The organism is Streptomyces coffeae, from assembly GCF_016741875.1.
Classification (GTDB): domain Bacteria; phylum Actinomycetota; class Actinomycetes; order Streptomycetales; family Streptomycetaceae; genus Streptomyces; species Streptomyces coffeae.
Window position 1 is genome coordinate 1 of sequence record NZ_JAERRF010000040.1, and the last position, 57671, is coordinate 57671.

The window sequence follows — 57671 nt, forward strand, 5'->3', positions numbered from 1 at the left end:
CCGACTGCGCACCTACCTGGACACCCATCCCGAACTCGACCCTGTTGACGTCGGATACACCCTGGCCGTGGGGCGGGCCCACTTCGAGCACCGGGCAATGGTGGTGGGTGAGACCCGGGATGACTTGCTGGCAGCGCTCAGGACTGCCAAGACCACGAGTGTTCGTGCCGGGCGGACGGCGTTCCTGTTTCCTGGGCAGGGAAGCCAGCGGCTGGGGGCAGGAAGGCAGCTTGCGGAGGAATTCCCCGTGTTCGCAGCGGCGTTGGACTCGGTCCTCACCGCATTCAACCCCCACCTGGACGTCCCGTTGCGTCAGGTGATGTTCGCGGCACCCGACTCGGAGCCGGCACGGCTCCTCGACGAGACCGGTTACACCCAGCCGGCGCTGTTCGCGATCTCCGTGGCCCTTTTCCGGCTGGTCGATTCATGGGGACTCAAGCCTGACTTCCTGCTGGGCCACTCGATAGGTGAACTGGCTGCCGTCCATGTCGCCGGATGCCTTTCGCTGCCGGACGCGTGCGCACTGGTAGCGGCTCGCGGACGACTTATGCAAGCTCTCCCTCGGGGCGGGGCGATGGTTGCCCTCCAGGCGTCCGAGGACCACGTCGCCCCGCGCGTGGCCGCGGCAGGCGACCGGGTGTCCATCGCCGCGATCAACGGACCAACGGCCGTGGTGATCTCCGGTGACGAGCAGTCGGTGCTCGACATCAAGGAGGAGTTCGAGCGCCGTGGCTGCAAGACCAAGCGGCTGCGTGTCTCCCACGCCTTCCACTCGGCTCATATGGATGCAATGGTCGACGAGTTCCGACGCGTTGCCGCCGGCATGACGTTCCACACACCCAGGATCCCGGTGGTCTCGGATGTGACGGGGCTTCTTGCCACTGCTGATCAGTTGTCCTCTCCGGACTACTGGGCCCGGCACGTGCGGGAAGCCGTGCGATTCCACGACGGCATGCGCCGGCTTGCCTCCCACGGCGTGCGCGCCTTCCTGGAGCTGGGCGCGAGCGGGGCGCTTTCCGGGATGGGGCAGGACTGCCTGTACGACGTCGAGGGAACGGTGTTCGCCACCGCGCTGCGTGCGGACCGGCCGGAACCCCAGAGCATCGTCGCCGCCGCTGCCCAGCTGCACACCCAGGGTGTGCGCGTCGACTGGCCCGCCTTCTGGGAGGACACGGACACGCGCAGGCAGGCACTGCCGACCTATGCCTTCCAACACCGGCGTTACTGGCTGGCCGACACGCCCAGCGCGCCACGTGGTGCCGACGTGCTCGGCCACGCCCTGCTCACCCACGCGGTGCACCTCGCCAATGACCCGGACACGCTGGTGTTCAGCGGCAGCCTGTCGCTGCGGACGCACACCTGGCTGGCCGATCACCTCATCCAGGGCACAGCCTTGCTGCCCGGAACGGCCTTCGTCGATCTCCTTCTGTACGTGGGCGACCAGGTCGGGATTCCCACGGTCGAGGAGCTGACCCTCGAAACACCGCTGACATTGCGCGAACAGGATCAGGTCGAACTCCAGATGACCCTCGGGCCCGAGGAGGCTGGGCGCCGGGAAGTGCGGGTGTACGGCAGTACCGAACACGGTGTCTGGACACGCCACGCCAGTGGTGTCCTGAAACACGCCGTCGATGCCGGGACCGAGGAGCTCGCGCCGTGGCCGCCGGCGTCAGCGACCGCAGTTGACCTGAGCGGCTTCTACGACCGGCTCGCCGACGACGGGTTCGACTACGGTCCGGCGTTCCGCGGACTGCGCGCGGCCTGGCGGCAAGGAGACGACCTGTTCGCCGAGGTCAGTCTGCCCGAAGAGCGCCACGACGAGGCCGGCTCCTTCGGGCTGCACCCTGCTCTTTTCGACGCCGCGCTGCACATCGCGAGCGGGGACGGGGCACTGCCGTTCGCCTGGACGGGAGTGTCGCTGTTCGCCGCGGGCGCCCGGGCATTGCGAGTACGGTTGCGCCGTACGGGACCGGCATCGGTGTCGGTGCTGGTGACCGATGCCTCTGGCCGGGCGGTGGCGGCAGCGGAGTCCCTGACGGCCCGGCCTGTCCCGACGCTGTCCCGCGGTCACTCGAACGCGCTGTTCCATGTGGACCTGGTGCCGGAGCAGGTCACGGCGGCTCCGGTTTCCTGCGTGCAGCTCGGCACCGGCGAACTGCCCACCGGAGCACGCTCGCTGCCCGACCTGGCCGCGCTGGTCGCGGAGATCGGATCCGGGATCGCGGTGCCGGAGGCGGTGATCGTCGAGGTACCGCGGGCGGACACCGCTCGGACCGCCCTGGCCAAGACGCTGGCTCTGATCCAGGCATGGCTGGCCGACGAACGACTCGCCACCGCCCGCCTGGTGTTCCTTACGCGGAGCACGCACGACGGGTCCGGCCTCGCAGCAGCCGCGGTCCAGGGCCTGGTGCGTTCGGCCCAATCGGAGAACCCCGGCAGGTTCGCCCTGGTCGACGTGGACGAGCACGATGCCTCCGCCACCGCGGTTCCGGCGGCGCTGACCTCGGTCGAGCCGCAGTTGGTGATCCGGGCCGGTGTGGCGCACGCGCGCCGGCTGGCCAGGGCAGCGCGGGACCTCGGGCAGGCCACCGAATGGGACCGCGACGGCACGACCCTGATCACCGGAGGCAACGGCGCGCTGGCCAGGCTGCTGGCCAGGCACCTCATAGTCGAGCACGGCGTGTGTAACCTTCTGCTCGTCAGCAGAAGCGACCCGGACCGCGCGCTCGGTGAGCAATTGTCCGCGCTCGGCGGAAACGTCATCCAGGCGAGCTGCGACGTGGCCGATTCCGCGGCACTTTCGGCAGTACTCCGGGCTGTGCCCGAGCACCAGCCGCTCACCGCTGTTGTGCACACCGCAGGTGTGCTGGCCGACGCTGTCGTCCCGGCACTGACCGAACAGCACATAAGCCAAGTCCTGCGTCCCAAGGTGGACGGCGCTCTCAACCTGCACGAGCTGACTCGGGACCTCGACCTGTCCGCGTTCGTGATGTTCTCCTCAGCCGCGGGCATCTTCGGCGCACCGGGCCAGGGCAGCTACGCAGCCGCCAACGCGATGCTGGACGCGCTGGCGGAGCAGCGCCACGCATCCGATCTTCCGGCGCTCTCGCTCGCCTGGGGGCCATGGGAACAGAGCGGTGCGATGACCCGAGACCTCGCGGAAGTCGACGTTCGCAGGATGAATCGTTCCGGTGTGCGGCCACTGTCCAACGAGGAGGGTCTCGCGCTGTTCGACGCGGCACGGGCAGCGGGCAAACCGGTGATGGTGCCCATCCGGCTGGACCTGGCCACCGTGCGACGCACCGACGACACTGACGTCGTGGCACCCGCCCTGTTGAAGGGGCTCGTCTCCCGTGGAAGCCGAGCCGTCGCGGCCGACCCGGGGCCGTCCCTGTCCGACCAGCTGGCCGGAAAGCCGGCTGACCAGCAGGACCTGGTTCTGCTGGACCTACTGCGCACCCACATCCGTGCGGTTCTGGGACATGGCCCCACGCACGAAGTCCCAGCAGACCGGGAGTTCCTCGAGCTGGGCTTCGATTCTCTGACCACCGTCGAACTACGGAACGGACTCACTGCGGCAACAGGGTTGCGCCTTACGCCGGCGGCACTGTTCGACCACTCCACACCGATGGCACTCGCCCAACACCTGCGCAACGAACTCACTGAGCGAGCGCCCACTCCCGACGCGTCAGCTTTCGTGATGGGCACATTGCTTCGGCAGGCCGCCGATACCCGCCAGGCAGGAGCGTTCCTGGAACTGCTCATCGAGATGTCGCAGTTCAGGCCCGCCTTCCACACCGGCGTGGAGAGCAATCCTGTTCGACTCAGCGAAGGTGGCCGTGGACCTGCCCTGATCTGCGTGCCCTCGATGCTGGCAGTATCGGGGCCGCACCAGTACGCCCGCTTGGCCGCTCCGTTCCGGGGGGAACGCGATGTGTGGGCGCTGCCCCTGCCCGGCTTCAACCGTGATGAGCAGGTGCCGGCAACTCAGCAGGCTCTGCTGGAAGCATTGGTCTCAGGGCTCGGAGAGGCCCGCCTCACGGAGCCGTTCGTGCTGTTGGGCCATTCCACCGGCGGCATTCTGGCCCACGCGCTGGCCGCACACCTGGAGGCGCAGGGGACGGGGCCGGCAGGGGTGGTGCTGGCGGACGTGCTTGATCTGTCCGAAGGTGACGAACGAGACTCCATCGCCCCCGCATTGATTTCGGCGATCCTCGAGCGCAACAACGTACATGTTCCAGTCGACGACACCCGCCTGACCGCGATGGGCGCGTATCTGAGGCTGTTCCAAGGGTGGAAGCCCACCGTCGTCGACGTGCCCACCTTGTTCCTGCGGGCATCGGAATCGATGGTCCAGGAGGCGGAGGCGGAGGCGGACGGAGGTCAGTGGCGGACCTCCTGGACCTTGGACCACGTCGCGCTGGATATTCCCGGCAACCACTTCACCATGCTGGAGCAGCACAGTGGAATCGCAGCCGGTCTCGTTGAGGACTGGCTTCGAAAATGTTCTTCCCAAGTGATCAACAGCGACCAACACGGCAATAAGCGGTGATCCCAGTGACACAGTCGATCCATGATTCAGCGCCGATGCAGAACGGCACGAAGATTCCCATCAAGGAAATCCTGTGCACCCTTTCCGCAAGGTGGTCACTTGAGGTTATGGTCGAATTAGACGGAGGTAGGCGCCGGTTCAACGAGCTCACCCGGCGGCTCGAAGGAATAAATCACAAGGTGCTCATCGAAACGCTTCACAAGCTTCAGCGTGACGGGTACGTCAGAGGCCCCCTCACTTCGTCGAAGAAATCTACCGGCAGATTGGTCGGATACGAACTGACCGAGCTGGGAATGACCCTGTTACAACTCGTCAGCGGTGTCAGGGAATGGCTTGATGAGCACGAGCAGAAAATAGTCAGCGCGCGGACCGACTTCGACTGGACGAAGGGGGAGATGGAATTTATGAAAGAGTAGGGTGCGCAGGATGGAGCGCCAATCTCCGCCGTCCGCGTCGTCGCAGCTGCGGCCGAGCCGATGAAGCCTGCGCTTGAGTGCATTGCGCTTCGGATGGTTCCACGGGAAGCGGAAGATTTCCATCTTGTTGCCTGGAGCCATCCCAGCAGATAGCGTGCCAATGGTGTTGATCAAGATCCGGGGCTTTCGCATGGACCTTGGAGGGGGGTCGTTTCGATTGGATGCACAAGCGTTGACTGCGCCCTCCAGCCGAAAGACGATGGAAACTGCGGCAGCCTCATGGTGACTTGGGGTTTCATCGCCACGATTTTCGCGATGGTGGCCGCGCCGGGGCCGTCATTCATGGTGTTGGTGAATGAGACGCTGCGTTTTGGACGTGGGGCCGGGTTGGTGACCATTCTCGGCAGCAGCACCGGGCTGCTTATGTGGGCGGTGGCCTCCGCCCTCGGGCTGGCCGCACTGACGCAGACCTCTCCGCTGGTGTTCACCGCCTTCAAGCTGGTGGGTGCCGCCTACCTCTGCTATCTCGCGGTGACGACGGTGCGCAACCGGTGGAAGTTCGGCCACCAGCCGGAGCAGGCGCCTGAGGAGCAGGGCGGCGCCGACCTGTGGCGGTCCTACCGGTCAGGGCTGGTCACCAGTGCCGCCAACCCTAAAATGGCCACCGTCTACCTGGCACTGATCCCGCAGTTCCTGCCGGTCGGCGGCGGTTCGCCCGCCGATGTGGTCACACTGACCGCCGTGCAGATCATGATCAGCGCCGGCTGGTACGCGGTGGTGGTCACCCTGGTCGGCCTGGCACGGCGGCTGCTGGCCATGCCGGCGATGCGGGTGGGACTGGCCTGGGTGAGTGGGGCGGTTCTGCTTCTGCTCGGGCTGCGCACCGCAGTGATGACGGGGCCCATGGCCTAACGGAACAGCCGGAAAAGCGAAGAACTCCAGGGAAGAGGGATTGCCTTGACGTCTCCTGTGAAGGTTGACACTCGGGTGTGCGAGATCATCGCAGCCGTACTCGGATCGGCCGCGCCGGCCGAAGTCAAGAGTGATGACGAGTTGCGCGAGATCGGAATCGACTCGTTGGCCATTCTTGAAATCGTCGTCCGAGTCGAGAAGGAATGTGGCATCACGATCGGTGACAGCGAGGTATTTGAGGCCGCGCTGCGGCGGGTTGACGATCTCGTGAAGCTGGTCCAGTCGCACGTGGAAAATTCCTAGAAACGAGGATCGGAAACGCATGGTGAATTCAGCAGAAGCCTCGCTGACCGCTGAAGAAATCGTTCCCACTCACTGGTACAACGTGCTGTCCGACCTCACCGGCGTTGAGGACGCGGCGAAGCTGCGCCAGGCAAGGCCGGAGGGCCGTGAGGGCGGTGGCGCGGTCGCCCCGCAGATCCCGCTGTCGATGTACCGGCAGAGCATGGGCCAGGAACGGTTCGTCGAGATCCCGCAGCCGGTGCGCGAGGAGTACTTGCGCTGGCGGCCGACCCCGCTCCACCGGGCACGCCGGCTGGAGCAGCTGCTCGATACCCCGGCCCGCATCTACTACAAGTACGAGGGCACCAACACCACCGGCAGCCACAAGCTGAACACCGCGCTGGCCCAGGCCTATTACTACAAGCAGGCCGGCATCACCAGCCTGACCACCGGCACCGGTGCCGGCCAGTGGGGCTCGGCCCTCGCGGTCGCCTGCCGCATCTTCGGCCTTGAGTGCACCGTCTACATGGTCCGGGTCAGCTACGAGCAGAAGCCCTACCGCCGGATCATGATGGAGATGAACGGGGCCAAGGTCATCTCCAGCCCCAACGAGAACTCCGAGGCCGGCCGCGCCGCACTGGCCCGTGACCCGAACACCGACGGCAGCTTGTCCATCGCCAACGCGGAGGCCTTCGAGCATGCGCGCCAAGTGGAGCGCTGCAACCTCTCGGTGGGCAGCGGGGAGAATCACGTCCTGTTGCACCAGACCGTGATCGGGCAGGAGGCGGTCCGGCAGTTCCGTGCCATCGGCGACTTCCCGGATGTGGTGATCGGCTCGGTCGGCGCGGGCAGCAACTTCTCCGGCATCTGTCTGCCGTTCTTCCACGAGAAGGTGCGCGAGGGCCTGGAGACCCGGTTCGTCGCGGTGGAACCGGAGGCATGCCCCAAGCTCACCAAGGGCCGCTACGCATGGGACTACAACGACTACACCGGCATCACGCCGATGACCAAGATGTACACCCTGGGGCACACCTTCGTCTCCCCGGGCATCCACGCCGGCGGCCTGCGCTACCACGGCGCCGCCCCCTTGGTGAGCGCGATGTATCACCAGAAGCTGATCGAGGCGGTGGCCTACCCGCAGCGCCCGGTGTTCGAGGCCGGCCTCACCTTCGCCAATGAGGAGGGCATCATTCCGGCCCCCGAGTCGGCGCACGCCATCCGGGGCGCGATCGAAGAGGCGCTGCTGGCCAAGAAGGAGGGCAGGGAGAAGGCCATCCTGTTCAACCTCAGCGGCCACGGGCTGCTCGACCTGTCGGCCTACCAGCAGTTCCTCAGCGGGAACATGACCGACATGGCGGCGTCGGACGAGTTGATCGCCTCATCGCTCGGACGCTTGCCGGCCATGGACGACCCGGGCGCGGCTGCGCGCTGACGACGAGCCTTATAGAGAGGGACAGGTCGTGCAACACCTGACTGACACGGTGCTGGACGTCGCAATCGTGGGCACCGGTCCGCGCGGGATCTCGGTGGTCGAGCGGATCGCGGCCAATCTGATGGCCGAGACGGAGCCGCCGAGCGTCAGAATCTGGCTGATCGACGCGGTGGAACTGGGAGCGGGCCGGATCTGGCGAACCGACCAGGAGACCAGCTTCCTGATGAACACCGTCGTCGGTGAGATCAGCATGTTCTCCGGGGTCTTCGACGGTGAGCCATGCCGGCCGGGCGCCGGCCTGTCCTTCCAGCAGTGGTTACACACGCAGCCGGAACCGGAACTGTCCGGACTGGACCATGACGACTACGCACCGAGGTACGCCTACGGCCGGTACCTGCGGTATGTGTACGACTCGGTGGTGCGAGCCATGTCCGGGCTCGGCGAGGTCGTCGAAGTGGTCGGCAAGGTGACCTCGTTGCGGGAGAACGGCAACGCTTACGAACTCCGCGTGTCCACCTCGGACGATGAGCGCACCGTGACCGTCGACGCGGTGGTGATCACCACCGGGCACGCCCCAGCGGAGCTGTCCGAGCACCAGTCCGAGCTGGCGCGGTTCGCACAGGACCGGTCCGAACTCCGTTACCTCAGCGGGGATTCGGCCGCCGATCTGGAACTGCAGTCGATCCCGCCCGGCGCTGCGGTCGGCGTCGTGGGGCTCGGCCTGTCCTTCTACGACATCCTGATGTCCTTCACCGTCGGCCGGGGCGGGAAGTTCAAGGTGAACGGCGACGGGGCGATGTGCTACGTGGCCAGCGGCAATGAGCCCTCGGTGGTCGCGGGCTCGCGCAGCGGATTGCCGATCCGTTCGCGGGGCCGCAACCAGAAGGGGGTGACCGGCCGCGCGGCGCCGAGGTTCCTCACCTCGGCCGCCATCGGCCGGCTGCGCGAGCGCAACGCGGTGCACCGGGGCAACCCCGCTCTGGACTTCGACCGGGACGTGCTGTCCTTATTACAGGCCGAAATCAACTACGTGTACTACACCACCCAGGCACGGACCCAGCACGGGCCGGAGCGTGCCGAGGCGGTCGGCGCCGAGTTGTGCGCACTCGGCCCGGAACTGGCGAGCTGGCGCGAGGTGGTTCTGCGCCACGGACTCGAGGACGTGGAGCCGGTCGACCTGGACCAGCTCTCCAGGCCGTTGCACGCCAAGCGGTTCGACTCCGGTGCCGACGTGGTCGCCGACGTACGGCGCATCCTGCGCGCCGACATCACGGAGGCCGGTCAGGGCAACGTGGACAGTCCGCTCAAGGCCGCGCTGGACGTCATCCGGGATTCCCGCGAAGTGCTGCGGCACGCCGTGGACTTCGGTGGCCTGACCCCGCGATCCCATCGGGCCGACTTCCTCGGCCGGTTCGTCTCGCGCACCTCGACGCTGTTCACCGGCCCGCCGCTGGAACGCACCGCGCAGTTCCTGGCCTTGATCGATGCCAGGGTGCTCGACGTGGTAGGGCCGGACGTGCTGCACGGATGCGACGCCGAGCAGGGCCGGTTCTTCCTGGAATCCCCGGTCGTCGAGGGCTCGCGCAGGCACTGCGACGTGCTCATCGACTCCCGGATCCCGACCGCCGGCCTGATCCGCAACACCGATCCGCTGATGCGGCAGCTGGTCGAGGAGCGGATGGCCGTCGACTTCGTGCACGGCGACACCGAAGAGATGTTTGCCACCGGGGCACTGCACATCACCCCGGCCGAGCGTCGGGTGATCGCCGCCGACGGCCGGCCGCACCGAGCCCTCTACGCGCTGGGCATCCCGACCGAGCGGGTGTGCTGGTTCACCCAGATCGGCAACGGCCGGCCGGGTGTGCACACCTCCTTCTCCAGGGACGCCGACGTGATAGCACTCAGCGTGCTGCGCCGGGCCGAGTCCAACACCTTCCAGTGATCGGGGACACGTTGTCCGGGCAAGACCATGCGTACCGGGAGTTCCGTGCCGCGCGGGACCTCCTTTTGCACCACGCCAAGGACCAGGACGCCGCGCGCAAGGCGTTCCGGTGGCCGCGGCCACGGCAGTTCAACTGGGCGACCGAATGGTTCGACCGGATCGCCGAAGGCAACGACCGGGTGGCGCTGCGCATCGTCGGACAGGGGGAGCTGACCTTCCAGGAGCTTTCCCGGCGTTCCGACCGGGTTGCCGGCTGGCTGCTGTCGCAGGGCATCCGCCGGGGCGACGTGGTGATGCTGCTGATGGACAACCGGATCGAGCTGTGGGAGCTGATGCTCGCCCTGATCAAGGTCCGGGCCGTTATCGCGCCCGCCTTCATCACCATCTCGCCCGAGGAACTGCGCACCAGGATCGGCAGGGCCGGAGCCCGGCATGTGATCGCCGACCATCGGATCGTGCCGGGGCTCGCCGTGGACGGGCTCGGGACCAGGATCATCGTGGGCGGGGAGCACGAGGGCTGGGTCGACTTCGCCTCCTCGGCCGAGCACGAGGACGACTTTGTGTCGGAGGGCCCCACCGAGGCCGACGAGCCGCTGTTCTACTACTTCACCTCCGGCTCCACCTCGCGGCCGAAGCTGGTGGTGCACACGCACGTCAGCTACGCGATCGGGCATCTGGCGAGCATGTACTGGAACGGGCTGAAGCCGGGGGATGTGCACCTCAACGTCTCCGCCCCGGCCTGGGCGAAGTACCCATGGAGCTCGCTGTTCGGGCCCTGGAACGCCGAGGCGACCGTGGTGTCCATGGACAATGCCGACGCGACCCCGCAGCGGCTGCTGGAGGTACTGAGGACCGGGAAGATCACCAGCTTCTGCGCGCCGCCCAGCATCTGGCGGGCACTGATCCGGACCGGGTTGCCCGACGGCCTGCCCGGGTTGAGGCACGCGGTCAGCGTCGGTGAACCGCTCATGGGCGACGTGGTCGAACAGGTCCGCAGGCTGGCCGGGGTGACCGTCCGCAACGGGTTCGGGCAGTCCGAGGTCACCGCCATGGCCGGGGTCACCGCCTCCTCCTCGGCGGACCCGGTCTCCATGGGCTACCCACTACCGGGCTACGAGCTGGTGGTGGTCAGGCCCGGCACCGATGAGCCGGCTCAGGAGGGCGAGCTGTGCCTGGACCTGACCAACAAGCCCGTCGGCATGATGCGCGGCTACCTCGACCCGGAGGACAACGCCACCAGCCATACCCCGGGCGGCCGCTACCGGACCGGTGACCTTGCCCGGTGGGACAGCGACGGTTCCCTGGTCTACCTCGGGCGCCGCAAGGATGTGTTCGAGGGACTGGACGGGGCGCTGATCGCTCCCCTCGAACTGGAACACGTGCTGGTGCTGCACCCCGCCGTCGCCGAACTGTCCGTGGTACCGGTGTCCGAGGGCAAGGCACTGGTACCCAAGGCGTACGTCGTGCTCAGCGCCGGCTGGAACGCCAGCCGCGCCACCGCCGAGGCACTCTTCGCGCACCTGCAAAAACATCTGCCCGCGCCCAAGCTCGTGCGGTTCCTGGAGTTCGTGGACGACCTGCCCCGCACCGAATCAGGCAAGGTCCAGCGCGAGGCCGTCCGAAGGCTGCGCAGGTCCCGCACCGTCGAGTTCGCCGCCGACCCACCGGCCGCCCTGGCGTAGCCTCGGCCGGTCGGCCGGTCATGGGGCCGTCGTGCGATCTGTGGCCTCCTACGCGACCGGACCTATCGGCAGCGTGGAGGCCACGTCTGACGCGTACCGGAACACGTACGCATGGTCGCCGCCGGATCTGCCTTTCGCACGGGAGCACTTGGGCCGGGCGCTGCCGCGGAGCACACAGCCGCTTCCCTCCAAGTGGTGGAGTGTCGCGTGTCCTCGTCAGACCGTTGCGGATGAGTGATCGGAACCCAACAGGGAGCTCACGGTCGTCAGCTGCTCCGATCCGATCAGCCGTGCGGCAAGCGTGAGCCCCGCCTCATGGGCCGCGACGCCCGCGTACGTCTGACTCGCGTCAGTGACAATCTGCGGCCTGACGCCCCGTTCGAAGGCGTCGACGGCCGTCTTCAGCACACACATCTCAGTCGCTATCCCGCAGATTACGAACTCCGTCCACTTGCGGAGCCGGACCAGCTTGTCCATTTCCTCGGTGAACGCGGAGTACCGCGCCTTGTCCACCACGGCGAAAGAGCGGGCTGCGTGGTCCGCGAGTTCGGCGATCAGCTCGTTCTCCGGAGGCGACCGAAATCCGGTCCAGTGCATGAGCCGCTCGTAGGGTGAACCCGGCGGGTTGAGAAACCGGGTGAAGACGACATCCCGCCCGGTGTGCTCCCAGCGCTCGACCAAGTCGACCACTGTGGGCACGATGGAAGCCGTCTCCGCGGTGATGAATCCGTTCTGCATGTCGACGACCACCAGGACTTCGGTCATCCCCGCACCTCGCTGCTCTCGCCGGCCAGCCATTTCTGCCATTCGGGGGCGCGGAGGGCAGGCCCCGGCCGAATCGACGTCCCCACCCAGGACCGCACCGGTCTGATGCCGTGCAGTGCGTTCACCAGCCACACCTCTTTTCCTTCCAGCTCTTCCACCGGTACGTGTCGCTGCCCGACCGGAACACCGAGCTGCGCGGCCCGTTCCTGGATCACCGCCGTAGTGACTCCACCCAGCACGGGCAGTTTCGGGGACGGAACGCAGAGCCAGTCCTTGTCCCACCACAGCACGCTGGCATATCCGGCTTCCAGGACCACGCCCGACTCCGTTGTGAGAAGTGCTTCCTGCGCGCCCCTTGCCACCGCTCGCCCGCGCAGCGCGTCGAGTGCGTCGAGGTCGGGTCCCTTCAGATGCGGAGCCGTCCTGGGATCGGTGGTGCCCGGTACCCACACCGTTACCGGCCCGCTCCGTGCCGGTGACGGCCGGACCCGCAAACGCAACTCGGCCGGCTCCTCAGCGGGCAGCTCCACGCGTGGGAACCAGTCTCCGGCCTTGGGGAGCTTGCCGATGGCAGCCTGCCAGAACGCCGCTGCGGTCTCCTGGGACACGCTCCCCACTGCGGCACAGCCCCGCAGGAATCGTTGCCGGTGCAGGTCGATGCGGCGCACACGGCCGTTGCTGAGCAGCCAGGAATCAGCCAGAGACAACCGTGTCCGTGCCGTTGGGGTCATGGGGTCTGCCGGCCGCAAGTAATCATCCCGCCATGTGAACACCTGTTCCCCTCTCGGGGGCAGGCCCACTTCGATCACCACTTCCCGCTTCTGAGGATGTGCCTGCGCAGCTTCCCGTTGGGCGTGCGGGGAAGCGCGTCCACCAGGTGCACGACGCGCGGGACCTTGTGGGGCGCGAGCCTGTCTCGCGCCAGGGCGACGAGCTGAGCGGGCAGGGAATCAGGCCGGCCGACTGGTTCCCTGGGCACGACGAAGGCGTGAAGCAGGGTGATGCCTTGGGCATCCGCAAGCACGGTCACGCCGACTTCCTTCACCGCGGGATGATCGCCCAGCACGGCCTCCACTTCCAGCGGGGAGACAGTCACGCCACCGACCATTTCCATGTCATCAGCGCGACCGATGTGCCGGTAGGCCCCGTCTTTGCCTCGCACCACGCGGTCGTGGGTGGCGAGCCAGCCGTCCACCAGCGTCCGAGCCGTGTCCTGGGGCCGATTGAGGTATTCCGCCATCACCGTGGGGCCGCTGACCCACAGGTCACCCTCGACCTCGTCGGCAACCGGATTGCCTGCCTTGTCACGCACTTCGAGCCGGTATCCGGGGACAGCGCGGCCGATCGTACCGGGCCAGCAGAAGTCCACTCCGTTGGCGCAAAATGCGTGGCCGACCTCGGTCGAGCCCAGTTGGTCCAGCACCGGCGCGGCCATGAACTCGGAGATTCGGCGGCCCAGGCCCGGACGCAGGTTCTCGCCTGCCGACACAGCGGCACGAACGGTGGCGAACACGGAGGGGTCACCGCTGCTGATCAGGTTGGCGTAAGCGGACGGCACGGCGTAGAGCACGGTGACGCCGTGGCGTGCGATCGCTTCACGCACCGCCCCCGGCGTCTGCCGGTCGCCGAGCAGCACGACGGAGGAACCGGTGTACAGCGGGAAGGCGAAGGCGTTCCCGAACCCGTAGGCGTAGAACAGCTTCGACAAGGACAGTCCGACGTCGTCCGGACCGATGTGGAGGACCTCTTCGCCCACCGCACTCGCATAGGCAGCCACGTCCTGGTGGCGGTGCGGCACCCCCTTGGGGACGCCTGTCGTCCCTGACGTGTACTGCACGTAGAGACGCGCGTCGGGGTCGAGCGATCGGGGCTCGGTGGCCGGTGCGTGTTCGGCTGTTGTCATCAGCGTCTCGATATCCATCACAGCGGTGCCGTCGAAGCCGCCCGCCCGTTCCGCTGTGGTCACCACCAGTACTGCTTTGCAGTCGTCGACGATGAACCGGTGACCGTCAGCGGTCAGGTCGGGATTGACGATGACAGCGGTCGCGCCGAGGACGGCGGTGCCGAGGAATGCGGTGATCCACCCGATCCCGTCGGGAAGCGCAACCACCACGTGTTCGCCCGGCCGGACCCCGTGATCCGCCAGAACTGTCGAGGCCCTGGCGGCCAACTCGTGCACCTGCCCATGAGTCCAGGTGCGTCCGGCGGTGTGCACTGCGGCGCGATCGAGCCAGCCCGATCGCGCGGCGAGATCGGCCAGGTCAGCAGCTATGTTCACCATTGTGCAGTCCTTGTCGGTCCGGCGCCCGGCAGCTCCGTCGGCTGCTCGGCCACAGAGAACAACGCACGGAGCGGGGCCGCGGCCTTGAGCAGCACCTCCGCGTACTCCTCAGCCGGGTCGGAATCCAGCACGATCGCTCCTCCGGTGCCGATGTGCATCATTCCGTCGGCGAAGACCACCGTGCGGATGACGATGTTCAGATCTGCCGTGCCGTTGCAGGACAGGTAGCCCAGCGTCCCCGAGTAGACACCGCGGGCTTGCTTCTCCAACCCGTCGATGATCTCCATGGTCCGCAGCTTCGGAGCCCCGGTCATGGAACCGCCGGGGAAGCAGGCGCGAACACAGTCCACCGCGTCAGCTCCCGGCCGGAGCCTGCCCCGGACCGTAGAGACGAGCTGGTGGACCGTCGGGTAGCTTTCGACCGCCATCAGCTTGGGCACATGGACACTGCCCACCTCGCAAACCTGTCCGATGTCATTGCGCAGCAGGTCGACGATCATGAGATTCTCGGCTCGTGTCTTGGCGCTGTTGGCCAGTTCGAGCTTGAGTTCGGCGTCCTTCGAGGGCACGGCATGGCGAGGGGCCGTACCCTTGATCGGCTTGGACTCGAGGATTCGCTGCCGGTCCAGCTTCAGGAACCGCTCGGGTGACGAACTCGCGATCTCCATGTCGTCCAGCCGCAAGAAGGCGGCATACGGTGCCGGGTTGTGCTTGCGCAGCCGCCGGTAGAAGTCGAAGGCGTCATCGAGGGCAGGGAGCTCGGCAGCGGTGGTCAGGCAGATTTCGTAGCTCTCTCCCGCAACGAGTGCGTCCTTGCACCGTGCGATGTCGTCCAGGTACTGGTTCCGGTCCCGCATCAGCCACGGCTCGACCAGAGCCTCGTCCGTGGCCTCCGTGATCACCAACCGCACCGGTTCGGCGGGCGGAAGTTCGCGCAGGGACGTGAGTGTGTCGTCGAGCCAGTGGTTGGCGGACAACTCGCCCTCCACGCTGTTCTCGGCGAGGCACAGCAGGTAGGTCAGACAATCATGGTGGTCCACGACAACGAGCCTGTCGGCGAACAGCCAACTGGCGTCAGGTGTTCGGGCCTGGTGACGGTTGGGCGAATCAAGGCGGCCCTTGAGTTCGTAACCGAAGTAGCCCACGTAGCCGCAGGCGAAGTCGAACGGCAGCCCGGCCCGGTCGATCCGGCGCTGCTGGAGCTGGTCCTGAAGGTAGTCGAACACGTTGCCACGTATGCGGCAGGGGAGTTGGCCCTGCCGTTCGACGTGGACCACTTCCTCGGCGCTGTCATATCGCACGAACTCGGCCAGCGGGCCGCTGCCGTCGCCGAGAAAGGAGAAACGTCCACGCCCGGGGTCGGTTTGGGCACTGTCCAGCCAGAAGGCCCGCGAGGAGCCGGTGAACAGCTGAGAGAAGGCCGACTCGGTGTCCACGGTGGACTCGAAGAGGCTGACGTGCAGCTGGTACTTCGCGTTGTGCGGAACCTCGACGTCCGCCGCGGCAGGGCGTCGCCGGCTTGTGATCGGCACCGGCCGCGGTCGGTGTTCGATCGTCAGGTCTCGAAAGTTGGCGATGAGCTCCGATCCGTATTCGGTGGCTATCGACTCGGGGTGGAACTGGACCCCCCACAGCGGTCGGAGCCGGTGCCTGAGCGCCATCAGTACGCCGTCCTCGGACCAGCCCATGCCTTCGAGTTCGCCAGGCAACGGTTCCTGCACGCACAGTGAGTGGTACCGCACCGCGGTGAAATGCTGCGGCAGCCCACGGAAGAGATCCCGCCCGTCGTGACGGACGGTGGTCAGATGGCCGTGTTTGGGGGCCGGAGCGGGCGCCACCTCGGCCCGCGAGCCGAGTGCGATCCCCTGGTGCCCGAGGCATACTCCCAGCACCGGCACGGTCGCCTCGGCCAGAACGCGCGCGGAGACGCCGAAATCCCGTTCCCTGCCGGGGTGTCCGGGCCCCGGGGAGATGACCACGTTGTCGAACGTGTCCCATTCCAGCGTGCCGCTTCCGGGAGCGTCGTTGCGCACCACTGTCGGCTCCTCGCCGTTGACGACGGCAAGCAGCTGGAACAGGTTGTACGTGTAGGAGTCGTAGTTGTCGATCAGCAGAGTCCTCATTGAGGCTGCTCCTCCAGAGCCGTGTGCCCGCCGTTCGGATCAGTGACGGGCGGCCAGATCCGCCACCGCTTCGATCACATGCATCGCCTGCGTGTCGTTGAGACGGGGATCGCACAGCGACCGGTAGCCGATTGCCACATCAGCTTCGTTGTCAGGGCCGCCAGGGCCGACACACTCGGTCACACGGTCGCCGGTGACCTCGAGATGCACTCCACCGGGCCACTGACCCGCGCGTCCCAGAACCTCGAAGAACCCGGTGAGTTCGTCCAGAATGTCCTTGACGTGCCGGGTCTTGATCCCGTTGGAGGTGACGACCGTGTTGCCGTGCATGGGATCGCAGACCCATGTCGCCGGGTGGCCTGAACGGCGTGTCACGTTGATGAGTTCCGGGAGCCGTTCCCGAACCCGCCGCGCGCCGAGTCGGGCGACCAACGTGAGCCGCCCAGGCCGCCGGTGCGGATCGAGGCGCTCGCACAGCTCCAGCAAGTCCTCGTTGCGGATGCCGGAGCCGACCTTGCATGCGACAGGATTGATCACGGCCGACAGCAGGGACACATGAGCCCAGCCGGGCTGCCTGGTCCGCTCGCCGATCCACGGCAGATGCGTCGAACCGGCGAACCACTCGCCTGTGACCGGGTCGAACCGGGTGAGGGGCTCCTCGTAGTCGAGTACCAGCGCCTCGTGGCTCACCCACAAGCGGTCCCGCCCCGTCGCGGCGTCGAGTCGGTGTAACCGGTCCAGCACCATGCGAGCGGTCTGGTACGCGGCGAGCATACGGAAGGGATCGGAGCGCCTGCTCCGGACGTCGGGCTCGGACCCGTTGACCAGCAGACCACGGAAGATCGGCAACGCCGTCCCGTCCACCGTCTCCACAGGCTGTGACCGTGGTTTGGCGAACTGGCCGGCCACCCGCCCGATGGCCAGTGCGGGGAGCTTCAGCCGGGCAGTGACGGTGTCGGCCATCCTGCTGATCAGCTGGTGATCGCTCTCAGCGCTGCGCACCGCATGCCTGCCGAAGGGTTCCGCGCAGGCACCTGCCTGCAGCAGGAATGCCTCACCGCGCTGCACCTGGGCCATTCGTACGAGCAAGTCTCCGGCCTCGTCGGCGCTGACCAGGGCCGGCAGCGCCGACAATCGTCGGCGGATGGCAAGAGCCGTGACCGGGTCCGGCCAGTTGGGCTGCTGGGCGGCGGGCAGGGAGTCAGCGGTGGGCGACGTCTTTAGCGTGGTCCTTTCCCGTGCAAGGGACCATTGTTCTCCGATGCGGGTCGAGATCGGCATAAGGCGTCCCACTATTCCCCTCTTCCTGCGTATGACCCTTGTGGCGCAGGCCAAGATTATTTGAACATCCCGTTCAATCCGGATTCAAGTAGGTACCTTGAGGTACGCGAAAGGCGCAAGGCGCTTCACGTGCGGGCACTCATTAAGGACGCGGGCACTCATTAAAGGCTGGGTGACCTCCCGCCCAGGTACTGGTGCCGCCGTTCGGCCATGGCCACGCACTTTGAGGTACGTAGTTGTGCGGCTTCGCTCACGCAAGGTACTTTTCTCACGTATAGCGTCCGCAATTGCGGAATTCCCCGTCGTGCGCAGGCCACCACTTGCATGGCGTTCCGAGGCCAGCGACCAGCGAACTTTCCAGGAGGACGGCAGATGTGCGGTGTCGCCGGATGGGTCAGTTTTCGTCAGGACCTCTCGCATGAGGAGAGCATTCTTGAGGGAATGACCAACTCCATGACCTGCCGCGGCCCCGACGCTTCCGGGCAGTGGCTGTCGAGGCACGCGGCCCTCGGACACCGTCGGTTGTCGATCATCGATCTGCCTGGTGGGACACAGCCCATGACGGTGGATACGCCCGGAGGGCCCGTCACTCTGAGCTATAGCGGTGAGACTTACAATTTCGTCGACCTGCGCGATGAACTGTGCAAACGGGGTCACAAATTCCGTACCAGGAGTGACACCGAGGTCGTGCTGCGCGGATACCTCGAATGGGGTTCTGCAATTGCGGAACGAATGGTGGGAATGTGCGCCATCGCGGTGTGGGATTCCCGGTACGAGCGGCTCACTCTGATCAGGGACCGCATGGGAACGAAGCCCATGCACTACTACCGGACCAAGGACGGCCTGCTCTTCGGATCTGAACCCAAGGCGATTCTCGCGCATCCTGACGTCAAGTCTGTCGTGGACATGGAGGGAATGCGCCAGCTCTTCAGCTTCTTCACGGCTTCCGAGAACGCGGTATGGGCCGGCATGAAGGTGATGACGCCCGGGACGGTCATCGAGTTCGACCGCAACGGGCTGCGCGAGCACACCTACTGGCAGCTGTCCGCCGAGGAGCACACCGACGACCTGGACACGACGGTGGCCCGGGTACGGCAGATGGTGGAAGACAACGTGCGGCACGAGTTGGTCGCCGATGTGCCGCTGGGCCTCCTGCTCTCCGGCGGCCTCGACTCCAGTGCGCTGGCGGGGCTCGCCAGTCGGCACCTGACCGCCAAGGGGGAGCGGGCCCGTACCTTCTCGGTGGACTTCCCCGGCCAGAGCGAGAACTTCCAGCCCCATGAGATGGCCGACTCCGCCGACGCGCCGTACGCCAAGGAAATGGCCGCGCACATTGGTTCCGAGCATCACGACATCGTGCTCGACCATCGCAGGCTGTCCGACCCCGACCTCCGGCGCTCCGTTGTGGCGGCGTGGGATCTTCCCTGGGGTATGGGCGATATCAACGGCTCGATGTTTCTGCTGTTCAAAGCCGTACGTGAGCACGTGACCGTGGCGCTCAGCGGCGAGGCCGCCGACGAGATCTTCGCCGGCCACGTCTGGCATCAGTCAAAAGCCGCGAGGTACGGCAGTACCTTCCCGTGGCACACCACCTGGCTCAAGCGGGTCGACTGCTCCGCCTACCTGACAGGCGAGTTCCAGGCCGCTCTGGACGCCGATGCCTACACAGCCGACTGCTTCCGGGAGGCAACCGCGCGCGTGCCGTACCTGGACGGCGAGGACGAGGAACAGCGGATGTACCGGCGGTCGCTGCACCTGGGGCTGAACCACTTCATGCGTGTGCTGGAGGATCGCGTCGACCGGATGGCGATGGCGGTGGGCCTGGAGACCCGGGTGCCGTTCTGCGACTACCGCCTGGCCCAGTACCTGTACAACGTGCCGTGGACGATGCAGACCTTCGACGGCAGGGAAAAGAGCCTGCTGCGCGCCTCGGTCAAGGACGTGGTGACCCGGTCGGTGGTGGAGCGCCGCAAGAGTCCCTACCCGTCCACCCAGGACACTCTGTACTGCGACGCACTGCAAGAGCAGGTCAAGATCCTGCTCAAAGAGCCGAACAGCCCGGTATTCGATCTGTTCGACCGGACCAAGCTCGCCGAGGCGGCCGAGCTGTCGCCGCACCAGATCGCCGGCGCCCCGCGAGCGGCTTTCGAGAAGGCCCTGGACCTGGCTGTGTGGTTCGAGATCCGCAACCCGGAACTGCGGTACTGACCGTACGGAGGACCAGTGAGCGACGAGCTCAGTCTGACCCGGGGCTACAACCTGCTCCGGATGAACGCAGACACCGAGAACCGTGATTCCACCTTCACCTTGAGCGGCCGCGAATATGAGCTGCTGGAGGGGGTTTTCTCGCCGACCCTTTGCCCGTCCACGGAAATCTACGCGGAGTGGCTTCCCTACCCCGCGGGCGGCAGTTTCCTGGAGATCGGAGCAGGAGCCGGCGTGATCTCCGTGACCGCGGCACTCAGCGGTTGTGCTCGGGTGACCGCGCTGGACATCAACGAGACAGCTGTGGAGAACACCAGACGGAATGTGGCGCGGCACGGTGTCGCCGACCGGGTGCATGTACTGCACAGCGACATGTATTCCGCACTGGACCGCCATACGCGCTTCGACCTGGTGTTCTGGAGTTCCAGCTTTATTGAACCGTCGACGGACTTTGCGCACGAGACTCCCCTGCACCACGCGATATTCGACCCCGGATACGTCATGCACCAGGAGTTCTTGCGGTCAGCGGCCGACCATCTGGAACCCGGCGGCCGACTCCTGCTCGGTTACAGCAACATGGGAAATCGCGAACTCCTCACCGAGGTTGCCGACAACGCGGGACTGCGGTTCGAGCAGCTACACGCGGCACAGCACCCTCACCTCGCCGATGTCGAATACCAGTTGCTGGAGTTTCATGTGGCAGATCGGCCCGCGAGCTGAAGGAAGAATGGAGACGGGACGGATCCAGTGAACCGAACAGAAGAATCCGGCTACCCTTCACTTTTCGAACAGTGGGATAACCGGTCCTGGGTGCGATCGAAACCGCGCAGGAACGTAGCGTTCGCGAGTGGATTGCATTACTTTTCCCCCGACCTGTGCCCGCTGCTCGCTCACCCGGAGGTTCGGGCAGCCCCGCAACAGGTCCGGGAGGAGATTCTTGTGCACTCCCTCTACGTTTACCTGGAGTTCACGGTTCAGCTGGAATTGGGGCCGGTGAACGAGACATGCCTACTGTTGCACTCACCAGATTTCTGCCCGTGGCTGCCCGCGCAGATGAAGGAAGACCTCCTCCGCATCTACACCGACGAGGCAGCCCACGCGGAGATGTCGCACGCCCTGCTGACGACGGTCCGGGATCACACCGGTGTGGAACCGATTCAACACAGGCCGTACTTCCTGCAGGAACTCTCTCGCCTGTATGCGGCGGAACTTCCGGTGTACCGGCCCCTTGTGAAGCTGTTTTTTTCCATCGTATCCGAGACGTTGATCACCGGGAGTCTGACCAAGTTACCGAAGGATCCCTCGGTGCAGCAGGCGGTACGGGAACTGGCCGCCGACCACGCGACGGACGAGGGTTTGCACCATGCCTACTTCCGACGTCTGTTCAAGTCGCTCTGGCCGAAGATGCCGGCTCCACTCCAGACCAAGATCGGGGCCATGCTGCCCGAGATCATTCTGGCGTTTCTGCGACCGGACGAGGTTGCGATGACGCACATGCTCGCCGGCTACCCTGACGTCTTTGGAGATCCAGCGCGCGTGGTGGCCGAGACCGTGGAGTTGCCACGGGTCCGCGAAAGCCTTGTCGACAATGCGGCCCCCACGCTGAGGATGCTGGCCCAGGAAGGTGTGTTCTCCGACCCGGCGATCTCCGCAGCGTTCGACAAGCACGGTCTGCGTCAGAACGCATGACCAATCGGCTGTGGGCGTGCGGAGTTGGGCATGTGGTCCTTCGTGCCGGCAGGCGTGTCGCCGTCCCGATCCGCAGAGGCAGGAGACCGTGGTGATCAACGACTACATACTCGCCCTACTGTCCGCACCGCCGGCGAACGCCACGGAGTTCACCCACGCGCGGCCCGCGTTGTGGATGGACAACTTGCGGAGGTGGCTTGAGCGCGCGGCCGAATTGGACCACAGCTTCCGCTTCGACGAACCCGTACAGGATCAGGACAACCGACGGCTCCGCCTGAGGACCCGCCTGCCCATAGCGTCCACCACGGACTTCGTGCTCCACACTTCGGCCGGCTTCGACAGGCTCACTCCCTCTCGCACCAGTCGGGCAGATTGTGACCTTGTTGTCCATTTTATGTGCGTGCCGAATCGGCCCGCTGCACCACAGTCACAGCCGTGGGAACAACCCTGCACACCGTGGGCCGGTCGCCAGGGCCTCCTCATCGTGGAGCCCCGGTGGGCGGCAGCCGTGCTCATGGCGCACTCGGCCCCGTTGTTCTGGGGCGCTTCAGCGCGCGAGGAGAGCAGATCGCTGCTGGACAGTACGCGTCCCGGCGCCGGCGGCGCAGGACCCGTGAATCGCGACCACCCTATTCCTTAAAGGACTCTGAATCCTTGTGATGGAGTGAGTACTCGACCGGGGGGGACTTGGACCAATGCCCCACGGCTCACGCCTCTCACGAATGTGCTGGCATTGCTGTAGCCGCGGTTTGGAACCCCCTGACAGAGCACCCGGCCCTGGCTGGCCTCGGAGACGGCTCCGGAGATCGACAGGACAGGCGTCAGAGCGTCGTCGTTCGTTGGCGTGGCGCTGAAGCAGATCGCTCAGGCTCTTGATGATCGCCCGAGCCGCCGCCGAGCCGTTATCCGGAGTTCGACGTCCGTGCCGTCCGTTACCGGAGGTTGTGGGTGTTCAGGCGGTGGATGAGGCCGGGGCGGCGCTGGTACGTCTCACGCAGGCGTGTGATGTGCTGCCGGAAGTCCGCTCCGCTGCCGACGCGGTAGGGCCGTCAGGTGCTGGGCGCGGGCTTCGGCCTTTCGGCGTTGTTCACGCCGGCGGCGTTCAGTGCGGCGAGTGTGGGGGCGTCGAGCAGTCCCAGGGCCAGCCGGAGCAGAAGCGCGTCCTTTTCCTTTGTCGGCAGGGCGGCGATCAGGAGTTGGAGTTCCTTCTTCGTGTGGCCGTGCGCTCGGGGGCGGCGGGGCTGGCCTGTGCGGCGATGGAGAGCAGGTCGGCATCGACTCGCAGGTAGTCCGCCAGCGCACGCTGCGGGGCGGTGAGATCGGCGAAGCCGGCCGGGACGGGAGGCTCGGTGACGGCCTGGTACTCCTCTTCGTCGTCGTCCTGCAGTTCCCACGTGGCGAGGGCGGACAGCCAGGCGAGATACAGGGACCGCGGGTCACCCGCGGCGAGTTCGGTCGCGTACATCGATGAGCGCGGTCAGGGAGTCGTCGGCGCCCTCCGCCCAGTCGCCTCCTTCATCCTCGCTGGTCAGATCAAGGACGCTAGGCGTGCGGGTGTTCCAGGCGTCGACGTGGTCGTCGAGACAGTGCGGCTGGACGGTGCGCAGCGGCAGGCGCTGCATGGGCAGCCGCAGCATCAGCCGGTGCGTACCCCAGTTGGTGACGTACGGGTGGGCGTCGAGGTACCGCTCGATCATGCGGCGCGGCTCGCCGCGGAAGTTCCCCCACTGGTAGGTGTTGGTGAAGCTTGTCGCGGTGATCCGCGCCCGGGTGGACAGGCGGCCGCGAAGCTGTTCCTGCTCCTCGCGGCTCAGTGGCCGCTCGAGGACCTGGAACTCGAAGTGCTGGTACTCGCTCACCTGCGGGACCCTACTGGCCGCCGCCTGCGGCCGAACGCCGTCGAGCCGGGGCGCATGCTGCCGGTCGTCCGTAGGGATGAGTCGCCATGACCGGTGGCGGGACGATGATGACGATGACGGCAGAACGGGTCGCGGGGCGCGCTGTGTGGGCGCGGGCATGAACGGTGCCTGGAGCGACCACGATCTGGCGGCGCTCCGTGCCGCCTGCTACGCGGCGGACGGCAGGTCACTACGGCGGTGCGATGCTCGGCGGCGCTGCATGCGCGGAATGGGGAAGGCGATGAGGTACTGGCAGATCAACTTGACGCTGCGATCGGTGGCGTCACCCCTCTCCTGCGTCCGTTGTCTGTCGACCTGGACGAACTCTCCGGCCTGCTGGAAGGCGATCCCGCCTGGGAAGGTGGCTGGGTCGACCTGAACACCGGCGAGTGCCGACTGGTGACGGCGGACTCCGGGGAGGTCTGGTATGGAGACGAGCCGGAGGACGCCGAGCGGTGGCTGCATGTGGCATGCGCGGGGTCACATGATGCTTACCGGGACATGGAGGACTTCATCGCCGTACTCGACGACCGGAGCCTCGCCGACGCCTTGGCCACCGCGATCAGGGGCCGGCACTTCCGGGCGCCCGGTCACTGGTCGTCGTCCGACTCGCCCGAGGGACGGGGGCCGCCGAAGCCGTGGGCGGACAGATCGAACCAGTTGCCCTCGGGGTCCATGGCCCGGTACTCCGCGAAGGGACGGTTGGTGAAGCGCTCGGCGGGCTCCTCGGCTCCTGCGGTGACCAGAGCGGCCGAGGTCTCGGCGGTGTCGGCCACATGGAAGCCGAAGTGGTTCATGCCCAGCGGGGTTTCGCCGTCGAGGCGGTGCTTGATCAGGGCGAGACTGAAGTACCCGTCGGAGAGGAAGCAACTGCCGTCGGGGTCCCGGTGAAAGATCTCCATGTCGAAGATCCCGCTGTAGAACTCGGCGAGCTTCTCGGGGTCGCGGGCGACGAGGGCCAGGTGACGCAGCTTGGGCTTCTTGGGGGTGGTGGACATGTGTGGACTCCTCAGGGATCAGGTGGCTGGAGGGGTGGCCGGTCGGGGGGCTGGGATCATGTTGTGAAAGGCGGTGATGAGCCAGGTTCCGTCGTCGCCGTCGTGCGCGAGGCGTTCCACGACGGCGAGGGCATGGGTGTCGGCGACCGTCTTTCCGTCGGCCGCGACCACGCTGGACTCCACGTCCACCGTGGCGAGGTCCGGCCTCCGCAGGCGGACGGACCGGATGCGCACCTCCAGGCGGGTGGCGTGGAAGGCAGTGCGGAAGAGCTGATCGTGGCCCGCGGCGATACCGGCCCGGCCGGGCGGTTTCTCGCCGCGCACCGTGGTGAAGTCGCAGTCCTCCGCGAAGACGGCGGCGAAGGCGCCGGCGTCACCGGCGGCCCAGGCACGGGTCATGGCGTCCCACAGGGCGCGGACGCGTTCGTCGTCGGTGGTGGTGGTCACTGGGCTCACGCTCCCGCGCTCGTCATCGCGGCGGTGCGGATCCGCAGCGGAACCTCGACGCACCCGCCTTCCGGCCGGACGGTCGGGGCCCAGGCGGCGAGAGCGTGATAGACGGCGCCGCCGCGCCGCTCCAGATAGCAGATGAGGTTGACGGGCCAGCCGGTGTGGCCGAAGACATGCTGGTCCATCGGTGTCGGGTACTCGCTGAGCGTGAGCCCTCGTTCGGCCTGTGGACCGATGCGGTGCCAGTCGGGGTGCATGTGGATGGATCCGAGGATCTCCAGCCCCTCGGCCTCGGCCGCGCGGGTGGCGGTCAGCAGATCCCGTGAATCGATCCACCAGCCGCGGGACTCGTTCTCGTACGCGGGGCCGAAGCGGGGAATGATCGACTCGGCGAACTCGCTGCGGGCGGCTGGGTCAGTGGTGCGGGCGTTGCGGCCGAAGGTGACCCGCCGCACGTGGTGGGCCGTCTCGCCGGAGGTGCCCACGAGCAGGGCGAAGCAGGGTAACGGAGCCTCGGGGGTGATCAGTTGGTACTGGCCGACGGCCGCGACGAGGAACTCATCGAGGGCGCGGTCGTCCATGAGGACGGTCCCGTGGCCGGGGGCCGATATATCTGATAAGGGCATGGCAAAACACGCTTTCCGTGGGGGTGGTCGAGGATTCCTCTGTCGACGTCGGTGCCCCGCAGCATGGGGCATGTCTTTGAATTCTCAATAGCTGTGGGTTTCGAGATGGCCGGCGCCCCGCACGGCCGCTGTGCGACCGGCGTGACACCCGGGGGCCCGCCCGGCCGGTGGCGCGGACAATCCGGCAACGCGCGGCGGCCGGGGTGCCCGAGCAGGCAGGGAGCGCGTTCAGCCGGCCGAGGGCAGCGGCATGACCCTGCGGTACGCGGTGGCGGCGATCACGGCCACCATGACGTGCATCGGCGGCAGTGCCGCGGTACCGGTCACATCACCGGCGTCGAAGAGCAGGAAGTCGACCGCGATCAAAGCGTTGGCCAGGGCCGACAGGGCGATCGCCGCGAGTACGCCGCTCACCACGGCGAGGGGCCGCGCCGGACTGAAGCTGTCTCGGAAACTGCAGACATCGTGACACTCCATGGGTGGGGGGTGTGAACGGCGAAGCGCTCAAAGTTGTTTGAGACCAAACATATCCTGAGGGAAGAAACTTGAAAGCTCAAGCCACCGTTCGGCGCCGCGCACCGTGGACATCGCACGGTCCCTCCCGTGCGAGGCCGAAGCGCCTCCGGAAGCCGCCGCTGAGGTCCTGTAGCGGATGCTCGCCCGCCACGCCGAGCGGGCTGGCTCTCTGAGAAAGGCGGAGCTATTCCTCAACGACGCCATCGACCTCATGGCGACAGCCGCAGCGTCACCCGACCAAGAGCCCGCTGCCGCCGCTGCCCGTGAGGTCGTCGCCGACTGCGATGCCAAGCTGGCCACCCACCGGGCCGCCCTCGACGCAGGCGCCGACCCCACCCTCATCACCCTGTGGATGGCCGAGACCCAAACGCGCCGGGCCAGAGTCGAAGCCGGGCCCGCACGGTGTCGAAGGGGCCCGGCGCCAGAATGTCCCGCGATGAGCGACCGTGCGTGCCGAGGTCACACTCGACCCGACGCATGAAAAATCCCCACGGTCGACGAGCAACCGTGGGGGAATGATGCGTGTCCGAGGGGGGACTTGAACCCCCACGCCCGATAAAGGGCACTAGCACCTCAAGCTAGCGCGTCTGCCATTCCGCCACCCGGACCAGGTGTCTGTCGTTCGGCCCGCGGCCGTTCCGACGTGGAAACCATAGCAAACATCCGGGCGTGCTCGATCACACGTGCTCGCCCGCCCTGCACGGCTCCCGCCGGGGCGGCGGGAGCGTTTACAGGGGCATGACGACCGTATTGCCGCCTTGGGCTGGACGGGCGGGCGAGGGAGTATGGCTCGTGGACCCGTCGCGGGCCGGCCCGGGTGCGGGCGGCGCCCCGCGGCAGTGAACAGGAGGAGGCAGCGTGAGTGAGTCGCTTTCGGACGCGACGACGGCCGGTGCGGTCAGAGGCGAGGACGAGGTCGTCGACCTCTGCCGCGATCTGATCCGTATCGACACCAGTAACTACGGTGACCACTCCGGGCCCGGCGAGCGTGTGGCCGCCGAGTACGTCGCCGAGAAGCTGGCCGAGGTGGGGCTCGAGCCCAAGATCTTCGAGTCGCACAAGGGCCGGGCCTCGACCGTGGCACGGATCGAGGGCGAGGATCCCTCCCGCCCGGCGCTGCTCATCCACGGCCACACCGATGTGGTGCCGGCCCACGCCGAGGACTGGACCCACCACCCCTTCTCGGGGGAGATCGTGGACGGCTGTGTCTGGGGCCGGGGCGCGGTCGACATGAAGGACATGGACGCGATGACGCTCGCGGTCGTACGTGACCGGCTGCGCACCGGCCGCAAGCCCCCGCGCGACATCGTGCTGGCCTTCCTCGCCGACGAGGAGGCGGGCGGGGTCTACGGGGCGCGCCATCTGGTCAATGAGCACCCCGAGATCTTCGAGGGCGTGACGGAGGCGATCGGCGAGGTCGGCGGCTTCTCGTTCACCGTCAACGAGGACCTGCGGCTGTATCTGATCGAGACCGCCCAGAAGGGCATGCACTGGATGCGGCTCACGGTGGAGGGCACCGCGGGGCACGGCTCGATGACCAACAACGACAACGCGATCACGGAGCTCGCGGAGGCGGTCGGCCGACTCGGGCGGCACAAGTTCCCGGTGCGGGTGACCAAGACCGTGCGGTCGTTCCTGGACGAGCTGTCCGACGCACTCGGCACCCCGCTCGACCCGGAGAACATGGACGAGACGCTCGCCAAGCTCGGCGGTATCGCGAAGCTCATCGGAGCGACGTTGCAGAACACGGCCTCGCCGACGATGCTCGGCGCCGGTTACAAGGTCAATGTGATCCCGGGGCAGGCCACCGCCCATGTCGACGGGCGCTTCCTGCCGGGGTACGAGGAGGAGTTCCTCGCTGACCTCGACCGCATCCTCGGCCCGCGGGTCAAGCGCGAGGATGTGCACGCGGACAAGGCGCTGGAGACCAGCTTCGACGGAGCGCTGGTCGACGCGATGCAGTCGGCGCTGAAGGCCGAGGACCCGATCGCCCGCGCCGTGCCGTACTGCCTCTCCGGCGGTACGGACGCCAAGTCCTTCGACGACCTCGGCATCCGCTGCTTCGGCTTCGCGCCGCTGCGGCTGCCTCCGGAGCTGGACTTCGCCGGGATGTTCCACGGGGTCGACGAGCGGGTGCCGGTGGACGGGCTGAAGTTCGGCGTGAGGGTGCTGGACCGGTTCCTGGACGCCTGCTGAACCCTTGCTGATCACTGCTCAACCGCTGCCGGAGCGCGGCCCGGTTTCTGCCGCGCTCCGTGCTGATCATGGCTGTGACCGGTGCGAACGCCGACGGGGTTACGTACTCGCACCGGTTCGGCCTAATCGATCACACATACCGAAAGAACCGAAAAGAGTGAATGCTGTCGTAGCTTGATAGCTTGATTGCTCCCTCCTCGTTACATGGTGTGTGCGGCACCTGACAGGGGCCGCGATGCCGAAAAGGGGGTGGGGGCAGTGCCCCGCCTTCGGCAACTACCGCATCGATCATGTGACATTGGGTCACGGTCCACCGGGATGTGATCCCGGGTGGTTCCGGAGGGCGTGCCACGCGCTCCGGAGCGGCTCGGGCATGGGGGTGCGGGCGGAGACGCCCGCACGCATCCCGGCCGGAACGGAAGGCAGGGGAGCGAGAAGTTATGCGACAGGTTGCGAAAAAGGGCCTGATCACCGTAGTGGCGGCGAGCGGCGTGCTGGCCGTGACCGGTGGCTACGCCCACGCGAGCTCGGGGGCGGACGGCGGTGCCGCGAACTCGCCGGGGATCGTGTCGGGCAACTCGATCCAGGCGCCGGTGCACGTGCCGGTGAACGTGTGCGGAAACACGGTGTCCGTCGTCGGCCTGATGAACAGCGCCGGTGGCGGGGGCTGTGGTGGTGAGCGGGCCGGTGGCTCGGGCAGCGGCTCCGGTGGCTCTGGCGGCTCCAGCTCGACCAGCGGCTCCCAGGCCCAGGGCGGCACTGAGGGATCGTCCGGGATCGGCTCCGGCAACAATGTCCAGGCGCCGGTCCACGTTCCGGTCAATGCCTGCGGGAACAACATCGGGGTGGCCGCGGTCGGGAATTCCACGGACGGCGGCGACTGCGGTGTGGTCGAGGCGGTCCCGAACGAGCCCGGTGAGCCCAATGAGCCGGGTGAGCCGAACGAGCCGGGTGAGCCCAATGAGCCGGGTGAGCCGAACGAGCCGGGCGAGCCCAATGAGCCGGGTGAGCCGAACGAGCCCAATGAGCCTGGCGAGCCCAATGAGCCGGGTGAGCCGAACAACCCCGGTGAGCCCAACAACCCGGGTCAGCCCAACAACCCGGGTCAGCCGAACAACCCGGGTCAGCCGAACAACCCGGGGGACAACAACCCCGGCGATGACTCGGACCAGCCCGGCGGCCAGGAGCAGACCGGAGTCCACGGGTCCGACCCGTCCTCGAACCTCGGTGGTTCCCACATCGCGGGCGACGAGCAGCTGGCCCACACCGGTGCCGGACCGGTTGATCTGGCCATTCCGGCCGCCGCCGGAATGCTCCTTGCGGGCACGGTGCTCTACCGCCGTGCCCGTGTGGCACGGCGCTGACCCACGCTCCGTGCGTCATGCGTCACATATCGCCACGTTGCACCACGCTGTGTGAGGGCGATGTGACTTTCGGCGGGCCCCGCGCTGGCGCGGGGCCCGCTCCCCGTTCCGCTGCCCCTACCAGGTGGCGCGCAGCTGGCGGATGATCCGCCGCCGCAGCCGCACCCTGCGGCTGCCGTCGGGGTTGAGCCTCAGACGATCCAACTCCCAGTGTCCGTATTCAGCATGGTCGGTGAGCATGCGGGTAGCCGCCTTGCGGGAGACCCCACGCGGCACATACACGTCGCAGAATTCATATTCCGGCATCGCATCTATTGTGCGGGAACTGCCCTGCTACGGATAGCGTCTGCACTATGTCTGATGCTGCGCAGCCATCCGCTGCCGAGGTACGCGCCGCCGCCGAAGCGGTGAAAGCCGCACTGGATCGTCACCTCGACGCTGTCGAACGCCGGTCGGGGGAAGCAGACCCAGCCGTGTATGCCGCGTTCAACGAACTGGCAGCGGCAGCCGAGGTCTACGACGAACTGCTCTACGACGCCTACGACGAGGTCACCCCCTTCGAGATCCCCGGGGACGACGCCCTGCCGGCCTATGCCGGGCCGGACGAGCCCAGCGTGCTGAACGTACTGATCCGGAGGGACTACACGATCGCCGAACCGCAGCGTCTGCTCTCGCAGGCCCAGCGGATCGCCGATCTCGACCCGGACTCCGCCGCCGGAAACGGTCGGCTGGGCGGCGAACCGGCCGCCGTCGGGGAGAGCGTCCACTCCGCGCTGGGGGTGCTTTTCGGCGAATTCGAGCCGGATGAGATCGCCTCCCGGCACAAGGAATTCGGACTGGAGGAGGGCGACTCCACCCTGTGGGTGGCGGCCGCGGAGGAGCCCGCCGAACCGGGGGAGTGGCTGTCCGCCCCCTTCGACCAGGCCGACCCGGAGTTGGTGGTCTGCCGCTTCGACGTCAGCTCGGTCTTCGACGAGGAGGGCGAGGAAGACCTCGAGGTGCTGGGCCCGGGAGGCTGAGCCGCGCTCCCGGGCGCGGGGGCCGTTGGTCCCAGCCTGTGTTCCTGGGTTCCGCGCTACGGGGAGGCCGGGCCCGAGCTGCTGTGGGGGCGTCCGCTGCGTCATCGCGCGCCCCTGCACGGCAGCGTGCCCCGGCCGGAACGCAGCCTCGCCCCTCGATCGAGGTGGAAGCCCGCGCGCCGGGCAGCCTGGCGCCCGGCTTCCTCGTCCGGTTCCGGTGGTCGTGCCGTGGGAGCCCGGTCGGCGGGCAGGCACCGTTCCGGGCACCGTCGTGTCCCCGCGGCGACCTGCCCAACCCGGCGCCCACAGTTGGTGCGCGCCGGGCGGACCGTGGCCTCCGGATACCGCCCGTCCTCGGCACCCGTTCCGGTGCTCGGCGCCTTGGAAGCCCGCCCCCGGGCGGGCACGGGTTCGGGGTCCCGCTGGCCGCGTCCCGGCGCCCGGCCCGGGGGTCTCCTGTCAGCCCGCCGGTGGCACCTGAGCCTCGAGCAGAGCGCGCAGGCGGGTGGTGCGGTCCTTGAACGGGATCTCCGCCACCGCCCGGGGGAGCGCCGCATCCACGCCGTGGACCACGGACAGATGGCGCTCGCCACGGCTGAACGCGGTGTAGACCCAGGCCCGGGTCAGGGCGGACGCCGCGTCGCCCGGCAGCACCACGACCGCCGCGGGCCAGCGCGATCCGGCTGCCTGGTGCGCGGTGATCGCCCAGCCGTGCCGCAGCAGCTCGCCGACCTCCTCGCGGCCCACCACCACGGGGGTGCCCGCACAGTCCAGCCGCAGCCCGTCGGCGTCCGCCGACACCACCGTGGCCAGGACGGTGCGGCCCGGGGCCGGGGTGTACGCCACGCGGTCGCCCGGATCGAAGCCGCCGAACCGGCCGGGGCCGGGGTTCAGCCGGTTCTTGAGAGCGCTGTTCAGCGCACGCGTCCCGGCGGCGCCGCCATGGCCCGGGGTGATCACCTGCGTCTGCTCAGCCGGAACGCCGATCGCGCGCGGCACCGAGTCGGCGACCAACTGCACGGTGCGGTGCACCGCCTCGCCCGCGTCACGCGCGGGCACGATCACGACCTCCTTGCCCGGCGCCTCTACCTGGTTCAGCTCGCCGATACCGATCCCCGAGACCAGCTCGCCGATCGGCCCGGGGTCGGGGGTGCGCGAGACGACCTGTGGGCAGCGGCGGGCTGCCAGCAGGTCCGCGAAGACCCGGCCCGGCCCGGCGGACCAGAGGACCCCGGGATCTCCGCTCAGCACCAGCCGTGCGCCGTCCGGCAGCGACTCGACGAGCATCGCCGCCGTCTCCACGTCGAGCTGCGGCGCGTCGAGAACGGCGAGCAGATCGAGCGCCAGCGCCCCCGCCTCGTCGCGGCCGGGACCCTCCCCGCCGGACAGCAGCCCCGCGACGGTGACGGCCGACGGCGCCGCGGCACCGGACGGGTCGGTGTCGATCAGCGCGGCCAGGCGCCGTCTGCCGTTCTCGCTGTGCGCCGCCGCATACGCCCGCAGGCCCAACGCGCGGGCGGCGGCGACCAGCGCCGCCGGTTCGGCGCGGGCCACCTCACCACCGCTGTGGGTGACCAGGCCGTGGGACCCCACGGTGCGGATCAACTCGGAGGCGGAGGGGGACGGAGCGGCGGCGGCAGCCTTCTCCCAGCCGGGCGCGCTCGGCTCACCGGTGCCCGGCTCGTCGGCCCCTGCATCGTCCGCCGATCCCTCCGGGGGGCTCGACGGTCCGGTGAAGGTACTGGCGACCCGGGCCAGACCGTCGGCCAGGCTCTCTTCCGCCAGCGCGTAGCGGTCCAGGCCGAGCAGGACCCGGACGGGCTGTTCGGCGTCCTCTTCGTCTTCGGCGGTGGCGGGGCGGGCGGCTCCTGGAGTGTCCAGCGCGTCCTGGAACACCAGCACTTCGCCGTCCGCGATCACGGTGCGCAGCGCCTCGTCCGGGTCGGGTACGGCCACCTTGGCGAGCGCGGAGCGCAGCGCACCGGACTCCAGTGCGGTGTGGCCCTCGAGAGCGGCGCGCTCCAGCAGCCAGCCGGTGAGCGCCCGCGCACGGCGCTCGTCGTCCGGTCGGCAGTCGGGGCCGAGCAGGCCGCGCGCGAAGCCGTCGGCCTGGTCGTGGCGGACCCCGGGGACCGCCAAGAGCTGCCAGGGGTCCTCGCGCAGGGCCTCGGCCGCCCGCTCGCCCAGCACCTCGGCCACTCGCCCGGCCAGCGTCTCGGGTGCCCCGCCCGCCGCGAGCACCTGCCGGACGTCGGCAGCCCCCGCGATCTCGCCGTCCGGCCCGCGCACCGGCCGGGGCGCCGCCCGGACCACACCGCCGGGGCCGGGGCCGGTCGGGACGCCCCCGCCGCCGGGGGCGTCAGCGCGAGCCTGCTGGGGCCGGGGCGCGGCGGGCGCCGGGCTGGGCGCCGGACGGCGGGTCGGAGCGGGCTCGTTGAAGAACGACGCCGCCGACCGCTCACCACTCTCCACGGCCCGCACCGCGGCGGCCAGAGCCTCGGCGGCAGCCGACCGCCGTCCCTCGGTCGCTGCGGCGGCCGCCGCGTTTCCGGAATCGGTCCCGGCTGCCGCTCCGGCCGAGGCCCGGTCCGGCGCGGGTCCGTTGCCCGCGTTCGTCAGCCCTGTGCGGTCGTTGGCGCGGTCGGTCCCCTCACGACCGGGGCCCGCCGTGTCGCTCGAGGCCCCCTCTGCATCGCCCCCCGCTGATGCATCCGCCCCCGGTTCGGCTTCCGCGCCGGTGTCCGTACCCGCCTCCCCGGAGGCGTTGCCCGCCCCGGCCGCGGCACCCGTGCCCGCCGGCTCCGGCGTGGTGGCTCCGGCCCTGGCGGCCGGGCTCGGCGAGCCCTCGGCATCGGCATCCCCGCCGGTGTGTGCATCCGCCCCCTGCGGGGACGCGCTCCCCCCGCCCGCGGCGGGACCGTGGTCACCCGACGCCGCTGTGGCTCCCATGCCCCCCGGCTCCGTCGCGGCCGCGGGTGTCCCGGCGGCCGGGCTCGGGCCGCCCGCGGCCCCATCGGCGTTCTCCACGTCCGGGCTCGCCGGTCGGCCCCCTTCCGGCCCCGCCCCCGCGGAGGCATCGCCCCCGGTCGCCGGGGTTTCCCGGACGGCGGCGGACTCCGAACCCCCTGGCTCCGCCCCCGATTCCGCCCGTCCCCCGGCTCCCCTGGCTTCCCCGGTTTCCCCGGCCTCCGGCGCGGTCGTCCGCGGGGTCGTGTCGGCCTCCTCGGGCGCGGAGGCGGCCTCGCCGGCGAGGCGGTCGGTACTCACAGGGTGCTCCAGTCCTGATCGGGATAGCGGTGCACGGGCGCCGACACATCGTCGAGCGCCTGGCAGATCTCGTCCGGAAGACTAAGGGTCTCCACCGACAACGCCGTCCTCAGCTGCTGGGCGTTGCGCGCGCCGACGATCGGCGCGGCGACGCCCGGACGGTCGCGGACCCAGGCGAGGGCGACATGCAGCGCGGTGGTGGCCAGCCCGTCGGCGGCTATGGCGACGGCCTCGACGACTCGGCTCGCCTCCTCGTCGAGATACGGCGCGACGAAGGCCGCGAGCTCGGAGGCGCCGCGGGAGTCCGCGGGGGTCATATGGCGGTACTTCCCGGTCAGTACGCCCCGGCCGAGCGGTGACGAGGGGAGCAGCCCGATCCCCAGGTCGAGGGCGGCGGGCAGCACTTCGCGCTCGACGCCGCGCTGGAGTAGGGAGTACTCCATCTGTGTGCTGGCGAGACGGGTGTGGGCGCCGGACGAAGCCAGCTGCCAGGTTGCTGCCTTCGCGAGCTGCCAGCCGCAGAAGTTGGAGACGCCCACATACCGGGCCCGCCCGCTGCTGACCGCGATGTCGAGTGCCTGGAGGGTCTCCTCGAGCGGGGTGACCGGGTCGAAGGCGTGCACCTGCCACAGGTCGACATAGTCCGTGCCCAGCCGCTCCAGCGAGGCGTCCAGCGCGGCGAGCAGATGGCCGCGCGAGCCGTCGAAGCGCCGGTCGGGATCGGGCACGCTGCCCGCCTTCGTGGCGATCTGGAGGTCGCGCCGGGGCACCAGCCCCTCCAGCAACTGCCCGAGGAGGTATTCGGCGCCGCCGTCCGCGTACACATCCGCGGTGTCGACCAGTGTGCCGCCCGCCTCCCAGAACGCCTTGAGCTGGTCCGCGGCGTCGTGTTCGTCGGTGTCCCGCCCCCAGGTGAGCGTGCCGAGCCCGAGCCGGGAGACGCGCAGGCCCGTGCGGCCGAGGTGCCTTTGCTCCATGAACGTCGAGATTACTGGCCGGAAAGCGAGCCGTGGCGGCCTGTGGATAACCTCCCCCTGACGTATCGCGGTCCCGCGCGCTAGAGTCCCCGGAACAGGGACGTTACTGATCGGTAAGAGGTGCGGTATGAGGCTCGGAATCAACCTCGGCTACTGGGGTGCCGGGATGGACGCGGACAACCTCGCGGTCGCCCGCGAGGCTGACCGGCTCGGCTACTCGGTCTGCTGGGCGGCCGAGGCGTACGGCTCGGACGCCGCCACCGTGCTCGCCTGGGTCGCCGCGCAGACCGAGCGCATCGACGTCGGCTCCGCCATCTTCCAGATCCCGGCCCGTACGCCCGCGATGACGGCGATGACCGCCGCCACCCTCGACACGCTCTCCGGTGGCCGCTTCCGCCTCGGCCTCGGCGTCTCGGGCCCGCAGGTCTCCGAGGGGTGGTACGGCGTGCGGTTCGACAAGCCGCTCGCCCGCACCCGTGAGTATGTGGAGGTCATCCGCAAGGCCATGTCGCGCCAGCGGCTGACGCACGACGGCGACAACTGGACGCTGCCGCTGCCCGACGGCCCCGGCAAGCCGCTCAAGCTCACCGTGCACCCGGTGCGTGAGCACATCCCGCTGTACATCGCCGCTATAGGCCCGAAGAACCTGGAGCAGACAGGCGAGATCGCCGACGGCGCTCTGGTGCTGTTCTACGCCCCCGAGCACGCCGAGGAGACCACCCTCGGCTCACTGCGCGCGGGCCGGGCCAAGATCGGCAAGGACCTCGAGGGCTTCGATGTGGTGCCCACCGTCCCGATGGCCGTCGGCGACGACGTCCGCGGCCTCGCCGACCACTTCCGCCCGTACACCGCGCTCTACGTGGGCGGCATGGGCAGCGCCAAGCAGAACTTCTACAACAAGCTGGCGCAGCGCATGGGTTACGAGAAGGAGGCCGCCGAGATCCAGGAGAAGTACCTCAGCGGCGACAAGGAGGGTGCCGCCGCGGCCGTGCCCCACGAGCTGATCGACTCCACCTCGCTGATCGGCCCCGTCGAGCGCATCGCCGACCGTATGCAGGCGTACGCCCAGGCCGGGGTCACCACCCTGTCGCTGACCCCCGCGGGCTTCACGCTCGAGGAGCGGCTCGCCGGTCTGCGGGCGGGCGTCGAGGCGCTGGACCGGGCCGGACTGGCGTAAGGCCGCCGAAGAAGTCCTGCGGCCGTGGTGGGGGCTCGGGGGTCTTCCCCGCCACGGCCGTCACTGTGCACAACGCCTGTGCCCCCGGCTGGTTACGCCCGCCCGGTCTTCTCCGGAATCGCCCGTACGGACGAGTCGGACCCCTCCCCTGTTGCCGCTGCGCACCCCCGGCATTTGACTTTTTCTGCGCGAATGTCGTGCATGGAGCGCACGGAGGTGGCAGAGATGATCTCGGCGAAAGGCGTCTTCCAGGAGATTCTCGACAACGACGAGTCGTTCCGGCTCTTCTGCTCCATCGCGGCCAGCGGCGAGGCCCAGGGAGGCTGGGAGAACGGTCGGATCGCCGCCCTCGTGCCCGACAGCCAGCGCGCCCTCGCGCCCAAGATCACCCGGCATGGCGCCGACGAGGACAAGCACGGCCGGATCTTCAACGCCCTGCTGCGCAAGCGCGGACTGGAGCCCATGGAGGTCCCGCGCGAGACCGACTACACCATGCTGCTGGAGGCGCGTGGCATCGGGCTGGCCCATGACAAGCTGCGCCGTGACGAGATGCTGACCGAGCACGACATCGTCGTCTATCTCGCCCACAGCCGGGTTACCGAGCAGCGGGCCTCCGCCCAGATGCTGATGCTGCGCAAGTACTTCGGTGACCATCCGGTCATCGGCCGCGCGGTGGAGATGATCTCGAACGACGAGGACAATCACCTCGCCTACTGCCATGAGGAACTGCTGCGGCTGGCCGCCGCCGGTTACGGCCGGACCATCCAGCGGACGCTGCGGGAGAGCGCGCTGGCCGAGATGGGGGTCTACCGGGATGTGAGCCTCGCCGTGATGTCCCATATGGGGCGCATCCTGGGCTGGTCCACGGCGAAGGCCGCGGTGCTGGCGGCGGGTGTGCACGCCATGTACGGCGTCGAGCGGCTGGGCGGCTGGCGGCGTATGGTCACGCTGCGGATGCCGGAGCGGCGGGACGCCCTGGGCGGCCCCTCGACCAGTGCCTCCGAGGCTCCCGAGTTCGCCTGAGGCAGAAGCCCCGGACAAGCCCTCGGGCGGGCTGCCGAATCCGGGCGGCTGTCGAATCCGGGCGGGCTGCCGGAACGGGCGGGCGCCCTGATCCGCTCGCTCGGAGCAAGCCGATCCGCCCGATCAGAGCCAGCCGCGGCGCTTGAACATCCGGTACAGCAGCGTGATCGCACCGACCATCAGCAGCACCACCGCCGGATAGCCCCACGGCTCCTTCAGCTCCGGCATGTGGTCGAAGTTCATGCCGTAGATTCCGGCGATCAGCGTCGGTACCGCGGCCATCGCCGCCCACGCCGAGATCTTCCGCATGTCGTCGTTCTGCCGTACGCCCATCTGCGCGAGATGGGCGGCGAGGATGTCCGACAGCAGCCGGTCCAGCCCCTCCACGTGCTCGTTCACCCGGGTCAGATGGTCGCTGACATCGCGGAAGAACGGCCGCGAGCCCTCGTGGACGAACGGCACCCCGGCGCCCGCCAGCCGCTCCATGGGCTCGGCCAACGGGCCCGTGGCCCGGCGGAATTCGAGCACCTCGCGCTTGAAGGCGTAGATCCTGCCCGCCGTGTTCTGCCCGGTGGCGCTCTCCGGCGCGAAGACATCGGTCTCCAGCCCGTCCAGGTCCTCGTGGAGCTCGTCGGCGACATCGAGGTAGTGGTCCACGACCGCGTCGGAGACCGCGTACATGACCGCCGTCGGCCCGTGGCGCAGCACATCGGGTGCCCGCTCCAGCCGTTCCCGCACCGTGCTGAGCGGATTGGCCTCCCCGTGCCGGACGGTCACCACGAAGGAGTCACCCACGAACACCATGAGCTCACCCGCGGTGACGGTGCCCGCCGTCTCGTTGTACTGGACCGGCTTGAGCACCAGGAACAGGGAGTCGTCGTACACCTCCAGCTTCGGCCTCTGGTGGGCGTGCAGGGCGTCCTCGACGGCCAGCGGATGCAGTCCGAACTCGCTGGTCACGAGCTCGAACTCCTTCTCGGTCGGCTCATGGAGCCCGATCCAGAGGAAGGAGTCACCTGCCGCTCGCGCCTGGTCGAGGGCGTCGGAGAAGTCGGCGGGCCCCTCGGTGCGGCGCCCGTCCTGGTAGATGGCACAGTCCACGATCACGCGGGGCATTCTGCCGCCCTTGGCTCCGATGCGCACGGGGGGCCGGGGAGGGATGCGGGCACACCCCCTGAGGTGCCGGTCCGTGGCCGTAGGGTGGCAGGCATGCCCACGTTGATCCTCGTACGGCACGGCCGGTCCACCGCCAATACCGCGGGCGTCCTCGCGGGCTGGACGCCCGGTGTCGCCCTCGACGAGCGCGGCGCCGCACAGGCGGCGGCGCTGCCCGGACGGCTGGCGCGGCTGCCGCTCGCCGCCGCCGTCACCAGCCCGCTCCAGCGCTGCCAGGAGACGCTGGCCCCGCTGCTCACCGCCCGCCCCGGGCTGCCCCTGCACACCGAGGAACGGATCGGCGAGTGCCACTACGGCGACTGGTCGGGGCGCAAACTGGCCGAGCTCGCCGATGAACCGCTGATGAACGTCGTCCAGCAGCACCCCTCGGCCGCCGCCTTCCCGGGCGGTGAGTCGATGCGCGCCATGCAGGCGCGGGCGGTCGACGCGGTGCGCGACTGGAACGCCCGGATCGAGGCGGAGCACGGGGCCGACGCGGTCTACCTGATGTGCTCGCACGGCGACATCATCAAGTCGCTGGTCGCGGACGCCCTCGGGCTGCATCTCGACCTCTTCCAGCGGATCTCGGTCGAGCCCTGCTCGGTCACCGCGATCCGCTACACCCCGACCCGGCCGTTCCTCGTGCGGCTCGGGGACACCGGTGACTTCGCGGGTCTGGTCCCGCGCGAGCACCCGCCCGGCGACCAGGGCGGGGACGCGGCGGTGGGCGGCGACGCGGGAGCCCCGTGATCGCCGTGGGCGGGCGCGACGTGATCTCCGTGCGCAGTAGGGTGGTGCCGCGGCGCGCACCCGCCGTGACCGCCGTGACCGGGCAGTCGTGACAGTCAGCAACCAGCAGTCAACCAGCCGAGCAGTCGAACCAAATGGAGCAGGACGTTGTCCCGTCAGGTGTTCCTCTATGACCCGCCGGACCGTTTCGTCGCCGGTACGGTCGGGCTGCCTGGTCGCCGCACCTTTTTCCTCCAGGCGTCCGCGAGTGGCCGCACCACCAGCGTGGCCCTGGAGAAGACCCAGGTCGCCGCACTGGCCGAGCGGATAGACGAACTGCTCGACGAGGTGGTCCGGCGCACCGGCGGAAACGCCCCGGTCCCCGCCGTCGCACCCGCCGAACTCGCCGACACCGAGCCGCTGGAGGCCCCCGTGGAGGAGGAGTTCCGGGTCGGCACCATGGCGCTCGCCTGGGACGGCGAGGAACAGCGGATGATCGTCGAAGCACAGGCCCTCGTCGAGTTGGAGGCCGAGTCCGAGGAGGACCTGGCCGAGGCCGAGGAGCGACTGCTCCAGGACGATGTGAACGGGCCGCCCATGCTGCGGGTGCGGCTCACCGGCACCCAGGCACGCGCCTTCGCCAAGCGCGCTCTGGACGTCGTCAACGCCGGCCGGCCGCCCTGCCCGCTGTGCAGCCTGCCGCTCGACCCGGAGGGACACGTATGTCCGCGCCAGAACGGATACCGCCGCGGAGCGTGACGCCCCCGGAGCCGTCCGAGCTGCTGGCCCTGGGTGAGCTGACGGTGCGCGGCCGGGTCCGGGAGGCGTCCAACGCGGTGCTCTACTGCACGGTCGAGTACCAGGGCCACAGCGCGCCCTGCGTCTACAAGCCGGTGGCCGGGGAGCGTCCGCTGTGGGACTTCCCGGACGGCACGCTGGCCCAGCGTGAAGTGGCCGCGTACGAGATCTCCGAGGCGACCGGCTGGGGGCTGGTCCCGCCCACCGTGCTGCGCGACGGTCCGTACGGGCAGGGGATGTGCCAGCTGTGGGTCGAGGTGGCCGACACCGATGGATCGGACACCGATGGATCGGACGGGGCGGGGGCCGACGGGAGCGACGGCTCCCAGGAGGACGGGGGCGGTACGGAACTGCTCGCGCTGATAGAGGATGATGAGCCCGGCCCCGGCTGGAAGGCGGTCGGCTTCGCCGAGGTGGGCGAGGGCCGTACCGCGCTGCTGGTCCACGCCGACGACGTACGGCTGCGCCGACTCGCCGTCCTGGACGCGGTGATCAACAACGGTGACCGCAAGGGCGGCCATCTGCTGCCCGCCGCCGGAGGGCGGCTCTACGCGATCGACCACGGGGTGACCTTCAACGCGGACGACAAGCTGCGCACCCTGCTGTGGGGATGGGCGGGGGAGCCGCTTCCGGACGATGTGCTCGAGGTACTGGGCCGGTTGGCGGAGCAGCTGGCCGACGGCGGGCCGCTGTGCGCCCGGCTGGCGGAGCTGATCACCGCGGCCGAGATCGAGGCGCTGCGGGCTCGGGTGGCCGTGCTGCTGAGCACCAAGGCGCACCCCGAGCCCAGCGGGCAGTGGCCCGCGATCCCCTGGCCCCCGGTCTGAGGCGGACGGGCCGGACGGCCGCTGTCCGTACCCCGCGGCGGCCGTCGTACATGGACACAGCATCTTCGGGGTAGGAGCGCAAGAGTGCCTATCCGGCCAACAGGTCTGGTCCGGTTCGTATCCGGAACTGGCATCCGGTTACGCTCATTGCATGTATGCCTGGCCCGCTTCTGAGGTTCCCGCCCTGCCTGGCAGTGGCCGCGACCTGAGGATTCACGACACCGCGACCGGGGGGCCGATCACCCTCACCCCCGGCCCCGTCGCCCGCATCTACGTCTGCGGCATCACGCCGTACGACGCAACCCATATGGGACATGCGGCGACCTACAACGCGTTCGACCTCGTTCAGCGCGTGTGGCTCGACACCAAGCGGCAGGTGCACTACGTCCAGAACGTCACCGATGTCGACGATCCACTGCTGGAACGGGCGGTGGCGAACGGCGACGACTGGACCGCGCTCGCGGAGCGCGAGACCACCCTCTTCCGCGAGGACATGACGGCCCTGCGGATGCTGCCCCCGCGGCACTACATCGGCGCCGTGGAGGCCATACCGGGGATCGTGCCGCTGGTGGAGCGGCTGCGCGACCTGGGCGCCGCCTATGAGCTCGAGGGCGACGTCTACTTCTCCGTGGAGTCCGACCCCTCCTTCGGATCGGTCAGCGGCCTCGACGCCGAGGCGATGCGACTGCTGTCCGCCGAGCGCGGCGGCGACCCCGAGCGCCCCGGCAAGAAGAACCCCCTCGACCCGATGCTGTGGATGGCCGCCCGTGAGGGCGAGCCGAGTTGGGACGGCGCTTCGCTCGGCCCCGGCCGCCCCGGCTGGCACATCGAGTGTGTGGCCATCGCCCTCGACCACCTCGGCATGGGCTTCGACGTGCAGGGCGGCGGCTCCGATCTCGCCTTCCCGCACCATGAGATGGGCGCCTCGCACGCCCAGGTCCTCACCGGTGAGCGGCCGTTCGCGCACACGTATGTGCACGCCGGGATGGTCGCCCTGAATGGCGAGAAGATGTCCAAGTCCAAGGGCAATCTGGTCTTTGTCTCGGCGCTGCGCCGCGACGGTGTGGACCCCGCGGCCATCCGGCTCGCGCTGCTGGCCCACCACTACCGGGCCGACTGGGAGTGGACGGACGAGGTCATGCGGGAGGCGCGGGAGCGGCTGGGCCGCTGGCGCGCCGCCGTCTCGCGGCCGGACGGGCCGTCGGCCGACGCGCTGGTGGAGGAGATCCGCGAGGCGCTGGCGGACGACCTCGACGCCCCGTCCGCCCTGGCCGCGGTGGACCGCTGGGCCGCCGCGCAGGCATCCTCCGGGGGTACGGACGAGGGGGCGCCCGGTCTGGTGTCGCGCGCGGTCGACGCACTGCTGGGTGTTGCGCTCTGACCGTCCCTGACGGTCCTCCGACCGCGCGGTGACCGGTCCCTGACCATACGGACGGGCCCGCGCCGGGAACTCCCCGGTGCGGGCCCGTCCGTCGTGCGGTGTGCGGGCTAGCCGCCGGCGCCGGGCCGGTCGTCGCCGTCCCCGCTGTCCCGGTCCCCGGTGTTCCCGTCCTGGCCGCTCTGGCCGCCCTGGCCGTCGGGTCCGTCGGTGCCTTCCGCGGCGCTCTCGTCGCCGTCGGAGCCCTCGCTCTCCTCCCGGGCCACCTCGTCCTTCGGGGACGGCTTACGCGGGCGCGTACGGCCGCTGGAGGAGTCCCGCAGATACCCACCGGTGCCCGGACCGTCCGCGACACCGCCGCTCTCGGTGGCGTGGCCGCCCGGTCCGGGCTGGCCGTCCCGCCGCCGCAGATAGCGCTCGAACTCGCGGGCGATGGCCTCGCCCGACGCCTCCGGCAGCTCCGCGGTGTCGCGCGCCTCCTCCAGGGACTGCACATACTCGGCCACCTCGCTGTCCTCGGCGGCCAGTTGGTCCACGCCCAGCTGCCAGGCCCGTGCGTCCTCCGTCAGCTCGCCGAGCGGGATCCGCACGCCGATCAGGTCCTCGAGACGGTTGAGCAGTGCCAGGGTCGCCTTCGGGTTCGGTGGCTGCGAGACGTAGTGCGGTACGGCCGCCCACAGGCTCACCGCCGGAACACCGGCGTGGGTGCAGGCCTCCTGGAGGATCCCGACGATGCCGGTGGGGCCCTCGTAGCGGGTCTCCTCCAGGTCGAGGCTGCGGGCCAGATCCGGATCGGAGGTGACACCGCTGACCGGCACCGGCCGGGTGTGCGGGGTGTCGCCGAGCAGCGCGCCGAGGACCACGACCATCTCCACGCCCAACTCATGGGCGTAGCCGAGGATCTCGTTGCAGAACGACCGCCAGCGCATGCTGGGCTCGATACCGCGCACCAGCACCAGATCGCGGGTCTTCTCACCGGTGTCCGCGCGCACCACGGAGAGCCGGGTCGTCGGCCAAGTGATCTTGCGGACCCCGGAGTCCAGGGCCACGGTGGGACGGTTCACCTGGAAGTCGTAGTAGTCCTCGGCGTCGAGCGCGGCGAAGACCTCGCCCTTCCACTCCCGGTCCAGATGCCCCACCGCGGTGGAGGCCGCGTCTCCGGCGTCGTTCCAGCCCTCGAAGGCACAGATCATGACCGGGTCGATCAGCTCGGGAACCCCCTCAAGCTCGATCACCCAGCGCCTCCTTCCGACCGGGGCGGACGGGTCGGTACCGCCCCCGGTTCCAGTTCCATTGCGTGCGACCCAAGCCTACGGCTTAGGGGGCCTCCCGCCGCAGCCCCCGTACACCACGTCACGTAGATTCATCCGACCTGTCCCGCGAAAATTGCGCCGCACCTCTGGACGTCACGCGAACAACAGCGCTATACATCGGATCACCGCGAAAGGTCCGATGTTCTATCGCGTCATGTTCAGGGAGCCCCGTTGATACTGCGTCCCGTCGTCACCGAGCTCGAGGTCCACGACATCCGGTTTCCCACCTCGGAGCGGCTCGACGGCTCGGATGCCATGAACCCGGACCCCGACTACTCCGCGGCCTATGTGGTGCTGCGTACGAACGCCCCGGTCGCGGGCGGTCCGGACACCCCGGACGGCCCGGACAGCGCCGTGGCCGAGGGGCACGGGTTCGTCTTCACCATCGGCCGCGGCAACGACGTCACCGCGGCCGCCATCCGCTCGCTGCGCCCCCATGTGGTAGGCCGACCCGCCCCGTACACCGCCACCCAACTCGCCGCGCTGCACCGCGATCTGACGCATGATTCGCAGCTGCGCTGGCTCGGGCCGGAGAAGGGCGTGATGCACATGGCGGCCGGAGCGGTGGTCAACGCCGCATGGGACCTGGCCGCCACCTACGCCGCCAAACCGCTGTGGCAGTTCCTCGCCGACATGTCCCCCGAGGAACTGGTGGAGCTGGTGGACTTCCGCTATCTCACCGACGCCCTCACCCGCGACGAGGCCCTGGCCATCCTGCGCGCCGCCGAACCGGGCCGCGCCGAGCGCGCCGCGCGTCTGCGCGAGCGCGGCTATCCCGCGTACACCACCTCGCCCGGCTGGCTCGGCTACACCGACGAGAAAATGATCAAGCTGGCGCAGGAGGCGGTCGCCGACGGCTTCGGCCAGATCAAGCTGAAGATCGGCGCCGATCTCGACGAGGATCTGAGACGGATGCGGCTGGCCCGTGAGGCCGTCGGCCCCGGCGTCCGGATCGCTGTCGACGCCAATCAGCGCTGGGACGTGCCGGAGGCGCTGCGCTGGATGCGCGCCCTGGCCCCGTACCAGCCGCACTGGATCGAGGAGCCGACCAGCCCCGACGACGTCCTCGGCCACGCCGCCATCCGCGCGGGACAGCCCGTCAAGGTGGCCACCGGTGAACACGTCGCCAACCGCGTGGTGTTCAAGCAGCTGCTCCAGGCCGGTGCGGTGGACTTCGTCCAGATCGATGCCGCACGGGTCGCCGGGGTCAACGAGAACCTCGCGATCCTGCTGCTCGCCGCGAAACACGGACTGCCGGTGTGTCCGCACGCCGGCGGTGTGGGCCTGTGCGAACTCGTCCAGCACCTGTCCATGTTCGACTTCGTGGCCGTCTCGGGCAGCTGGGACGACCGGGTCATCGAGTACGTCGACCACCTCCACGAGCACTTCACCGACCCGGCGGTGGTCGAGGCGGGCCGCTACCGGGCGCCGGCCGCGCCGGGCTTCTCCGCGCGGATGCGTCCCGCGTCCATCGCCGCCTACCGCTATCCCGACGGACCCGAGTGGCGCGGCCGTGTCCCCAGCACCCCCCACACCACATCGGCCACGGAACACCCGGCAACTACGGAACGCACGGCGCCCACGACCGCCCGTACGACAGGAGGGAACCCGTGAACCAGCCGCACTCCACCCGCGACTTCGAGGGGCTGGCCGCCCTGGTGACCGGTGGCGCCTCCGGTATCGGCGCCGCCGTGGCCATGGCGCTGCGCGACCGCGGCGCCCGTGTCGCGGTGCTCGACCGCGACCCCACCGGCGCCCCGGCGGGCACCCTCCCCGTCGCCGCCGACGTCACCTCGGACGAGGCGGTACGGGCCGCGGTGGCCGAGACCGTCGCCGCGTTCGGCGCCCTGCACACCGTCGTCGGCAACGCGGGCATCGGCGCCGTCGGCACCGTCGAGGACACCGCGGACGAGGAGTGGCAACGGCTGCTGGACGTCAATGTGCTGGGCCTGGTGCGCACCGCGCGGGCCGCGCTGCCCCATCTGCGCGCCGCCACCGCCGACCGCCCCGGCTGTGTCTCCATCACCCACACCTGCTCGATTGCCGCCACCGCGGGGCTGCCGCAGCGCGCCGCCTACAGCGCCAGCAAGGGCGCCGTACTGGCGCTCACCCGCGCCATGGCCGCCGACCACATCCGCGAGGGCATCCGCGTCAACTGCGTCAACCCCGGCACCGTGGACACCCCGTGGGTGGGGCGGCTGCTGGACCGGGCGGCCGACCCGGCGGCCGAGCGCGCCGCCCTGGAGGCCCGTCAGCCGACCGGACGGCTGGTGTCCGCGCAGGAGGTCGCCGCCGCCGTCGCGTATCTGGCCGGACCTTCGGCCGCGGCCGTCACCGGCACCGCGCTGGCGGTGGACGGAGGGATGCAGGGGCTGCGGCTGCGCCCCGAACCTCCCGGAGAACCGGACCGCTGAGAAGCCCCCCGACCACCCCCACACCCGCACCGTATGAACCAGGATCGACCAAGGACGGGACCCGATGACGAGATTGCGCACCTCCGGCACCGCCGCCTGCGCCGTGCTGCTGGCCGCCGCCGCGCTCACCGGCTGCAACCGTGAGAGCGACGGCGCCGGTGGCGGCAAGGTCGGCATCGACATGCCGCGCACGGACACCGACTTCTGGAACTCCTACCAGCAGTACCTGGAGAAGGGCATCGACAAGGGCACCGTCTCCGCCCTGCCGCTGTCCAACTCGCAGAACGACATCTCCAAGCTGGTCGCCAACGTCCAGGCGTTCAGCGACCAGGGCGCCAAGGCCATCGTCATGGCTCCCCAGGACACCGGCGCCGTCTCGTCCACCCTCGAGCGGCTGGAGGAGAAAAAGATCCCGGTCATCAGCGTGGACACCCGTCCCGACGCCGGAAAGGTCTACATGGTGGTCCGGGCCGACAACCGGGCCTACGGCACCAAAGCGTGCGAATACCTGGGCAAGAAGCTCGGTGGCAAGGGCCGGGTCGCCGAGCTCCAGGGCGACCTCAGCTCCATCAACGGCCGGGACCGGTCGCGTGCGTTCGCCTCCTGCATGAAGAAGAAGTACCCCGGCATCACCGTGCACGAGCTGCCCACCGACTGGAAGGGCGACGTCGCCTCGGCCAAGCTCCAGAGCCTGCTGGCCCAGCACCGGGACATCGACGGCATCTATATGCAGGCGGGCGGCGCCTTCCTCCAGCCCACCCTGGCGCTGCTGGAACAGAAGGAGCTGCTGAAGCCCGCGGGTTCGGCCGGGCACATCACGATCATCTCCAACGACGGCATCCCCGAGGAGCTGGACGCCATCCGCTCGGGGAAGATCGACGCCACCCTCTCCCAGCCCGCCGACCTCTACGCCACATACGCCCTGAAGTACACCAGGGCGGCACTGGACGGCAAGACCTTCAAGCCCGGCCGCACCGACCACGGCTCGGAGATCGTCAAGATCGAGAACGGTCTCGAGGACCAGCTTCCGGCGCCGCTCGTCACCAAGGAGAACGTCGACGACCCGGCGCTGTGGGCCAACCAGCTCGAGAAGAAGAAGTAGCCATGGCCGCTGTGGAACAGCCCACCGCGGTGCGCGCCCGGCGCATCGTCAAGCGGTTCGGACCCACCGTCGCCCTGGACCGAGCCCAGCTTGCCGTGGCGCCCGGCGAGGCCCACGCGCTCGTCGGGCGCAACGGGGCGGGCAAGTCCACGCTGGTCTCCGTCCTGACCGGCATGGCACGCCCGGACGAGGGCGAGGTGACGTTCTCCGGCGAGCCCGCACCCCGCTACGGCGACACCGCCGCCTGGCGCGCCAAGGTCGCCTGCGTCTACCAGAAGTCGATGGTGGTCCCCGAGCTGACCGTGGCCGAGAACCTCTATCTGGGCCGCTTCCCGGGCAGCGGGCGCATCCGCTGGCCGGAGCTGCGCGAGGCCGCCCGCGCGACACTCGCCGAGTACGGCGTCGAGGTGGACCCCCGGACGCGAGCGAAGGACCTCGGCGTGGAGCAGCGGCAGTTCGTCGAGATCGCCCGTGCCCTGTCCTTCGGGGCACGGCTGATCATCCTCGACGAGCCCACCGCGCAGCTCGACGCGGGCGGTATCGACCGGCTCTTCGCCCGGCTGGCCGAACTGCGCGCCCAGGGCGTCGCGTTCCTGTTCATCTCGCACCATCTGCAAGAGGTCTACGAACTCTGCGACACCGTCACCGTCTTCCGTGACGCCCGCCATGTGCTGACCGCCCCCGTCGCCGAACTGCCCAAGGAGGACCTGGTCGCGGCGATGACCGGGGACACCGCCGGGGCGCCCGGGGTCGACTCCCGCGCGGCCGTGCGCGCCCCGGTCACCCGCCGGAGGGCCGAGCCGGGTGGGGAGCCGGTGCTGCGCACCGAAGGGCTGTGCGCGGAGGGCGCGTTCGCACCGCTGGACCTGGTGGTGCGGCCGGGTGAGGTGGTGGGCCTGGCCGGGGCGACGGCCAGCGGCAACACCGCGGTGGGGGAGACCCTGGTGGGGCTGCGCCGCCCGGACGGCGGACGGCTGGCGGTCCGCGGCCGCCCGGTGCGCACCGGCAGTGTGCCGCACGCCCTCGACGCCGGGATCGGCTACGTCCCCGAGGACCGGCACCGCCAGGGGCTCGTACCGGGGCGCAGTGTCGCGGAGAACGCCACCCTGACCGTCACCGACCAGCTCGGGCCGTACGGCACGGTACTGCCCTCCCGTACCCGCGCCTTCGCCCAGCGCATGATCACCTCGCTGGACATCAAAACCGCGGGGCCTTCGCAGTCCGTTTCGGGTTTGTCCGGCGGAAATCAGCAGAAGGTTGTCATCGCGCGAGCGCTGGCGCGCGAGCCCAGTGTGCTGGTCGCCATCCGCCCGACCGCCGGAGTGGATGTGAAGTCCAAGGACGCGCTGCTCGGGGTGGTGCGGGAGGTCGCCGCGGCCGGGAGCGGGGCGGTCATCGTCTCCGACGAGCTGGACGACCTCAGGGTCTGCGACCGCGTCCTGGCGTTCTTCCACGGGCGGGTGGTCGCCGAGTTCGACAGCGGCTGGACCGACCGCGGACTGGTCGCGGCGATGGAAGGCATCGCGGAACGGGACACGGAACGAGCCACGGAACGGGACATGGCCGGGGCACCCGGCGGCGCGCGCGACGCCACGCACACGGGCCACCAGGGCGGGCACGACGGCACAGGAGGAAGGACGTCATGACCGATACCGCACGGCAGCGGGCCATCGAGCCGGTGGTGGAAGGACCGGCTGACCGGGCCCGCCCGCGGCTGGACATCGCGCGCTGGCGCGATCTGTCCCTGGTCCCCGTGATCTTCGTCCTGGGGGTGATCGGCTTCATCGTCTCGCCCGCCTTCCTCACCGAGGACAATCTGATAGGTGTCGTTCAGCAGTCGACCGAACTGGGACTGCTGGTGCTCGGCGAGGCGCTCATCCTGATCAGCGGACGGATGGACCTCTCCCTGGAGTCCACCATCGCGGTCGCCCCCGTGGTCGCCCTGTGGCTCGTCCTGCCCGCGCACGGCGCCCGGTTCGAAGGGCTCGGGCTGCTGCCGGTGTGGACGGCCATCCCGCTGTGCCTGGCCGTCGGCGCGGCCATCGGGGCCGCCAACGGCTTCCTGATGCTCAAACTGCGCGTCAACGGCTTCATCGCGACGCTCGGCATGCTCACCATGCTGCGCGGGCTCCAAGTCGGCATCTCCGAGGGCCAGTCGATCGTCAACGTCCCCGAGTCCTTCCGCTACCTGGGCAAGGCGGACTGGCTGGGCGCCCCCGCCGCCGTATGGCTCTGCCTCGGCCTCTACGCGATCGGCGGCCTCGCCCTGGCCTATCTGCGCCACGGGCGCGCGCTGTACGCCATCGGCGGCAACCCCGAGGCGGCCCGCGCGGCGGGCATCCGAGTGGACCGCATCACCTGGATCGTGCTGAGCGCGGGCGGGCTGCTCGCCGCGTTCGCCGGGGTCCTCTACACCGGCCACTACGGCTCGGTCGCCGCCACCCAGGGCAACGGCTGGATCTTCCAGGTGTTCGCCGCGGCCGTCATCGGCGGCATCAGCCTCAAGGGCGGCCGGGGCACCCTCTTCGGCGCGCTCACCGGTGTGCTGACCCTCCAGCTGGTGGTCAATGTGATGACTCTCGGCGGTGTTCCACCGCTGTGGAACCAGTTCATCAACGGCTCCATCATCATCGTCGCGCTGATCATCTCCCGCTACGCCAGTGGTGAGAAGCAGGATTGAGGGGAACGGAGAGGGAGGAGGCGGCCATGGCGGGGATACCGCGCGGACCAGGCCCTGTCCGGTGGGTCTTTGAGGAGCAGCCCGCGGCGTCTGGTGCCGTGGATCGCAAGGCGGAGGATCGCCCTCGTACTGGGCGTACTCGGGCGACTCCGACAACGCAGCGAGGTGCGGTGCCAGGCGTCGCGGGCCCGATGAGATCCGCCGGACAGGGCCTGAGGGAACTGGGGCGCTCCGGCGTCCGGGTACCGCCCCTGGGGCTCGGCTGTGCACCCCTGGGCAACCTCTACACCCCGGTGCCCGAGGAGCGCGCCCGGGCCACCGTACGGGCCGCCCTGGACGCGGGCCTGAGCTATCTGGACACCGCGCCGCACTACGGCGTCGGCCTCTCCGAAGAGCGCCTGGGGCGGGTGCTGGCCGGGCGCGACCGCGCCGCGTACACCCTCTCCACCAAGGTGGGGCGGCGGCTGCGGCCCCGCGCGCCCGGGGAGCCCGCCCAGCCGGAGGGGTTCGCCGACACCCCCGACCGCGTCCGCGCCTGGGACTTCACCCGGGACGGGATCCTCGCCACCCTGGAATCCTCCCTGGAACGGCTCGGGGTCGACGCCCTCGACCTCGTCTACCTCCACGATCCGGAAAACCACATCCGTGAGATCTATGAGACGGGCTTCCCGGCCCTGGCCGAACTGCGCGACCAGAAGGTGGTCCGGGCCATCGGCTTCGGGATGAACCACAGCGATGTGCTCGCCCGCTTCGTCGCCGACCTCGATGTGGACGTCGTGCTGTGCGCCGGACGCTGGACCCTACTGGAGCGCACCGCCTACGACGATCTGCTCCCGGTGTGCGAGCGGCGCGGCACCTCGGTGGTGGTCGGCGGCGTCTACAACTCCGGCCTGCTCGCCGCGCCCGGCCCCGGAGCCCGCTACGACTACCGGCCGGCGCCGGCGGAGACCGTCGAGCGCGCCCGGCGCCTGGCCGAGGTGTGCGCCGGATTCGGGGTGCCGCTGCGGGCCGCCGCCCTGCGCTTCCCGTTCGGCCATCCCGCCGTGGCCGCCGCGGTCGTCGGCTGCGCCTCACCGGCCGAAGTCCGGGACAACGCCGCCCTGTTCGGCCACGACATCCCCGACGAGCTGTGGCAGGCTCTGGTGCGCCGTGGGCTGCTCGACGAAGACCTCCCGCTGCCGGTCCGACCGTGAAGGAGCGACCCGTGCCGCAGCGCATCGACGCACACCACCATCTGTGGGACCTGACCCGCCGGGAGCAGCCGTGGATGGACGGCGCCTGGGCCGACCCCATCCGCCGCACCTTCACCGAGCACGACCTCGCGCCGCATCTGGACGCCCACGGGATCGGCGCCACCGTCCTCGTCCAGTCCAGCTCCTCCCTCCAGGAGACGCGTGAACTCCTCGCCCTGGCCGAGGGATCGGACCGGATCGCGGGCGTCGTAGGCTGGGCCGATCTCACCGACCCGCGGCTGCGCGAGGTGCTCGCCGCGCTGGCCGCCGGGCCCGGCGGCGACCGGCTGGTGGGCCTGCGCCACCAAGTGCAGGACGAGCCGGACCCATGCTGGCTGTCCCGTGGGGACGTCCGCCGCGGGCTTGCCGCCGTGGCCGACGCGGGCCTGGTCTACGACCTGCTGGTGACCCCGCGCGAACTCCCCGCGGCGATTGACGCCGTACGTGAGCTGCCCGGACTCCGTTTCGTCCTGGACCATGCCGCCAAACCACCCATCGCCGCCGGTGAGCGCGACCCCTGGGGCTGGCAGCTGGCCGCGCTCGCCACCCTGCCCAACGTGGTGTGCAAACTCTCCGGCCTGGTCACCGAGGCGTCCTGGGGCACCTGGCGGTCCGAGCAGATCCTGCCGTACGCCCGGCATGCGCTGGACGCGTTCGGGCCCGGCCGGGTGCTGTTCGGCTCCGACTGGCCGGTGTGCACCCTGGCCGCCTCGTACGACGAGGTGGTGGCCCTGGCGGAGCGGGCCGCGCTGCGGCTGACGGAGGACGAGCGCCACGCGGTCTTCGGCGGCACCGCGGCCGGGGTCTACGGGCTGAACGGCTGAACGGCTGAACGGCTGATCCGCGGGGCCTCCTCACAGCGTGGAGCGCAGCCACTGCTCGACGCTGGCGACGTGCACCGTCGCCCAGGAGCGCGCCGCCTCCGCGTCCCGGTCGCGCAGCGCGCCCAGGATCGCCCGGTGCTCGTGCAGGGTGCGGCTCACCGCGTCCTCCTGGGTCAGTCCGCGCCACACCCGGGCCCGGGTGGTGGGGCCGGAGAGCCCGTCGAGCAGCGAGCAGAGCACCGAGTTGCCCGACGCCTGGACGATGCCCCGGTGGAACTCCAGATCGCAGGCCACCAGCTCCTCCACCGATGGCTCCTGCCCCAGCGCGTCCAGCTGGGCGCTGAGCGCGTCCAGCTCGGTGTCGCTGATCCGGGTGCAGGCCAGCGCGGTGGCCGCGGGCTCCAGGATGCGGCGTACCGCGAGGAACTCCAGCACCGTGTCGTCCCGGTGGAAGTCGACGACGAAGCTCAGCGCCTCCAGTAGCAACTGAGGGTCCAGGCTGGTGACATAGGTGCCGTCGCCCTGCCGTACGTCGAGGATCCGGATCAGTGACAGCGCCCGTACCGCCTCGCGCAGCGAGTTGCGGGACAGCCCGAGGTCGGCGGCGAGTTCGCTCTCCTTGGGGAGGCGGTCGCCCGGGCGCAGCGCACCCGAGACGATCATGCCCTTGATTTTCTCGATCGCCTCGTCGGTGACCGCCATGGTGGACCTCCCGGAGCAAACATCCGATCTATGGGTCCATTATGGCGTGACCGGCCCGGTGGCGTCTGCCGAGGGCGCCACCGGGCCGCCGCCGGAGCCCGGCGAGGCTCACCGGGGCCGGGCGGAGCTGAGCGGGCTCAGAAGGTGAACGGACCCGGCGACTGGGCCGAGGTGGCCTTGCAGTCCACCGTGATGAGGCCGAAGACGACCAGCTTCAGGGACTTGGCCTCCAGTTTGTCGCCCGCCGCGACCGTACCCTTCAGCGGGCCGGTGGTGACATCGGAGTTGGCCGGAATGGCCGGGTTGGAGTTGCCGGTGAAGGTGGTGGTCCCCGAGCCGTTCTTCGACAGCGTCAGGGTGGACTTCACCGACCCGGCGGGCACGTCGATGGGCGTCTTGACCGCCGACGAGGACAGGGTGATGGTCGCGGAGGTGCCGCTCTGCGTGGCGACGAGCGTCGCCGATCCGGAGCCGAAGTTCCCGCAGTCGGCCGTGATGGTGGCGGTCGTGGGGGTGACCGCGGTGGCCGTCGGCGCCAGGGCGAGCGCCCCGGTGGCCAGTGCCGCTGCTCCCAGTGCCGAACTGATCCCGAGCGTGATACGTCTCATGAGGGTGCCTTCCGGTGTGGGGGAGGTGCGTGAAGCGGAACGTGCTGACTGCCCGTCAGAAGAGGGGCGCTGTCATTGATGCGCGCGCCACCGAAGAAGGCAAGAGCGATCCCCTTGCTTTTTCGCCCCACCGGACCGGAGGGTATACGAGGCTCCCAACTGCACCATTGGGGAGCCGAGTTGAGACGCTCGGGAAAAGCCGGACGGCCGGGCGGAAGGAGTGTTCCTCCTGCCCGGCCGTCCGGACCGGAAGCGGCCCGCGGGGGTCAGGCGCGCTTGGCCAGCAGGTCCTCGACCCGGCCCCGGATGTCGTCCGAGTCCAGACCGCGGATGGTGAGGGTGGTGCGGCGGCGCAGCACATCGTCCGCCGTCTCGGCCCACTCGTGGTCGCGGGCGTAGACGACCTGCGCCCAGATCTCCGGGGCGTCCGGGTGGATCCGCTCGGCGAGCGCCGGGTCGGCGCTGGCCAGCCGCGCGATGTCGAAGGACAGCGAGCCGTAGTGGGTGGCCAGGTGGCGCGCGGTGTCGGCGGACATCCGCGGGCCGGGGGTGCCACCGTCCACCAGCAGCCGGTGCTCCACGGCGTGCGGGTTGGCGATTCCCGGCAGCGGCATGTGCTTGGGGAGCTGCTTGACCGGCTCCATGTCGTCCGCGAGGGGACGGCCGGGCAGCTCGGCCAGCTTGTTCATCACGGTGCGGCCGATGTGCCGGAAGGTCGTCCACTTGCCACCGGCTATGGACAGCATCCCGCCCTTGCCCTCGGTGACCACGGTCTCGCGCTTGGCCTTCGAGGTGTCGCCGGGGCCACCGGGCAGCACCCGCAGACCCGCGAAGGAGTAGGTGATCAGATCACGGGAGAGCTGCTGGTCGCGGATGGAGAAGGCGGCCTCGTCCAGGATCTGGGTGATGTCCTTGTCGTTGACCGCGAGATCGGCCGGGTCGCCCTCGAATTCCTCGTCGGTGGTCCCCAGCAGCAGCATGTCCTCCCAGGGGAGGGCGAAGGTGATGCGGTACTTGTCGATCGGGGTCGCCAGCGCCGCCTTCCACGGCGCGGTGCGCTTGAGCACCAGGTGCGCGCCCTTGGACAGCCGGATCGACGGGGCCGCGCCCGGGTCCTCCATCCGGCGCAGGTGGTCCACCCAGGGGCCGGTGGCGTTGAGCACCAGCCGGGCGTTGACACCGAACTCGGTGCCGTCGGTACGGTCCTTGAGGTCCGCGCCGGTGACCCGGCCGTCGGTCATCCGCAGCCCGGTGACCTCGGCGTGGTTGAGCACGGTGGCACCGGCCTCGGCCGCCGCCCGGACCGTCATCAGGGCCATCCGGCTGTCGTTCATCTGCCCGTCGCCGTAGACCGCGACCGCCTTGAGGCCGTCGGTGCGCAGCTCCGGGACGTCACGTGCGGCCTTCTCGGCGCTGAGCACGTGGCCGACGCCGTCGCGGAAGCCGGACAGCGCGGAGTAGGCGAAAACACCCGCGCCCAGCTTGGCCGCGCCGTGCGGACCGCCCTTGTAGACCGGCAGGTAGAAGGTGAGCGGGTTGGCCAGGTGCGGAGCGACGGTCCGGGAGACCGCGCGCCGCTCGAAGTGGTTCTCGGCGACCAGCTTGACCGCGCCGGTCTGGAGGTAGCGCAGGCCGCCGTGGAGCAGCTTGGAGGAAGCGGAGGAGGTGGCGCCGGCGAAGTCGCCGGCGTCCACCATCGCCACCCGCAGCCCGGACTGCGCGGCGTGCCAGGCAGTGGTGATGCCCAGGATGCCGCCGCCGATCACCAGGAGGTCGTAGGAAGCCTTGGACAGCTGTTCCCGGGTTTCGGCGCGGCCCGGGTTCGAACCGGCAGCCGGGTGCGTTCCGAGAGACGGAACGCTCTGCAGGGTGGTCATGTATTACTCCTCGTCCTCGATCCAGCCCATGGTCCGCTGCACGGCCTTGAGCCAGTTCTTGTACTCGCGGTCGCGTACGTCCGCGTCCATGCGGGGGGTCCATTCCGCGGCCCGGCGCCAGTTGGCGCGCAGGGCGTCGGTGTCGGGCCAGAAGCCGACGGCAAGGCCGGCGGCGTAGGCCGCGCCGAGGCAGGTGGTCTCGGCGACCATCGGGCGCACCACGGGTGCGTCCAGGGCGTCCGAAAGGGTCTGCATCAGCAGGTTGTTGGAGGTCATACCGCCGTCGACCTTGAGAGCGGAGAGCTCGACACCGGAGTCCTTGGTCATCGCATCGACGATCTCGCGGGTCTGCCAGGCAGTGGCCTCGAGCACCGCGCGGGCGATATGCGCCTTGGTGACATAGCGGGTCAGACCCGCGATGACACCGCGCGCGTCATCCCGCCAGTACGGGGCGAACAGACCGGAGAAGGCCGGTACGAAATAGGCGCCGCCGTTGTCGTCCACCGAGCTGGCCAGCGTCTCGATCTCGGCCGCGCTGTTGATGAGGCCCATCTGGTCCCGCATCCACTGCACCAGCGAACCGGTGACGGCGATGGAGCCCTCCAGGGCGAAGACCGGCTTCTGGTCGCCGATCCGGTAACCCACGGTGGTCAGCAGCCCGTTGTAGGAGTTGACCGGCTGGTCGCCGGTGTTCATCAGCAGGAAGGTGCCGGTGCCGTAGGTGGACTTGGCCTCGCCCTCGGCGAAGCAGGTCTGGCCGAACAGGGCGGCCTGCTGGTCACCCAGCGCGGAGGCCACCGGCACACCCGCGAGGACACCGTCGGCCGTGCGGCCGTAGACCTCGGCGGAGGAGCGGATCTTCGGCAGCACCGCGGCCGGGATCTCCATCGAGGCGAGGATCTTCTCGTCCCAGTCGAGGGTGTGCAGATTCATCAGCATGGTGCGGGAGGCGTTGGTGACATCGGTGACGTGCACCCCCCCGTTGACCCCGCCGGTGAGGTTCCAGATGACCCAGGAATCCATCGTGCCGAAGAGGATGTCGCCGGACTCGGCGCGCTCGCGCAGCCCCTCGACATTGTCGAGCAGCCAGCGGATCTTCGGGCCCGCGAAGTAGGACGCCAGCGGAAGGCCGGTCTCCCGGCGGAAGCGGTCCTGTCCGACGTTGCGGCCGAGCTCACGGCACAGGGCGTCGGTGCGGGTGTCCTGCCAGACGAGCGCGTTGTGCACCGGCTCACCGGTGTTCTTGTCCCACAGCAGGGTGGTCTCGCGCTGGTTGGTGATGCCGATCGCCTTGACGTCGGCGGCGGTGATCTCGGCCTTGGTGATGGCGCCGGTGACGACCTCCTGGACGTTCTCCCAGATCTCGGTCGCGTTGTGCTCGACCCAGCCCGGCTTGGGGAAGATCTGCTCGTGCTCCTTCTGGTCGACGGAGACGATGCGTCCGTCGCGGTCGAAGACGATGCAGCGGCTGGAGGTCGTGCCCTGGTCGATGGCCGCGATGAACGGGCCGTGGCCGTGGGAAGAGGCGCTGGTGGTGTGGGTGTCAGTCATGTTCTCTGGCTCTCCTGCGGGTTTGAGGGGTGGGGACTAGGCGAAGGCGATCTCATAGATACCGCCCGCGAGGGCACCGCCGAGGAGCGGGCCGACAACGGGGATCCATGCGTAGCCCCAGTCCGAGCCGCCCTTGTTGGGCAGCGGCAGGAGGGCGTGGGCGATGCGCGGGCCCAGGTCACGGGCCGGGTTGATGGCGTAGCCGGTGGGGCCGCCGAGCGAGAGACCGATGCCGACCACGACCAGCGCGGTGACGAGGACACCGACGGGGCCCAGGCCGTTGCCCGCGTTGTTCAGACCCTGCGTGAGGATGGCGAGCACCAGGACGGCGGTGCCGATGATCTCCGTGAGGAGGTTCTGCACCGTGTTCCGGATCTCCGGGCCGGTGGAGAAGACTCCCAGGACCGGGCCCGCGCTGCTCGCGGCCTGCTTGGCATCGGCCGCGGCCGTGTCCTGCGCCCCCGGACCGCCGACGATCTCGCGGTCGGTGAGGTGCGCGTGGAACTGTCCGAGGTAGGCGATCCAGACCATGACCGCGCCGAGGACGGCACCGGTCATCTGGCCGAGCAGGTAGAACGGCACGTCCTTCCACTCGGTGCCGCCGGTGAGGGCGAGGCCGAGGGTCACGGCCGGGTTGAGGTGTGCCTTGGAGAGCGGGGCCGATATGTACGCGGCGGTGAGAACGGCGAAGCCCCACCCGAAGGTGATGGCGAGCCATCCCGCGCCCTGCGCCTTGGAACGCTTCAAGACAACGCCGGCGACGACACCGCCGCCGAGCAGGATGAGAACGGCGGTACCGATGGTCTCGCCGATGAAGATGTCGGAGCTGGACATACCCGCGACTCCTTTGTCCTTCGTCCAGGGGAAGGCGAACCCCGGGTCCCTCCGGTGGTCCGCGCCCTCAGGTGAGGGCGTTGGTCGGCCCGCGGCGAGTCCACCATAGCGAATATTGTCGTTAGGTGTTCGACAATGCCGACCGATGCACGGCAGTTTTCTTCACGGGGGAGACCCCGTCAAGGGTCGTGTGGCGGAAAAATCGCGGGTATGTGAAACCGTTGTGAACGGGTGCGGACCTGGGCGGACGTGATCAGAAGCGGCTGGCGCCGAGATCCCGGGAGACGGCGCGGGCGCAGTCCCGGACGGCCGCCACAAGCTCCGAACGCAGTTCCCCGTCGTCGCACACCCGTTCCACCGCGCCGGTGATCCCCACCGCCCCCACCGGCAGCCGCCGGCGGTCGTGGATGGGGGCCGCGACCGACGCGACACCCTCCCAGGTCTCCTCCACGTCGGAGCCCCAGCCCCGGGCCCGGGTGAGTGCGAGTACGCCCTCGAACTCCTCGGTCGCGGTCACCGTGCGCGGGGTGAACTCCTTGCGCTCGCCCTCGGCCACCTCGCTGTGCGCCACCGG

At 69.3% G+C, this 57671-nt stretch carries 48 protein-coding genes and 1 tRNA gene (1 of these 49 running past the window's edge); 26 read left to right on the plus strand and 23 right to left on the minus strand.

The window, feature by feature from the left end; translation table 11 throughout:
* Window positions 1-4 precede the first annotated feature (4 nt).
* The 7 genes from JK363_RS37230 (at window position 5) to JK363_RS37255 (ending at window position 11218) form a co-directional block, all read left to right on the plus strand.
* Window positions 5-4552, plus strand: a complete 4548-nt coding sequence (locus JK363_RS37230) for an SDR family NAD(P)-dependent oxidoreductase (protein ID WP_372444932.1) — start codon at window positions 5-7, stop codon at window positions 4550-4552.
* A gap of 35 nt (window positions 4553-4587) precedes the next feature.
* Window positions 4588-4968, plus strand: a complete 381-nt coding sequence (locus JK363_RS37235) for a winged helix-turn-helix transcriptional regulator (protein ID WP_201882394.1) — start codon at window positions 4588-4590, stop codon at window positions 4966-4968.
* A gap of 315 nt (window positions 4969-5283) precedes the next feature.
* The gene (locus tag JK363_RS37240; protein ID WP_201882396.1) at window positions 5284-5880 is read left to right on the plus strand and encodes a LysE family translocator; all 597 of its coding nucleotides are present in this window, start codon (window positions 5284-5286) and stop codon (window positions 5878-5880) included.
* A gap of 75 nt (window positions 5881-5955) precedes the next feature.
* On the plus strand, window positions 5956-6183 hold the full coding sequence (locus tag JK363_RS37245) for an acyl carrier protein (RefSeq protein WP_201882398.1): 228 nt from the start codon (window positions 5956-5958) through the stop codon (window positions 6181-6183).
* 19 nt (window positions 6184-6202) lie between these two features.
* Entirely contained in the window at window positions 6203-7594 is a 1392-nt protein-coding gene (locus JK363_RS37250) for a TrpB-like pyridoxal phosphate-dependent enzyme (protein WP_201882400.1), read from the plus strand.
* Between the two features lie 28 nt (window positions 7595-7622).
* Window positions 7623-9536, plus strand: a complete 1914-nt coding sequence (locus tag JK363_RS43335; protein ID WP_307822022.1) for an FAD/NAD(P)-binding protein — start codon at window positions 7623-7625, stop codon at window positions 9534-9536.
* An 11-nt stretch (window positions 9537-9547) separates the two neighbouring features.
* Entirely contained in the window at window positions 9548-11218 is a 1671-nt protein-coding gene (locus tag JK363_RS37255; protein ID WP_236076446.1) for an AMP-binding protein, read from the plus strand.
* A gap of 216 nt (window positions 11219-11434) precedes the next feature.
* Here the strand turns inward: JK363_RS37255 and JK363_RS37260 are convergent, their stop codons facing one another.
* Genes JK363_RS37260 through JK363_RS37280 form a run of 5 tightly spaced genes read right to left on the minus strand, consistent with a single transcriptional unit; the run spans window position 11435 to window position 17668 of the window.
* Complete coding sequence (locus JK363_RS37260; RefSeq protein ID WP_307822023.1) at window positions 11435-11968, minus strand: cysteine hydrolase family protein; 534 nt, start codon at window positions 11966-11968, stop codon at window positions 11435-11437.
* An 11-nt stretch (window positions 11969-11979) separates the two neighbouring features.
* Window positions 11980-12795, minus strand: coding sequence for an aminotransferase class IV (locus JK363_RS37265; protein WP_307822024.1), 816 nt, complete (start codon window positions 12793-12795; stop codon window positions 11980-11982).
* Window positions 12789-14264: an AMP-binding protein gene (locus tag JK363_RS37270; RefSeq protein ID WP_201882406.1), complete on the minus strand. Its 1476-nt coding sequence runs from the start codon at window positions 14262-14264 to the stop codon at window positions 12789-12791. The genes JK363_RS37265 and JK363_RS37270 overlap by 7 nt, the downstream gene beginning before the upstream one ends.
* The gene (gene pabB, locus JK363_RS37275) at window positions 14258-16387 is read right to left on the minus strand and encodes an aminodeoxychorismate synthase component I (protein ID WP_201882407.1); all 2130 of its coding nucleotides are present in this window, start codon (window positions 16385-16387) and stop codon (window positions 14258-14260) included. Before pabB ends, JK363_RS37270 begins: the two co-directional genes overlap by 7 nt.
* A gap of 39 nt (window positions 16388-16426) precedes the next feature.
* On the minus strand, window positions 16427-17668 hold the full coding sequence (locus JK363_RS37280) for a 3-deoxy-7-phosphoheptulonate synthase (RefSeq protein WP_201882408.1): 1242 nt from the start codon (window positions 17666-17668) through the stop codon (window positions 16427-16429).
* 372 nt (window positions 17669-18040) lie between these two features.
* On the opposite strand from JK363_RS37280, the gene asnB reads away from it, so the two are divergent.
* Genes asnB through JK363_RS37295 form a run of 3 tightly spaced genes read left to right on the plus strand, consistent with a single transcriptional unit; the run spans window position 18041 to window position 21562 of the window.
* Complete coding sequence (asnB, locus tag JK363_RS37285) at window positions 18041-19876, plus strand: asparagine synthase (glutamine-hydrolyzing) (protein ID WP_201882409.1); 1836 nt, start codon at window positions 18041-18043, stop codon at window positions 19874-19876.
* A gap of 15 nt (window positions 19877-19891) precedes the next feature.
* Window positions 19892-20593, plus strand: coding sequence for a methyltransferase (locus JK363_RS37290; protein ID WP_307822025.1), 702 nt, complete (start codon window positions 19892-19894; stop codon window positions 20591-20593).
* 27 nt (window positions 20594-20620) lie between these two features.
* Complete coding sequence (locus tag JK363_RS37295; RefSeq protein WP_201882410.1) at window positions 20621-21562, plus strand: diiron oxygenase; 942 nt, start codon at window positions 20621-20623, stop codon at window positions 21560-21562.
* 1189 nt (window positions 21563-22751) lie between these two features.
* Here JK363_RS37295 and JK363_RS37300 read toward each other — a convergent pair.
* The 7 genes from JK363_RS37300 to JK363_RS37325 form a co-directional block, all read right to left on the minus strand.
* Entirely contained in the window at window positions 22752-23027 is a 276-nt protein-coding gene (locus JK363_RS37300) for a hypothetical protein (protein WP_201882411.1), read from the minus strand.
* A complete protein-coding gene (locus JK363_RS37305; protein ID WP_201882413.1) occupies window positions 22999-23421 on the minus strand; it encodes a hypothetical protein in 423 nt (140 codons plus the stop codon). The genes JK363_RS37300 and JK363_RS37305 overlap by 29 nt, the downstream gene beginning before the upstream one ends.
* Window positions 23422-24050: 629 nt before the next feature.
* The gene (locus tag JK363_RS43340; protein ID WP_236076447.1) at window positions 24051-24458 is read right to left on the minus strand and encodes a VOC family protein; all 408 of its coding nucleotides are present in this window, start codon (window positions 24456-24458) and stop codon (window positions 24051-24053) included.
* 18 nt (window positions 24459-24476) lie between these two features.
* Window positions 24477-24905 carry an SgcJ/EcaC family oxidoreductase gene (locus JK363_RS43345; RefSeq protein WP_307822026.1) on the minus strand — a complete coding sequence of 143 codons (429 nt, stop codon included), beginning with the start codon at window positions 24903-24905 and terminating at the stop codon, window positions 24477-24479.
* A 5-nt stretch (window positions 24906-24910) separates the two neighbouring features.
* Window positions 24911-25489, minus strand: coding sequence for an MPN domain-containing protein (locus JK363_RS37315; RefSeq protein ID WP_236076448.1), 579 nt, complete (start codon window positions 25487-25489; stop codon window positions 24911-24913).
* A gap of 273 nt (window positions 25490-25762) precedes the next feature.
* Entirely contained in the window at window positions 25763-25948 is a 186-nt protein-coding gene (locus tag JK363_RS37320) for a hypothetical protein (RefSeq protein ID WP_201882417.1), read from the minus strand.
* 625 nt (window positions 25949-26573) lie between these two features.
* Window positions 26574-26658: transfer RNA gene (locus tag JK363_RS37325), tRNA-Leu, on the minus strand.
* Between the two features lie 250 nt (window positions 26659-26908).
* On the opposite strand from JK363_RS37325, the gene JK363_RS37330 reads away from it, so the two are divergent.
* Complete coding sequence (locus JK363_RS37330; RefSeq protein ID WP_201882419.1) at window positions 26909-28246, plus strand: M20/M25/M40 family metallo-hydrolase; 1338 nt, start codon at window positions 26909-26911, stop codon at window positions 28244-28246.
* A 440-nt stretch (window positions 28247-28686) separates the two neighbouring features.
* Window positions 28687-29610: a chaplin gene (locus JK363_RS37335; protein ID WP_201882421.1), complete on the plus strand. Its 924-nt coding sequence runs from the start codon at window positions 28687-28689 to the stop codon at window positions 29608-29610.
* A 117-nt stretch (window positions 29611-29727) separates the two neighbouring features.
* Here JK363_RS37335 and JK363_RS37340 read toward each other — a convergent pair whose 3' ends face one another.
* Window positions 29728-29916: a DUF5703 family protein gene (locus JK363_RS37340; protein WP_201882423.1), complete on the minus strand. Its 189-nt coding sequence runs from the start codon at window positions 29914-29916 to the stop codon at window positions 29728-29730.
* Window positions 29917-29963: 47 nt separating this feature from the next.
* Between JK363_RS37340 and JK363_RS37345 the strand changes: the two genes are divergently transcribed.
* Window positions 29964-30629, plus strand: a complete 666-nt coding sequence (locus JK363_RS37345) for a hypothetical protein (RefSeq protein WP_201882424.1) — start codon at window positions 29964-29966, stop codon at window positions 30627-30629.
* A 459-nt stretch (window positions 30630-31088) separates the two neighbouring features.
* Here JK363_RS37345 and JK363_RS37350 read toward each other — a convergent pair whose 3' ends face one another.
* Window positions 31089-33578, minus strand: coding sequence for a helix-hairpin-helix domain-containing protein (locus tag JK363_RS37350; RefSeq protein WP_201882472.1), 2490 nt, complete (start codon window positions 33576-33578; stop codon window positions 31089-31091).
* Between the two features lie 314 nt (window positions 33579-33892).
* A complete protein-coding gene (locus tag JK363_RS37355; RefSeq protein WP_201882428.1) occupies window positions 33893-34873 on the minus strand; it encodes an aldo/keto reductase in 981 nt (326 codons plus the stop codon).
* Between the two features lie 127 nt (window positions 34874-35000).
* Here JK363_RS37355 and JK363_RS37360 point away from each other — a divergent pair, with 127 nt between their 5' ends.
* Complete coding sequence (locus JK363_RS37360; protein ID WP_201882430.1) at window positions 35001-36050, plus strand: LLM class F420-dependent oxidoreductase; 1050 nt, start codon at window positions 35001-35003, stop codon at window positions 36048-36050.
* 225 nt (window positions 36051-36275) lie between these two features.
* Entirely contained in the window at window positions 36276-37073 is a 798-nt protein-coding gene (locus tag JK363_RS37365) for a ferritin-like domain-containing protein (protein ID WP_201882431.1), read from the plus strand.
* A 123-nt stretch (window positions 37074-37196) separates the two neighbouring features.
* On the opposite strand, the gene corA is transcribed toward JK363_RS37365, so the two are convergent.
* Window positions 37197-38189 (minus strand): magnesium/cobalt transporter CorA, encoded by a 993-nt coding sequence (gene corA, locus JK363_RS37370; RefSeq protein ID WP_201882433.1) that lies wholly within the window; start codon window positions 38187-38189, stop codon window positions 37197-37199.
* A 93-nt stretch (window positions 38190-38282) separates the two neighbouring features.
* Between corA and JK363_RS37375 the strand changes: the two genes are divergently transcribed.
* From JK363_RS37375 to mshC, 4 genes are all read left to right on the plus strand, one after another.
* The gene (locus tag JK363_RS37375; protein ID WP_201882435.1) at window positions 38283-38978 is read left to right on the plus strand and encodes a histidine phosphatase family protein; all 696 of its coding nucleotides are present in this window, start codon (window positions 38283-38285) and stop codon (window positions 38976-38978) included.
* A 147-nt stretch (window positions 38979-39125) separates the two neighbouring features.
* A complete protein-coding gene (locus JK363_RS37380) occupies window positions 39126-39716 on the plus strand; it encodes a DUF3090 domain-containing protein (RefSeq protein WP_201882436.1) in 591 nt (196 codons plus the stop codon).
* Window positions 39680-40582: an SCO1664 family protein gene (locus JK363_RS37385; RefSeq protein ID WP_201882439.1), complete on the plus strand. Its 903-nt coding sequence runs from the start codon at window positions 39680-39682 to the stop codon at window positions 40580-40582. Before JK363_RS37380 ends, JK363_RS37385 begins: the two co-directional genes overlap by 37 nt.
* A gap of 151 nt (window positions 40583-40733) precedes the next feature.
* Window positions 40734-41963 carry a cysteine--1-D-myo-inosityl 2-amino-2-deoxy-alpha-D-glucopyranoside ligase gene (mshC, locus tag JK363_RS37390; RefSeq protein WP_201882441.1) on the plus strand — a complete coding sequence of 410 codons (1230 nt, stop codon included), beginning with the start codon at window positions 40734-40736 and terminating at the stop codon, window positions 41961-41963.
* A gap of 107 nt (window positions 41964-42070) precedes the next feature.
* Here mshC and JK363_RS37395 read toward each other — a convergent pair whose 3' ends face one another.
* Entirely contained in the window at window positions 42071-43195 is a 1125-nt protein-coding gene (locus JK363_RS37395; protein ID WP_201882443.1) for a PAC2 family protein, read from the minus strand.
* A gap of 255 nt (window positions 43196-43450) precedes the next feature.
* Between JK363_RS37395 and JK363_RS37400 the strand changes: the two genes are divergently transcribed.
* From JK363_RS37400 to JK363_RS37430, 7 genes are all read left to right on the plus strand, one after another.
* Window positions 43451-44887, plus strand: a complete 1437-nt coding sequence (locus tag JK363_RS37400; RefSeq protein WP_236076454.1) for an enolase C-terminal domain-like protein — start codon at window positions 43451-43453, stop codon at window positions 44885-44887.
* Complete coding sequence (locus JK363_RS37405) at window positions 44884-45687, plus strand: SDR family NAD(P)-dependent oxidoreductase (RefSeq protein ID WP_201882445.1); 804 nt, start codon at window positions 44884-44886, stop codon at window positions 45685-45687. The genes JK363_RS37400 and JK363_RS37405 overlap by 4 nt, the downstream gene beginning before the upstream one ends.
* Before the next feature lie 64 nt (window positions 45688-45751).
* Window positions 45752-46789: a sugar ABC transporter substrate-binding protein gene (locus JK363_RS37410; RefSeq protein WP_201882447.1), complete on the plus strand. Its 1038-nt coding sequence runs from the start codon at window positions 45752-45754 to the stop codon at window positions 46787-46789.
* 2 nt (window positions 46790-46791) lie between these two features.
* Entirely contained in the window at window positions 46792-48435 is a 1644-nt protein-coding gene (locus tag JK363_RS37415; RefSeq protein ID WP_201882449.1) for a sugar ABC transporter ATP-binding protein, read from the plus strand.
* Complete coding sequence (locus JK363_RS37420) at window positions 48432-49469, plus strand: ABC transporter permease (RefSeq protein ID WP_201882450.1); 1038 nt, start codon at window positions 48432-48434, stop codon at window positions 49467-49469. Before JK363_RS37415 ends, JK363_RS37420 begins: the two co-directional genes overlap by 4 nt.
* A 191-nt stretch (window positions 49470-49660) precedes the next feature.
* Window positions 49661-50662: an aldo/keto reductase gene (locus JK363_RS37425; protein WP_201882452.1), complete on the plus strand. Its 1002-nt coding sequence runs from the start codon at window positions 49661-49663 to the stop codon at window positions 50660-50662.
* Window positions 50663-50673: 11 nt separating this feature from the next.
* Window positions 50674-51525, plus strand: coding sequence for an amidohydrolase family protein (locus JK363_RS37430; protein ID WP_201882454.1), 852 nt, complete (start codon window positions 50674-50676; stop codon window positions 51523-51525).
* 30 nt (window positions 51526-51555) lie between these two features.
* Here the strand turns inward: JK363_RS37430 and JK363_RS37435 are convergent, their stop codons facing one another.
* The 6 genes from JK363_RS37435 to JK363_RS37460 all read right to left on the minus strand — a co-directional run.
* A complete protein-coding gene (locus tag JK363_RS37435; protein ID WP_201882455.1) occupies window positions 51556-52227 on the minus strand; it encodes a FadR/GntR family transcriptional regulator in 672 nt (223 codons plus the stop codon).
* 137 nt (window positions 52228-52364) lie between these two features.
* Entirely contained in the window at window positions 52365-52835 is a 471-nt protein-coding gene (locus JK363_RS37440; protein ID WP_201882457.1) for a hypothetical protein, read from the minus strand.
* 266 nt (window positions 52836-53101) lie between these two features.
* Complete coding sequence (locus JK363_RS37445; protein ID WP_201882459.1) at window positions 53102-54712, minus strand: glycerol-3-phosphate dehydrogenase/oxidase; 1611 nt, start codon at window positions 54710-54712, stop codon at window positions 53102-53104.
* 3 nt (window positions 54713-54715) lie between these two features.
* The gene (glpK, locus tag JK363_RS37450; protein ID WP_201882460.1) at window positions 54716-56263 is read right to left on the minus strand and encodes a glycerol kinase GlpK; all 1548 of its coding nucleotides are present in this window, start codon (window positions 56261-56263) and stop codon (window positions 54716-54718) included.
* A gap of 36 nt (window positions 56264-56299) precedes the next feature.
* Window positions 56300-57097: an MIP/aquaporin family protein gene (locus JK363_RS37455; RefSeq protein ID WP_201882462.1), complete on the minus strand. Its 798-nt coding sequence runs from the start codon at window positions 57095-57097 to the stop codon at window positions 56300-56302.
* A 253-nt stretch (window positions 57098-57350) separates the two neighbouring features.
* Window positions 57351-57671, minus strand: the 3' portion of a protein-coding gene (locus tag JK363_RS37460) for an IclR family transcriptional regulator (protein ID WP_201882464.1). 444 nt of this gene lie beyond the right edge of the window; only the last 321 of its 765 coding nucleotides appear in the window; its start codon lies beyond the right edge, outside the window — the gene reads right to left on this strand; the stop codon is at window positions 57351-57353.

What these genes read in the sequence shown, in the direction of transcription:
- JK363_RS37300 (WP_201882411.1), bottom strand. Translation starts at nt 23,027, where the DNA reads ATGTACGCGACCGAACTCGCCGCGGGTGACCCGCGGTCCCTGTATCTC.
- JK363_RS37240 (WP_201882396.1), top strand. Translation starts at nt 5,284, where the DNA reads ATGGTGGCCGCGCCGGGGCCGTCATTCATGGTGTTGGTGAATGAGACG.
- JK363_RS37420 (WP_201882450.1), top strand. Translation starts at nt 48,432, where the DNA reads ATGACCGATACCGCACGGCAGCGGGCCATCGAGCCGGTGGTGGAAGGA.
- JK363_RS37270 (WP_201882406.1), bottom strand. Translation starts at nt 14,264, where the DNA reads ATGGTGAACATAGCTGCTGACCTGGCCGATCTCGCCGCGCGATCGGGC.
- JK363_RS37365 (WP_201882431.1), top strand. Translation starts at nt 36,276, where the DNA reads ATGATCTCGGCGAAAGGCGTCTTCCAGGAGATTCTCGACAACGACGAG.
- JK363_RS37340 (WP_201882423.1), bottom strand. Translation starts at nt 29,916, where the DNA reads ATGCCGGAATATGAATTCTGCGACGTGTATGTGCCGCGTGGGGTCTCC.
- JK363_RS37315 (WP_236076448.1), bottom strand. Translation starts at nt 25,489, where the DNA reads ATGGACGACCGCGCCCTCGATGAGTTCCTCGTCGCGGCCGTCGGCCAG.
- JK363_RS37375 (WP_201882435.1), top strand. Translation starts at nt 38,283, where the DNA reads ATGCCCACGTTGATCCTCGTACGGCACGGCCGGTCCACCGCCAATACC.
- JK363_RS37345 (WP_201882424.1), top strand. Translation starts at nt 29,964, where the DNA reads ATGTCTGATGCTGCGCAGCCATCCGCTGCCGAGGTACGCGCCGCCGCC.
- JK363_RS37235 (WP_201882394.1), top strand. Translation starts at nt 4,588, where the DNA reads ATGCAGAACGGCACGAAGATTCCCATCAAGGAAATCCTGTGCACCCTT.
- JK363_RS37445 (WP_201882459.1), bottom strand. Translation starts at nt 54,712, where the DNA reads ATGACCACCCTGCAGAGCGTTCCGTCTCTCGGAACGCACCCGGCTGCC.
- JK363_RS37435 (WP_201882455.1), bottom strand. Translation starts at nt 52,227, where the DNA reads ATGGCGGTCACCGACGAGGCGATCGAGAAAATCAAGGGCATGATCGTC.
- mshC (WP_201882441.1), top strand. Translation starts at nt 40,734, where the DNA reads ATGTATGCCTGGCCCGCTTCTGAGGTTCCCGCCCTGCCTGGCAGTGGC.
- JK363_RS37385 (WP_201882439.1), top strand. Translation starts at nt 39,680, where the DNA reads ATGTCCGCGCCAGAACGGATACCGCCGCGGAGCGTGACGCCCCCGGAG.
- JK363_RS37280 (WP_201882408.1), bottom strand. Translation starts at nt 17,668, where the DNA reads ATGCCGATCTCGACCCGCATCGGAGAACAATGGTCCCTTGCACGGGAA.
- JK363_RS37410 (WP_201882447.1), top strand. Translation starts at nt 45,752, where the DNA reads ATGACGAGATTGCGCACCTCCGGCACCGCCGCCTGCGCCGTGCTGCTG.
- JK363_RS43340 (WP_236076447.1), bottom strand. Translation starts at nt 24,458, where the DNA reads ATGTCCACCACCCCCAAGAAGCCCAAGCTGCGTCACCTGGCCCTCGTC.
- asnB (WP_201882409.1), top strand. Translation starts at nt 18,041, where the DNA reads ATGTGCGGTGTCGCCGGATGGGTCAGTTTTCGTCAGGACCTCTCGCAT.
- glpK (WP_201882460.1), bottom strand. Translation starts at nt 56,263, where the DNA reads ATGACTGACACCCACACCACCAGCGCCTCTTCCCACGGCCACGGCCCG.
- JK363_RS37335 (WP_201882421.1), top strand. Translation starts at nt 28,687, where the DNA reads ATGCGACAGGTTGCGAAAAAGGGCCTGATCACCGTAGTGGCGGCGAGC.
- JK363_RS37360 (WP_201882430.1), top strand. Translation starts at nt 35,001, where the DNA reads ATGAGGCTCGGAATCAACCTCGGCTACTGGGGTGCCGGGATGGACGCG.
- corA (WP_201882433.1), bottom strand. Translation starts at nt 38,189, where the DNA reads ATGCCCCGCGTGATCGTGGACTGTGCCATCTACCAGGACGGGCGCCGC.
- JK363_RS37425 (WP_201882452.1), top strand. Translation starts at nt 49,661, where the DNA reads ATGAGATCCGCCGGACAGGGCCTGAGGGAACTGGGGCGCTCCGGCGTC.
- JK363_RS37415 (WP_201882449.1), top strand. Translation starts at nt 46,792, where the DNA reads ATGGCCGCTGTGGAACAGCCCACCGCGGTGCGCGCCCGGCGCATCGTC.
- pabB (WP_201882407.1), bottom strand. Translation starts at nt 16,387, where the DNA reads ATGAGGACTCTGCTGATCGACAACTACGACTCCTACACGTACAACCTG.
- JK363_RS37440 (WP_201882457.1), bottom strand. Translation starts at nt 52,835, where the DNA reads ATGAGACGTATCACGCTCGGGATCAGTTCGGCACTGGGAGCAGCGGCA.
- JK363_RS37250 (WP_201882400.1), top strand. Translation starts at nt 6,203, where the DNA reads ATGGTGAATTCAGCAGAAGCCTCGCTGACCGCTGAAGAAATCGTTCCC.
- JK363_RS37455 (WP_201882462.1), bottom strand. Translation starts at nt 57,097, where the DNA reads ATGTCCAGCTCCGACATCTTCATCGGCGAGACCATCGGTACCGCCGTT.
- JK363_RS37350 (WP_201882472.1), bottom strand. Translation starts at nt 33,578, where the DNA reads ATGGGAGCCACAGCGGCGTCGGGTGACCACGGTCCCGCCGCGGGCGGG.
- JK363_RS37355 (WP_201882428.1), bottom strand. Translation starts at nt 34,873, where the DNA reads ATGGAGCAAAGGCACCTCGGCCGCACGGGCCTGCGCGTCTCCCGGCTC.